The 57,671-nt window shown below is 40.6% G+C and carries 50 protein-coding genes (2 of these 50 running past the window's edge); 37 read left to right on the top strand and 13 right to left on the bottom strand.

All coding sequences use genetic code 11. From position 1 onward, the window contains the following. From flgK to H589_RS0108725, 4 genes are all read left to right on the top strand, one after another. Positions 1-1,168, top strand: the 3' portion of a protein-coding gene (flgK, locus tag H589_RS0108740) for a flagellar hook-associated protein FlgK (protein WP_027721675.1). 860 nt of this gene lie to the left of the window's left edge; the window shows 1,168 of its 2,028 coding nt (coding positions 861-2,028); its start codon lies off the left edge, out of view; the stop codon is at positions 1,166-1,168. A gap of 9 nt (positions 1,169-1,177) precedes the next feature. Further along, positions 1,178-2,374: a flagellar hook-associated protein FlgL gene (gene flgL, locus H589_RS0108735; RefSeq protein ID WP_027721674.1), complete on the top strand. Its 1,197-nt coding sequence runs from the start codon at positions 1,178-1,180 to the stop codon at positions 2,372-2,374. A 10-nt stretch (positions 2,375-2,384) separates the two neighbouring features. Further along, the gene (gene fliD, locus H589_RS0108730) at positions 2,385-4,097 is read left to right on the top strand and encodes a flagellar filament capping protein FliD (protein ID WP_027721673.1); all 1,713 of its coding nucleotides are present in this window, start codon (positions 2,385-2,387) and stop codon (positions 4,095-4,097) included. Between the two features lie 379 nt (positions 4,098-4,476). Next, positions 4,477-5,640 (top strand): Bcr/CflA family efflux MFS transporter, encoded by a 1,164-nt coding sequence (locus tag H589_RS0108725; RefSeq protein ID WP_027721672.1) that lies wholly within the window; start codon positions 4,477-4,479, stop codon positions 5,638-5,640. Positions 5,641-5,687: 47 nt separating this feature from the next. Here H589_RS0108725 and H589_RS0108720 read toward each other — a convergent pair whose 3' ends face one another. Continuing rightward, positions 5,688-5,987: a putative quinol monooxygenase gene (locus H589_RS0108720; RefSeq protein ID WP_027721671.1), complete on the bottom strand. Its 300-nt coding sequence runs from the start codon at positions 5,985-5,987 to the stop codon at positions 5,688-5,690. Between the two features lie 307 nt (positions 5,988-6,294). Here H589_RS0108720 and H589_RS0108715 point away from each other — a divergent pair, with 307 nt between their 5' ends. Together H589_RS0108715 and H589_RS0108710 are read left to right on the top strand one after the other, a co-directional pair. Continuing rightward, entirely contained in the window at positions 6,295-6,507 is a 213-nt protein-coding gene (locus tag H589_RS0108715; RefSeq protein ID WP_027721670.1) for a DNA glycosylase family protein, read from the top strand. Further along, positions 6,504-7,001, top strand: coding sequence for a methylated-DNA--[protein]-cysteine S-methyltransferase (locus H589_RS0108710; RefSeq protein ID WP_027721669.1), 498 nt, complete (start codon positions 6,504-6,506; stop codon positions 6,999-7,001). Before H589_RS0108715 ends, H589_RS0108710 begins: the two co-directional genes overlap by 4 nt. On the opposite strand, the gene H589_RS0108705 is transcribed toward H589_RS0108710, so the two are convergent. From H589_RS0108705 to H589_RS20365, 4 genes are all read right to left on the bottom strand, one after another. Further along, positions 6,998-8,077: a tetratricopeptide repeat protein gene (locus H589_RS0108705; protein ID WP_027721668.1), complete on the bottom strand. Its 1,080-nt coding sequence runs from the start codon at positions 8,075-8,077 to the stop codon at positions 6,998-7,000. The two genes, H589_RS0108710 and H589_RS0108705, sit on opposite strands and share 4 nt — an antisense overlap. 178 nt (positions 8,078-8,255) lie before the next feature. After that, positions 8,256-8,639: a hypothetical protein gene (locus H589_RS0108700; RefSeq protein WP_027721667.1), complete on the bottom strand. Its 384-nt coding sequence runs from the start codon at positions 8,637-8,639 to the stop codon at positions 8,256-8,258. Positions 8,640-8,772: 133 nt separating this feature from the next. Further along, the gene (gene hpnA, locus H589_RS0108695; RefSeq protein WP_027721666.1) at positions 8,773-9,765 is read right to left on the bottom strand and encodes a hopanoid-associated sugar epimerase; all 993 of its coding nucleotides are present in this window, start codon (positions 9,763-9,765) and stop codon (positions 8,773-8,775) included. Positions 9,766-9,976: 211 nt separating this feature from the next. Beyond that, positions 9,977-12,409 (bottom strand): PAS domain-containing hybrid sensor histidine kinase/response regulator, encoded by a 2,433-nt coding sequence (locus H589_RS20365; RefSeq protein ID WP_051249679.1) that lies wholly within the window; start codon positions 12,407-12,409, stop codon positions 9,977-9,979. 325 nt (positions 12,410-12,734) lie between these two features. Here H589_RS20365 and H589_RS0108685 point away from each other — a divergent pair, with 325 nt between their 5' ends. The 13 genes from H589_RS0108685 to H589_RS0108625 all read left to right on the top strand — a co-directional run bounded on the left by H589_RS0108685 (position 12,735) and on the right by H589_RS0108625 (position 25,900). Beyond that, positions 12,735-12,989: a hypothetical protein gene (locus H589_RS0108685; protein WP_027721665.1), complete on the top strand. Its 255-nt coding sequence runs from the start codon at positions 12,735-12,737 to the stop codon at positions 12,987-12,989. 139 nt (positions 12,990-13,128) lie between these two features. Further along, positions 13,129-14,100 (top strand): YbgA family protein, encoded by a 972-nt coding sequence (locus H589_RS0108680; RefSeq protein WP_027721664.1) that lies wholly within the window; start codon positions 13,129-13,131, stop codon positions 14,098-14,100. Then, positions 14,093-15,682 (top strand): SDR family oxidoreductase, encoded by a 1,590-nt coding sequence (locus tag H589_RS19435; RefSeq protein ID WP_084146923.1) that lies wholly within the window; start codon positions 14,093-14,095, stop codon positions 15,680-15,682. The genes H589_RS0108680 and H589_RS19435 overlap by 8 nt, the downstream gene beginning before the upstream one ends. Before the next feature lie 10 nt (positions 15,683-15,692). Next, complete coding sequence (locus H589_RS0108670) at positions 15,693-17,048, top strand: deoxyribodipyrimidine photo-lyase (RefSeq protein WP_027721663.1); 1,356 nt, start codon at positions 15,693-15,695, stop codon at positions 17,046-17,048. Positions 17,049-17,209: 161 nt separating this feature from the next. Then, positions 17,210-17,572 carry a hypothetical protein gene (locus tag H589_RS0108665; protein WP_027721662.1) on the top strand — a complete coding sequence of 121 codons (363 nt, stop codon included), beginning with the start codon at positions 17,210-17,212 and terminating at the stop codon, positions 17,570-17,572. Positions 17,573-17,698: 126 nt separating this feature from the next. Further along, complete coding sequence (locus H589_RS0108660; protein ID WP_051249678.1) at positions 17,699-18,400, top strand: M15 family metallopeptidase; 702 nt, start codon at positions 17,699-17,701, stop codon at positions 18,398-18,400. 229 nt (positions 18,401-18,629) lie between these two features. Further along, on the top strand, positions 18,630-19,640 hold the full coding sequence (gene msrB, locus H589_RS0108655) for a peptide-methionine (R)-S-oxide reductase MsrB (protein ID WP_245577079.1): 1,011 nt from the start codon (positions 18,630-18,632) through the stop codon (positions 19,638-19,640). 136 nt (positions 19,641-19,776) lie between these two features. Then, positions 19,777-20,598 (top strand): glycosyltransferase family 2 protein, encoded by an 822-nt coding sequence (locus tag H589_RS0108650; RefSeq protein WP_027721659.1) that lies wholly within the window; start codon positions 19,777-19,779, stop codon positions 20,596-20,598. Between the two features lie 334 nt (positions 20,599-20,932). After that, positions 20,933-22,216 carry a hypothetical protein gene (locus H589_RS0108645; RefSeq protein ID WP_027721658.1) on the top strand — a complete coding sequence of 428 codons (1,284 nt, stop codon included), beginning with the start codon at positions 20,933-20,935 and terminating at the stop codon, positions 22,214-22,216. 174 nt (positions 22,217-22,390) lie between these two features. After that, positions 22,391-23,197, top strand: a complete 807-nt coding sequence (locus H589_RS0108640; protein WP_027721657.1) for a DUF3100 domain-containing protein — start codon at positions 22,391-22,393, stop codon at positions 23,195-23,197. Next, complete coding sequence (locus H589_RS0108635) at positions 23,190-23,648, top strand: hypothetical protein (RefSeq protein ID WP_027721656.1); 459 nt, start codon at positions 23,190-23,192, stop codon at positions 23,646-23,648. The genes H589_RS0108640 and H589_RS0108635 overlap by 8 nt, the downstream gene beginning before the upstream one ends. Next, a complete protein-coding gene (locus H589_RS0108630; protein WP_027721655.1) occupies positions 23,649-24,794 on the top strand; it encodes an amidohydrolase in 1,146 nt (381 codons plus the stop codon). 173 nt (positions 24,795-24,967) lie between these two features. Next, positions 24,968-25,900, top strand: a complete 933-nt coding sequence (locus tag H589_RS0108625) for a DMT family transporter (protein WP_027721654.1) — start codon at positions 24,968-24,970, stop codon at positions 25,898-25,900. Between the two features lie 66 nt (positions 25,901-25,966). Here H589_RS0108625 and H589_RS0108620 read toward each other — a convergent pair whose 3' ends face one another. Beyond that, positions 25,967-26,515: a cysteine hydrolase family protein gene (locus H589_RS0108620; protein ID WP_027721653.1), complete on the bottom strand. Its 549-nt coding sequence runs from the start codon at positions 26,513-26,515 to the stop codon at positions 25,967-25,969. A gap of 109 nt (positions 26,516-26,624) precedes the next feature. Between H589_RS0108620 and H589_RS0108615 the strand changes: the two genes are divergently transcribed. Then, on the top strand, positions 26,625-27,611 hold the full coding sequence (locus H589_RS0108615; protein WP_027721652.1) for a GlxA family transcriptional regulator: 987 nt from the start codon (positions 26,625-26,627) through the stop codon (positions 27,609-27,611). 50 nt (positions 27,612-27,661) lie between these two features. Here the strand turns inward: H589_RS0108615 and H589_RS19430 are convergent, their stop codons facing one another. The 3 genes from H589_RS19430 to H589_RS0108600 all read right to left on the bottom strand — a co-directional run bounded on the left by H589_RS19430 (position 27,662) and on the right by H589_RS0108600 (position 30,318). Beyond that, positions 27,662-28,537, bottom strand: coding sequence for an MlaA family lipoprotein (locus tag H589_RS19430; RefSeq protein ID WP_035075512.1), 876 nt, complete (start codon positions 28,535-28,537; stop codon positions 27,662-27,664). After that, positions 28,534-29,832, bottom strand: coding sequence for a hypothetical protein (locus tag H589_RS19425; protein ID WP_051249677.1), 1,299 nt, complete (start codon positions 29,830-29,832; stop codon positions 28,534-28,536). Before H589_RS19425 ends, H589_RS19430 begins: the two co-directional genes overlap by 4 nt. 66 nt (positions 29,833-29,898) lie before the next feature. Continuing rightward, the gene (locus tag H589_RS0108600) at positions 29,899-30,318 is read right to left on the bottom strand and encodes a hypothetical protein (protein WP_027721651.1); all 420 of its coding nucleotides are present in this window, start codon (positions 30,316-30,318) and stop codon (positions 29,899-29,901) included. A 459-nt stretch (positions 30,319-30,777) separates the two neighbouring features. On the opposite strand from H589_RS0108600, the gene H589_RS0108595 reads away from it, so the two are divergent. Together H589_RS0108595 and H589_RS0108590 are read left to right on the top strand one after the other, a co-directional pair. Continuing rightward, the gene (locus tag H589_RS0108595; RefSeq protein ID WP_027721650.1) at positions 30,778-31,410 is read left to right on the top strand and encodes a hypothetical protein; all 633 of its coding nucleotides are present in this window, start codon (positions 30,778-30,780) and stop codon (positions 31,408-31,410) included. Positions 31,411-31,567: 157 nt separating this feature from the next. Then, on the top strand, positions 31,568-32,713 hold the full coding sequence (locus H589_RS0108590; protein WP_027721649.1) for a GGDEF domain-containing protein: 1,146 nt from the start codon (positions 31,568-31,570) through the stop codon (positions 32,711-32,713). Between the two features lie 177 nt (positions 32,714-32,890). Here the strand turns inward: H589_RS0108590 and ettA are convergent, their stop codons facing one another. Further along, positions 32,891-34,573 (bottom strand): energy-dependent translational throttle protein EttA, encoded by a 1,683-nt coding sequence (gene ettA, locus H589_RS0108585; protein ID WP_027721648.1) that lies wholly within the window; start codon positions 34,571-34,573, stop codon positions 32,891-32,893. 333 nt (positions 34,574-34,906) lie between these two features. On the opposite strand from ettA, the gene H589_RS0108580 reads away from it, so the two are divergent. The 6 genes from H589_RS0108580 (at position 34,907) to H589_RS0108555 (ending at position 42,023) form a co-directional block, all read left to right on the top strand. Further along, on the top strand, positions 34,907-37,225 hold the full coding sequence (locus H589_RS0108580; RefSeq protein WP_027721647.1) for a methyl-accepting chemotaxis protein: 2,319 nt from the start codon (positions 34,907-34,909) through the stop codon (positions 37,223-37,225). 135 nt (positions 37,226-37,360) lie between these two features. Further along, the gene (locus H589_RS0108575) at positions 37,361-37,696 is read left to right on the top strand and encodes a TraR/DksA C4-type zinc finger protein (RefSeq protein WP_027721646.1); all 336 of its coding nucleotides are present in this window, start codon (positions 37,361-37,363) and stop codon (positions 37,694-37,696) included. A 17-nt stretch (positions 37,697-37,713) separates the two neighbouring features. Continuing rightward, complete coding sequence (locus H589_RS0108570; protein ID WP_027721645.1) at positions 37,714-39,690, top strand: monovalent cation:proton antiporter family protein; 1,977 nt, start codon at positions 37,714-37,716, stop codon at positions 39,688-39,690. Between the two features lie 23 nt (positions 39,691-39,713). Beyond that, a complete protein-coding gene (locus H589_RS0108565) occupies positions 39,714-40,490 on the top strand; it encodes a hypothetical protein (protein ID WP_027721644.1) in 777 nt (258 codons plus the stop codon). Positions 40,491-40,540: 50 nt separating this feature from the next. Next, complete coding sequence (gene zupT / locus H589_RS0108560; protein WP_027721643.1) at positions 40,541-41,377, top strand: zinc transporter ZupT; 837 nt, start codon at positions 40,541-40,543, stop codon at positions 41,375-41,377. Between the two features lie 85 nt (positions 41,378-41,462). Beyond that, positions 41,463-42,023 (top strand): flavin reductase family protein, encoded by a 561-nt coding sequence (locus tag H589_RS0108555; RefSeq protein WP_027721642.1) that lies wholly within the window; start codon positions 41,463-41,465, stop codon positions 42,021-42,023. A 71-nt stretch (positions 42,024-42,094) separates the two neighbouring features. On the opposite strand, the gene H589_RS0108550 is transcribed toward H589_RS0108555, so the two are convergent. Beyond that, entirely contained in the window at positions 42,095-43,900 is a 1,806-nt protein-coding gene (locus H589_RS0108550) for a hypothetical protein (protein WP_027721641.1), read from the bottom strand. A 311-nt stretch (positions 43,901-44,211) separates the two neighbouring features. Here H589_RS0108550 and H589_RS0108545 point away from each other — a divergent pair, with 311 nt between their 5' ends. The 9 genes from H589_RS0108545 to H589_RS19415 all read left to right on the top strand — a co-directional run bounded on the left by H589_RS0108545 (position 44,212) and on the right by H589_RS19415 (position 56,870). Next, the gene (locus H589_RS0108545; RefSeq protein WP_027721640.1) at positions 44,212-47,316 is read left to right on the top strand and encodes a UvrD-helicase domain-containing protein; all 3,105 of its coding nucleotides are present in this window, start codon (positions 44,212-44,214) and stop codon (positions 47,314-47,316) included. 339 nt (positions 47,317-47,655) lie between these two features. After that, positions 47,656-48,426: a cobamide remodeling phosphodiesterase CbiR gene (gene cbiR, locus H589_RS19420; RefSeq protein ID WP_035075613.1), complete on the top strand. Its 771-nt coding sequence runs from the start codon at positions 47,656-47,658 to the stop codon at positions 48,424-48,426. A 92-nt stretch (positions 48,427-48,518) separates the two neighbouring features. Further along, complete coding sequence (locus tag H589_RS0108535) at positions 48,519-49,025, top strand: bifunctional adenosylcobinamide kinase/adenosylcobinamide-phosphate guanylyltransferase (RefSeq protein ID WP_027721639.1); 507 nt, start codon at positions 48,519-48,521, stop codon at positions 49,023-49,025. A gap of 2 nt (positions 49,026-49,027) precedes the next feature. Then, the gene (locus tag H589_RS0108530; RefSeq protein WP_027721638.1) at positions 49,028-50,026 is read left to right on the top strand and encodes a DHH family phosphoesterase; all 999 of its coding nucleotides are present in this window, start codon (positions 49,028-49,030) and stop codon (positions 50,024-50,026) included. 44 nt (positions 50,027-50,070) lie between these two features. After that, on the top strand, positions 50,071-52,731 hold the full coding sequence (gene polA, locus H589_RS0108525) for a DNA polymerase I (protein ID WP_027721637.1): 2,661 nt from the start codon (positions 50,071-50,073) through the stop codon (positions 52,729-52,731). 245 nt (positions 52,732-52,976) lie between these two features. Beyond that, positions 52,977-53,282, top strand: coding sequence for a DUF1844 domain-containing protein (locus tag H589_RS0108520; RefSeq protein ID WP_027721636.1), 306 nt, complete (start codon positions 52,977-52,979; stop codon positions 53,280-53,282). Positions 53,283-53,485: 203 nt separating this feature from the next. After that, on the top strand, positions 53,486-54,538 hold the full coding sequence (argC, locus tag H589_RS0108510) for an N-acetyl-gamma-glutamyl-phosphate reductase (RefSeq protein ID WP_027721635.1): 1,053 nt from the start codon (positions 53,486-53,488) through the stop codon (positions 54,536-54,538). Between the two features lie 121 nt (positions 54,539-54,659). Continuing rightward, on the top strand, positions 54,660-55,916 hold the full coding sequence (locus tag H589_RS0108505) for an EAL and HDOD domain-containing protein (protein ID WP_027721634.1): 1,257 nt from the start codon (positions 54,660-54,662) through the stop codon (positions 55,914-55,916). A 54-nt stretch (positions 55,917-55,970) separates the two neighbouring features. After that, positions 55,971-56,870, top strand: coding sequence for a CheR family methyltransferase (locus tag H589_RS19415; protein ID WP_084146922.1), 900 nt, complete (start codon positions 55,971-55,973; stop codon positions 56,868-56,870). Positions 56,871-56,905: 35 nt separating this feature from the next. On the opposite strand, the gene H589_RS0108495 is transcribed toward H589_RS19415, so the two are convergent. Together H589_RS0108495 and H589_RS0108490 are read right to left on the bottom strand one after the other, a co-directional pair. Next, a complete protein-coding gene (locus tag H589_RS0108495; protein ID WP_027721633.1) occupies positions 56,906-57,283 on the bottom strand; it encodes a response regulator in 378 nt (125 codons plus the stop codon). A gap of 240 nt (positions 57,284-57,523) precedes the next feature. Further along, on the bottom strand, positions 57,524-57,671 hold the 3' end of the coding sequence (locus tag H589_RS0108490; protein WP_027721632.1) for a ribonucleoside triphosphate reductase. It continues 1,904 nt past the right edge of the window; only the last 148 of its 2,052 coding nucleotides appear in the window; its start codon lies beyond the right edge, outside the window — the gene reads right to left on this strand; the stop codon is at positions 57,524-57,526.

Raw genomic sequence — 57,671 nt, 5'->3', positions numbered from 1 at the left:
AGTTTCTCTCGATGGAGGCAAAACTTGGGAAAAGGATGAAAACGGCAATACTCTTCTCTATACAGCAGGAGATGCTGATAACTCTGTAACAATTGCCGGAGTAGAAATATCTTTTTCCGGTGGAACAACCGATCATACTGAAGGTGATCGTTACACTATTACACCCAAAACAGGCCTATACTGGAGAGGTGACAGCGGGACTCTGGTTAATTTGACTCCTATGACTGATGCCAGTGGTACTGATGTGGCAAACAGAGTTTCCAGCGGATCAATAGCCGGTCTGTTCAAAGTAAGAGATGATTATATTGAGCCTGCCTTAAGTGACCTTAATGATTATACTTCGGCTATGGTTTGGGAAGTTAACTCAGTGCATTCACAAGGTGCTGGTTTAGAAGGTCATTCTGCCGTTGAGGGGAGCTATGGCGTTACTGACCAGACAGCAGCTTTAAATAAAAGCGGTCTTACATATGAAGATAAAATTAAGTCCGGCGAGTTCACAATCTATACTTATGATTCAAATGGTAATCCGACTTCCAACTCGTCTATTTCTGTTGATCCTGCGACGGACTCTCTCGACGATATTGTCGCATCAATAAACTCTGCCTTTACTGGAGTTCTGACTGCTTCTGTTAACAGCGATGGTGAAATAGAAATTCAAGCTGGGTCAGGCTTATCTTTTGAATTCGGAGAAGACTCATCAGGTTTTCTTGCTGCAGCAGGTATAAATACTTTTTTTGAGGGAAGTTCAGCAGGTGATATTAAAGTCAATTCTTATGCAACAGAAAATCCTTCTCACATAAATTGCGGGGAAGTTGGAACTGACGGAACCGTCTCTTCAGGAAGTAATGATACAGCTAAAACAGTCAATGATCTTTTAAGTAAAGAGGTAAGCATCGGAGAAAAAGGTGCTGAACAAAGTTCATCACTTACAGAGTATCTTGCCAGCCTGATTTCTGAAGTGGGATCAGCCGCATCAACTGCTGAGACTCAGGTTATCTGTGATGCTTCCGCAGCACAGCTTTATTATGATCAGCAGGAGTCTGTAAGCGGAGTTAATGTTGATGAGGAACTCGTCAATCTAACCAAATATCAGCAGCAGTATACGGCCGCATGTCAGATTATTTCTGTAACCCGCGAGATGTTGGATACCATCCTAGGTATAATGTAGGAGTCCGTAATGAGAATAAGTACATCGCAAATATATTCGCAGAGCATTTCGAATGTCAGTCAGTCTCTCAATTATGTCACTGAAGTTTCGAATAAAAGTGCCAGCCAGAAGAAAATCAATACTCCTTCAGATGATCCGGCAGGTATGGGGAATGTGGTAAATTTGCGAAGTTACGATCAAACTCTTGAGGGTTATTACAATAATTCTCAGCTGGCAGGGAGTCTTCTTGGAACTGCTGACGGTTTGCTTGTTAACGCCAGTGAACTTATGATTTTTGTTTTGGAACAAGCCGAACAGGGAGCAACGGGAACTTATTCCAACGAGCAGTCTCAGTCCATGTCTGAAAATATGATGGCTTATATGGATTCCCTTTTAGCCATTGCCAACGCCAAATCAGGAGATGATTATATTTTTTCAGGCGAGGCCACAGATACATCTCCTTATGAATATGTGCCGGGAGTAACAGTTACTGGTGACTCTCCGGCCAAGAGTAATTTTGTCTCATTCTCCGGCGAGCTTGAAGATCCCATCATTGTTGAATTCACCTCTGACGGCACTATTGGTACAGATGCAATTACTTATACCTACTCCCTTAACGGTGGTAGCGACTGGGTGACCGGATCAATGGCGGCAACAGATACGGACATTGATCTCGGAGATGTGACAGTATCAATGAATGCCGGGACGGCAGTTACGGCTAGAGATAACGACGCAGAAACAGGCAGCCAGTTTGTTGTGCGAAATTCTTTATCCTACACTGGAGCTGATGAGGCCATGGCTATTGATATTTCTGAGAGTGTGGATGTTGACGTTAATACAGTAGGTAGCGACGTTTTTGGCGGAGTAGATGCTGCGACTGGTAATGCATATTCTGAACCTAATCTTTTTGAATCAATCAGTGATGCCGTAGCTAATCTTTGGATAGGTAATGAGGATGGGGTAGCAACTTCGATTGCAACTCTTCGTGATGGTGATGAACTGTTGAACAGCATAAATGCCAATATTGGATCTAGGGAGCAAAAAGCAGATTTTATAGGTACCAGCCTGAGCTACACGCGTGATCGAATAACAGACTCCATCAGTGACGAGGAAGATGCAGACAGCGCTGCACTGACAGTGGAATTAAGCAAAGCACAGTACATTTATCAGGCCGTACTCAGTTCAACATCCAAAGTTATAAGTATGTCCATTCTGGATTATCTTTAGGAGATAGGTCATGGTTTCATCTATTACATCAAGCAGCTATACGTCTAATACTAATTCTGGAAGTTTTACAATCGATGGATTGGGGAATGGTACTGACTGGAGTGCTCTTATAGAGGCAACCATAGAAGGTGAAAGTTATAAAAAGGAGCAGTACGAGGCTGATCTTGAAGATGCCGAGTCTGCAGTAACGCTTTTAACCGCTCTTGATGAGGAATTGATAGGTCTTTCAACAACCCTGCAAGGCATAGATGAGCTGGACGAATTTCTTTCATACAAGGGATCTGTTTCAGGTGATGAGGTCACGGCTACTGTAGAAAACGGGGCTGGTGAAGGTTCTTATAATCTTATTGTAAACCAGCTTGCCAAAAAAGATGTGTGGATTGCAGAATCTTACGATATAGCTGATGCGGCTACATCCATTGCTTCAAGCGACTCCAGCATAACCCTGTCGTATAGCGGTAAGGATATAACTATTGCAATTGCAGCCGGGACAACTGCACAGGAATTGATAGATCAAATAAACAGTAATGCAGAGTGTGATGGAAAAATAAATGCTTCACTTGTTTCTGATGGAACAAACTATCATTTAAAATTTGCAGGTGAAGATACTGGTAAGGACAATGCCATTGTCATTAAGGATTTGAGTGCTCTGGATTCTGTTAATCCTGCAGATTTTACAAATACCCAGACAGCTCAGAATGCACAGATTAAGATTGATGGTTATCCTTCCGGTGCTAATGAGTGGATGGAAAGGGCTTCCAATTCACTTGATGACGTAATTGATAACATGACCGTAGCACTCAATTCTACAACCGATGGGGACGGGGTTACTATTGGTGTTACATATGATACTGCCGCTATGACTGAGACCATTGAGTCTTTTGTGAGCAGCGTAAATCAGATTCTCTACGATGTTTTGGATCTTACCGGTGCGCTTGATACTGGTGCCGACGATGAGGGGACATTTTATCTAAAAGATAGCTCACTTGGTATGGTGAATTCTCAAATAAAAAATGTTCTATCCACTATGGGGGTCGGTTTTCAGCGCTATGATAGTGATACCGGCGAAGGTGATCTTTTCACCACACTTTCCACGATAGGGATAAGTACTGATAGTGACGAAGGATCTTCTACATTCGGGCAGCTTGAAATTGATTATGATGAACTTGAGGAAGCTCTGAGTGAAGACCCAAAAGCCGTGGCAATGCTTTTTGCCGCATCCGGCGAGGCAAAGTCTAGTAATTCTTCAGTTCAGATTCTCTCTACTATTTCAGGTCTGACCTCCGGAGGTGAGTATGATGTTGAATATACCGTGTCTGGTGGGGCGATAACTTCGGCTACCATTAACGGTAATGAAATGAAAATCAATGGCAGTACCTTGCTGGCTCAGAGTGATAGCGATGCGAATGGTCTTTATTTGCAGATTACTGATTTGACCGATGGTACATACTCAAGCACCGTGACTATTCAGCAGGGGAAATGTGGACAATTGGCAGATCTATGTACTGCTATGACTGACGTTGATAGTGGGGCCGTTCCACTTCTTATTGAAAGCTATGAGACTCTGACTGGTAAGCTTGAAGATGAGATTTATGATGAGGAGGCAAGGCTGGATTCTCTTGAATCTAGTTTGACTCGTAAATACGCCGCATTGGATGAAATGCTGTCTTATTATACAGGATTACAAAGTCAGCTCGAAACGACTTTATCAACGGATAAGTAATTTTTGCAAATGTAGATGGTTAAGATAAAGAGGGACCGGATTGTTCATGTTTCTCCTATGGTCTGGTTAAAAGTTCTATCATACAGTAGTAGTTTTTTCAGATCAAAGGCATCTTATAAGCTATTCAAAGTAGATACGAGTTTACGTTTCGTAAGTATTAGAAAATATTCTATTATATTTTATATATTCCAGAATAACATATGCGCTATGCTTGATTCTTAGATGTAAAACTTCTATTGACCAATTTTCGGTGCAAGGCTAAAAGAGAATGACTGGTCTGTAACGATATATTTCTACTTGGTTTGCATAAGAATTTCTATCTTATTTTCCCCTAAAATATTTTTTATATAATAGTTAGATCTATTTATGGTGTATTATCGTGCCTAATTTTTTATTTATAGCTATGCTTGCTGCTTTTCCTTCTTTGTCTACTGATATGTATTTACCTGCTTTGCCTATTATTCAGGAACAGTGGAGTATTTCACTTGTATCAGTAAATTTATCTCTGATAATGTTTTTTGTGTTTTTTAGTTTCTGCATGCTCATTTATGGGCCTTTATCAGACCGGTTCGGTCGTAAGCCTGTGCTTATAGCCGGAGTTGGCATGTATGTGGCCGGATGTTTTCTTTGTTCATTTTCACCGAATATACAGTTCTTGGTTATATCTAGAATCATTCAAGCTGCAGGGGCGGCATCGGCATCGGCTCTGTCCATGGCTTTGACTAAGGATTTGTATCATGGAGTGGAGCGGCAAAAGATTCTGGCATATATCGGGGTTATTGTGCCGTTGTGCCCTATGGTAGCTCCTATGATAGGTAGTTTGATACTGAAATATCTGGCGTGGAAATGGATTTTTGTTTGTCAGGCTGTGCTTGCATCGATTGCTTTTGGTGGTGCGATTCTCTTCAAAGAACCTGAATTTGAAAAGACATCAGGCGGAATTTTAGCGGTAATGTCCCGTTATCTGGTGGTTCTTAAGAATATTAAGTTCAGTCTTTATTGTTTCTCTTTTTCAGTTGTGGGTATCAGTTTTTTTGCTTTTCTGGCTGGATCAGCTGATATTTATATCAGAGGTTTCGGTATGACTGAGCAGCAATATGCATTGTTTTTCAGCCTTAATGCTTTAGGATTTATGTCTGGATCATTCACCTGTTCACGCTTATGTATTGGATATTCATCTACTGCAATATTGAAAATATCACTTTTGGGAGTTATATCTGCTGCATTAGGGATTTTATTTCTTGGGTTCTCGCAATATATGTTTGTGGCAGCAATGTTTATGATGACTTTTTTTATAGGTCTCAGCAGACCTATCAGTAATCATATGATCTTAGAAACCGTTGATAGGGATATAGGAGCCGCATCTTCACTCCTCACATTTTCATTTTTTATATTTGGTGCCATTGCTATGGGGCTTATATCCTTGGAGTGGTCTTCAAAAATAAATGTAATTGGAGAAATGGGAATTGTCGGAGGAGTTGTTCCGTTTGTAGCATTATATTTGATCAGTCGTTATTGCACGAAATCTGTCTGTGAAAATTAAGAAAAAGCCTGCTTCCATATGAAAGCAGGCTTTTTTGTAATCAAAATCTATTCTGGAATGGAATCAACCAGTTCCAGTTTTTCAAGTGTTCCTTCTCCTTCGAGCAGGGGGCCCATTTTAGCAATTGCGCTAAGAAAATGATCAGATTTGCAGTGAAAATCAAAAGCAGCCTGGTCTTTGAATTTTTCGCAGAAACGGTATTTCCCCGGAGCATCAACAATGCGATGCAGTCTATATTCAACAGAGCCTTCTTCCTTGGCCGTTTCTTTAATCAGTTCCCGTAGAATTACTTCCAGTTCTTTCTCTTTACCTGCAGCAGCTTGAAATGTTGCATTATAGATTTCCATTATATTCTCCTTTTTAAGGTTTGTTCTCTCTGCATTTATAATTTTTGATATATGCAGAAGTTTAGTAAACGGCAATATTTGTTAAATCTTGGAAAGTTTAGTAGTTTTTAAGAAATATGGAATCAATATTTTATATGACTTATGTGGGATGATTCGTTGCCACAATTGGGTTTGATTTTCTGTACTATTTTTTGGATATCGATTTGAACGTAATAATTTTATAAAAATTAAAATTTAATTAGTAGATTATTTATCATGATGATATGAAAAAAATTAAAATATTTACATAACTCATGCAAGAATAAGTATGATTTTGTCTGAAGCAGTTTACTATTTTGCAATGCGTGGTTTTGGTTTCCTGGATAATTTCCCAGTCGGTGGTCTGGGGGTAATCAAGGCTTTGACATATGGTGATAATAAACCATCTCACAAGGAAGTATTGGGTTTTGCTGAAAAGTGGAGTACTTATCTGGATTATGCGACTTTGTGCTTATGGATTCGTTGGGAAAAGTTAATATGAGTGTTTATTTTACAAAATTTGACAGTGTCTTTTGTGAGATTATTCTTGTCGGTAATGAAAACGGCTTAAGTCATTTACATTTACAGACAGGCGAAGGTCGACGTGAATTCGATATCTCTGATAAATGGATTAGAAATGATGAATTTTTTGTGGGAGTTATCCGGCAGATTAAAGACTTCCTGTCAGGGAAGACAAGTTCATTTAAAGTGAAATTAAACCCACAAGGTACAGATTTTCAAAAGAAAGTATGGGGGGAACTCTGCAAAATACCTATTGGTCAAACCCGTACCTACAAAGATATAGCTCAACAAATCGGGAACAGAAATGCAAGCAGGGCTGTAGGGATGGCAAATTCTAAAAATCCCATTCCTCTGATTATTCCTTGCCACCGGGTGATAGGTTCTAATGGAAAATTGACAGGCTTTGCTCACGGACTGAGAATAAAACAACAGCTGATAGACCTTGAAGAGTATTGGAATAACCAGAAAAGCTAATCTTCATCATCCATACTTACCTTGGGAGTGGCAATTTTGTTTCGCTTACCATTATTTTTTTCGATTTGTTTTACTATTTGTGTATGCAATGCCCTTGCCGGTTCCATACTTGAATCAAGACTTAAGCAGAGTTCTGTATAATTAAGAGCGCTCTCAAAGTCTTTGGCATATGTATATGCACGAGCCATATTATAGTAAAGATTCGGGTCGTTTGGAGTAAATGTGCAGGCTTGATGATATGCTTTAATCGCTCCGTTGTAATCACCCTCTTTTCTAAGTCGTACTCCCAGTCTGTTAAAAGGATTCAATGCCTCTGGTTCATTTTGAAGAATTTCAATAAAAAGTTCTTTCACATTATCAAGACAGTCCTGTACGGCGTATATATCAGCAGCTTTAGTCAGATACTCCTGATAGTTTTCCATGTCACCTTTGCCTTTGTATGCATCAGCCATTCCTTTGTATGCTTCTGCGTACATTTCGTTCATAGCAATAGCTTTATTGAAAGCGATAATGGCTTTCCCATATTTTTCCTGCGACAGGAAATTAAGCCCTTTCTCGAAATATTCTTCAGCGGGACTTTTCTCTACATCGGTCAGTTCCTCAATGATTTCTTCAAACCCGTCAATCGCTTCATCAAAACTGCCGTTTGAAACCATATCCCATGATGCTGAGAGTAGTTCCTGTTCGATCTCATCAGGTGTAACACTTACGTATGCAGCAAACAGATGGCGTTTCAGAGTCTCCATACTGTAGGGGCGCAAAACATAACCACCGCATCCTGCTGAAATTGACTCTAGAACTGAGTCTTTACGCTGATCATAAGTTACCATAATAATTGGAAGTGCTCTGTTTGCATGTTTTCTCAGTTTGCGCACACATTTTGCGCCGGATGTGTCGTGCAGAGAGTCGTCAACTATAGCTACATCAATTATGCTGCCTTCAAGGGCTTCAATTGCATTCTCCCACGTGGAGTATACATATATTTTTGAGGCGCCAATACCAACAAGAGTTAATCTGTCTGTAGATATATTTGCTGAATTATTGGAGAAAATCCCGAATCTCAACTCTTCAAGCATTCCCGTCTCCTAGAGTAAACATTTGTATTTGACTACAATACATTTTGGGTGAGTATGATTCAACTATAATTCAAGTATTTTCTGTATAAAATAAAAAGTATAAGTTCAAAAAATAAAAGGATGAGCCTCAGTTTATAGAAGTTCATCCTTTTGGTATATAATTTTTACAGATAATTTGTTAGCTGAGTGTAACAGCCAGTGGAATAATATGGAGTTTACTGCTCCGTTCCTGGGTTAAGCCTAGTTTCCAGTTTACACGATCAGTTTTACCGACAGCTTCTGCAACTTGTTCAGCCAGTCCCTGAATGTTTATGATAGGATGTCTGGAAAATACCTGTGGCAATCCGTAAGTCAGGTTACAGGCAAGACAGCATCCAGGTCTTTGGTTTAAATGAATTTCAAAGTTTACAGTATCTATGCTGTCATCTTTGTATACCAGAGATATGTCGTAACTTCCATCGTCTGCATCTCCCAGAAGAGCTTCGAAAAAGTCGTTTGTCTTGCTGGCAGGAAAGATTCTTTCAAGCATATCCGAATTAAAAATTTCTGCATACTGGCCCATATATTTCTCCAATACTTTTTTCTATTTGTACCTAGCTTTGTCCAGCAAGTTAAATGCCTTTGAAAAGCTGCTTATGTCAACTATCTGTATATAAAGAGAGCAGATTCTTGTCTGCGAGAGTAGTTACGAATTGCTAGTCAAGCATATTCATTTCTTTAAACCATGCAACGGCATCCTTAACACCTTCAACTGCCGGACGGTGTGAGTAGCCTAACTCTTTCTCAGCTCTTGCTGAGCTGTAATACATTTTTTTAGCAGCCATGCGAATACTGTCCAATGTGGCCACCGGTTCTTTGATTAACCCAATTTTTGCCAGATTTTCTGCGATAAACCCAACTGAGTACAAGATGGCAGACGGTACTTTAAATCTTGGTTTGGCTTTATTTGTTGTTTTTGCTGTCATAGTGAAAAGTTCTTTGAGATGGAGGTTGTCACCTCCTAGAATATACCTGCGTCCTATTTTCCCTTTCTGCAGAGCCAGAAAATGTCCCATGGCAATGTCATCAACATGAGCAACATTTAATCCCGTGTCAGCATAAAACATGCCCCCGTCTCGGGCTGTATTGAGGATCATTGTTCCTGTTGGGGTCGGGCGTGAATCACCGGGGCCGACAGGCGTGGACGGATTAACAATTATAGCTGGAAGATTCTTTTTAATGACCATCTTCATGACCACTTCTTCTGCCATAAATTTAGATTTTTTGTACGGGCTGATCATATCTTCTATAGTAGAAACAGAATTCTCGTTTGCAGGTGTGCCGTCAGAATTTGAGCCCAGAACACAGACGCTTGATGTATAAACTATACGCTCTATACCTGCCTCCAGAGCCCTTTCCATTATCAATCTGGTTCCATCAACGTTGGTGTGGATCATAGTTTGTGGGTCTGGAACCCAGAGTCTGTAGTCGGCGGCAAGGTGGAAAAGATATTGGCATCCTTGAAGTGCTGTATCAATTGCTGATGCGTCGTTCAGGTCGCCTGAGATAAATTCAATAGGCTCACTGAACATTCTTCTGGCTTTTTCAGGATCTCTTACGAGAGCTTTTATCTTGAATCCCTGTGCGTATAATATAGGTACGAGGCGGGAACCGATTAATCCAGTAGCACCGGTAATTAATACATTCATAATTGGGGAATACCTGCTTAGACAGAGGTCATACACTATAGAACTCTGCTGAAATAGTATGTCTGTTTAGTAGAATGAAGCGTATAAATACAGAGTCAGTATCTATAGAAACCATTTTTAAATGTTCACATCTATATAGACAATTGAAGTCTGTTACGTTGCTAATGGTTTATTGACATTGATAAGTCAAGTTAAGTTTCGTTCAGTGCTTCTATGCTCCGCAAGCAAACTTACCAAGTGTTCGTGCTAAAACATCCCATTCAAAAGGTTTACTTATGTATTCGTCAACACCTGCATCTTTAGCATTTCTTTTGTCCAGAGCGGTTGCATGAGCGGATAAAGCTATAATTGGTGTGCTATGATAGTTTTTGTATCTATGAGATGTTCTGATTGTTTTTGTTGCCTGTATACCATCTAGAACTGGCATCTGAATATCCATCAAAATTAGGTCAATAGTTTCTTTTTCAAGCATATTTAAGCATTCCTGACCATTTTCAGCGCAAAAAATCTGATGTCCCATTTTTTCTAAAATTTTGCTGGCCATCATCCTGTTTACTAATTCATCTTCCACCAAAAGTATTTTTAAAGCAGGGACATCGGTAAAGTATTTGTCTCTATTTTCTGATGTTTTATGGTTCGTTTTATCAATCTCTAATTTAAGAGAAAATTTTATTGTCGTCCCATGTTCAATTCTGCTCTCAACATTTATGAATCCATTCATCAAGCCTATTAATTTTTTAACAATTGATAGTCCGAGACCTGCTCCTTTATATTTGCGTGAAAGGGATCCGTCTACTTGAGTAAATGAGTCAAATATTGACTCAATTTTATCTTCGGGTATTCCTATACCTGTGTCGGAAACAGAGAAGTTTAATGATTTAAAACCTGTTGTTGATGACTCTGAAGTTGTTACCGTAATAACAACTTTTCCATGTTCGGTAAATTTAAGAGCATTACCAATAAGGTTGAAAAGAATCTGTCTGATTCGACCTTCATCGCCCATATAACAACCTTCTGCTTCATTGCTGATGTTATATGAAAGTTCTATATTTTGTTCTTTTGCTTGAAATTCAAATAAATTAATACACTCATCCATGAGCCTTTTAATGGAAAATGGTTCCTTAATTATATCTAAATTCCCTGACTGAACTTTTGAAAAATCAAGAACATCATCCAAAACACGCAACAGATTTTTAGACGATTGCAGTGCAATATCAATATAATCTATTTTTTCATACTTGCTGTCGGAATTTTGTATAAGCTGGAGCATGCCCATTATGCCATTTAGAGGGGTTCTTATTTCATGGCTTATGTTGGCTATGAATTCATCTTTGGCCTTATTAGCCATGACAGCTTCTTCCTTGGCTAGCGACAGCTTTTTTTCATTCTCAATGCGCTCTGTAATATCATGTACAATAGAAATAAGTCTTGTTTCCCCTTTAAAGACGAATGGACCTGAGAAAACTTCAACATCTCTTATTTTGTCTCCGGAAACTACATGTTTGAAAATAAAGCTGTTGAGCTTATGCTTTTGGGCTCTCTTCATTAAATCTTTTACTTCATTGACAGGTAGACTATTTAGTTGGTGGATATACTTTGATTCAAGTTCTTCCTGTGTGTATCCATAAAATTTTTCAGCAGCTTTATTTGTCTTAATAATTTTTCCTGAACTTGGTTCAAGAATGAACATTACAGAGTGGTTTTCTTCAAAAAGAGCTCTGAACTGCTCTTCATTATCTTTGATTGCAAGCTTGGCTTTTTTTTGCTCGGCCAGAACCTTGCTTAGATCTTCTGAGTAATGGGCAAATTTAACGACTTTTCCGTTTTCAAAAATGGGGTATATACTGTGAAACAGATTTTTATCGTCTCGTATATCATTAAAATGTACAGGAGCTCCTGTTTCAGCAGCTTGATTAAGAAACTTTTTTCGTGACCGTGCGAGATCTTCCGGGATGAAATTGTATACATTTTTACCTATCAGTTCAGCCGTGGTGGTTTTGATATTTTTTGCTAAATTGGTATTGGCATATAGTACCTTGCCTTCTAAATCTATCATGAAAATTGACTGATTACTGGCATCGATGAGGCTTTTTATATCTTTTTCAGCTTTAACAGCTTTTCTTTCTGCAGCCTTTCTCTCTTTCACCTGAACCAGCAGAGATTGATTGATATTTTGAATTTCGGCTGTCCGCAGTGCTACCTGCTGTTCAAGTGTTTTCAGGTATTCTTTTTGAAGTTTTTCAGTATGTTTTCTGGCTGAAATATCTCGTGAAATAGCCAGAACCATCTGTTTTCCATTATATTCTAGTTTTCTGGCATTGATTTCCACCGGAATTGACGTTCCGTCTTTTGCTATATTGACAGCCTCAAATAACGCTGATCCATCAGAATATCTTGTTTTGGGGGAAATGTTACATGCCTTTGATTCTGGAGCATCAATATCTAGTACGGTCATTTGTAGTAATTCTTCGCGTGTATATCCCAAGCTGCGGCATGCCGCTTTATTTACGTCTTTAATGAGTCCACGGCTACCGTCAGTATGTATTTCGTATACAATCACTGAGTCTTCGATGGCATCAAAGAGTACTCGAAAGAGTTTTTCACTCTGCTCAAGTGCTGATTCAAGTTTTCTATGGCTTGGCATACTTATATTTGTTCCTTATTTAGTATGTCTTTTTTTTATTATTTATTTTAGTACCGTATCTATAAAAGGCATTTTATCCTAGGTTAATAATAATAGAAACTAATGATCGTGTATACCTATTAGTTCTATTTTTTATAGTAGATTGTAATTTGAAATTTGATTTGAGGAGAAAATAAATATAATTTGCTTTGTTATAATAAATATTTTGCAATTTTGCTTTTATTTTTAATTTTTCAGGACTGATAAATGAATAATTTTAATGTATGTGCAGAGTCCGTTTTAGAAAAATACACTATATATGCCGTCCGCAGGGACGGTTTTTACTTTGTCCAGTAAGAAGTGTGTCGGTTGCGGATGGTGTTGTATATCAGACCCATGTGAGGTTTCTCATCGTAAGTACGGGTATACTAAGCGTTGTCCTGATTTGTTCTGGGATAAATGTATGAATCGTTATATATGCCTTCTGATGAGGGATGCACAGGAGAGTGAGGATGCTAAACGACAGCTTTTTGAGGGACAGGGTTGCTGTGCTCCACTTATGACCTGGCGTGATAATGTTCATGATCGTGATAATGATTGACCTGTATCTTAGTTGATTTGAATTTAGATTTTTTATTTTTGCATCTGTGGTTACCCATAATGTAAATGATTATAGCATTAATTTTATATCTGAAGTAATATTTTTTTTTATATGCATAATCAGTGGAAGGGCAGGTAATATGCAAAGCAAGAAATTTATTTCAAATGGTAAAATTAGAGTTGGTATAGCAAAGTGTCTTTTAGGCGAAAATGTCCGCTATGACGGGACACATAAACTCGATCACTATATACGTGATACACTTGGTAGCTACGTAGAATGGGTTCCGGTATGTCCTGAGGTGGAATGCGGGATGCCAATCCCCCGCGAAGCGGTGCGTCTTATAGGAGATGTAAATGCTCCCAGACTTGTTGGCCGCAAGTCTGGAGATGAGTGGACAGGGCGAATGCAGGAGTGGGGGATAAAGAGGCTGAAAGATCTGGAAAAGGAAAATCTTTGCGGTTATATCTTTAAACATGGATCTCCTTCCGGTTCTATGAGGGGAATGAAAGTTTTTCAGGAAAACGGTGGAGTACTATATACTGGAGTCGGGATATGGGCTCGTATGGTTATGGACCATTTTCCAATGCTGCCGTGTGAAGATGACGGACGTTTGCATGATAGTGGAATCAGAGAAAATTTTATTAACAGGCTTTTTACATTTAGTCGCTGGCATTTGTCTATGCAGGACGGTAGAAGCCCCGGTATATTAGTTGATTTTCATTCCAGACATAAAATGCTGATTATGTCTCATAACGAAACAATATATCGGTCTATGGGGAAGTTGGTGGCGACAGCGGGAAGTGCAGATTCTGATGATTTATTCCCTCAATATTTTAGTCTGTTGCTCAAAGCGCTCAGCTATAAAACGACGATCAATAAGCACGTCAATGTGCTTACACATGCGCTGGGGTATTTTAAAAAAGACATCAGTGCAGACGAAAAGCAGGAACTTCTTGAAGTTCTTAATCAATACCATAATGGATTAATCCCGCTGATAGTTCCAATCACTTTGCTCAACCATTATGTACGCAAATATGATAAAGAGTATTTGGCAATGCAATATTACCTGAAACCTTATCCTGCGGAACTTATGTTGAGGAATCATGTCTGATCAAATTACCAAAAAAGATAAAGCTAAAAATTTATATGTAGCTGAAGAAGACCGTGCCAATCATACAATTTGTGTGCTTGGTGCAACAGGATATGTCGGTGGACGTTTAGTTCCGCAATTGCTGGAACAGGGATGGAAAGTAAGAGCTGTTGGACGCTCTATCGCAAAATTAAAATGTCGCTCCTATGCACGTCACGCTCGTTGCGAAGTTATGGAAGCGGACCTTTTTAATATTGACTCTCTTGATCCAGTTATGAATGGATGTTTTGCCGTTTACTATCTTGTTCACTCTATGCAGACCGGGACCGGAGACTTTGTTGAAAAAGACCGCATTGCAGCGCAGAATGCAGTTTTGGCGGCTGAGAAAGCCGATGTTTCGCGTATAATTTATCTAGGCGGAATGATTCCAGACGACCCGAATATCAGTCATCATCTTGAGTCCCGCGCTGAGGTGGGTGAAATACTTTCACATAGTTCAGTCTCATGTACTGTATTCAAAGCCGCAGTAATTCTTGGTTCAGGCAGCGCTTCATTCGAGATATTACGTTATCTGGTGGATAGACTTCCAATTATGCTTACTCCAAAGTGGGTAAGGGTGGAGAGCCAGCCGATCAGTATTCTGGATGTTCTTTTTTATCTTTCAGGTTGTCTTAACTATCCTGAAACAGCTGGAGATAGTTTTGATATAGGCGGACCTTTTATTGAGACTTATGAAAAGCTATTTCGTATTTATCAGGAAGAGGCCGGACTACGCAAAAGGTTGATTATACCAGTTCCTTTTCTTTCTCCAAGGCTTTCATCTCATTGGTTGGGAGTTGTTTCTCCTGTACCTGTCGCATTAGCCAGACCGTTAATTCTGGGACTACGTAATAGGGTTGTATGTAAGGATTTTAGAATTAGACAGATTATGCCACGCCGTTTAACTGATTGCAGGACTGCTGTCAGGCGTGCTCTTGCAAAGGTAGAGCAGCAGGTTATCGATACATGCTGGTCTGATGCAGGACTAGTGGAACAGCCTGAGTGGTCTGTTTGTGGTGATGCCGGCTATACCGGAGGAACTGTTTACCACTCTGCCTACCGCGTTAAGATAGCTGGTGATGCGGAAAGTATTTGGCAGAAAATAACCTCTATAGGAGGAGACGAAGGCTGGTATTGCTGCGATTCGCTTTGGTCGATAAGGGGATGGATCGATAAACTTGTCGGCGGCGTAGGTCTGCGACGGGGACGTAGGCATCCTTCATCTATTGCTGTCGGCGATGCACTTGATTTCTGGCGAGTACTTGACGTTCGCTCTAATGAGAGACTCTTGCTGCTGGCTGAAATGAAATTACCGGGAGAGGCCTTACTGGAATTTTCTTTAGAGCAAACCATAGCAGGCGATACCGTTTTAACTATGACAGCCAGATTTTTACCCCGTGGTCTTGGTGGTATCCTTTATTGGTGGGCCGTGTATCCATTTCATTCTATTGTTTTTAAAGGTATGGCAAAGTCTCTTGCTGAGAAGAGTGGCAAAAGGATAATGGAAGGCCCTGAACTGGTTGATGGTCCTGCTCCGAGATGTCATATTTCCAGCTCTAAGTGAGGGTTATTTTATGGCGGGTGTGGATTCAAGGCGAATACATTATTTAAATAGTGAAAAAGATTCCGGCGGACCGGTTATATACTGGATGAGCCGTGAACAGAGAGTACAGGATAATTGGGGGCTGCTTCATGCCCGCCATGTTGCGGGGAATTCTCGACCATTGGTGGTTGTCTTTTGTCTTGCTCCATCTTTTATCGGGGCTACAGCCCGTCAATATGATTTCATGCTTAAAGGGTTAGCGGAAGTCGAGTTTAGTCTTGTCCAGCTAGGAATACCATTTGTTTTAAAAATGGGTTCTCCTGAATTTGAGATACCGGATCTAGCCAAAGAGCTGGATGCCGGCTTAATTATTTCAGACTTCGATCCTCTGCGAATAAAAAAAATATGGCAGGAAACAGTAACTTGTAACATTAATATTCCATTTATTGAGGTGGATGGTCATAATGTTGTTCCAGCCCGTTTTGTATCTGATAAGCGTGAATATGGCGCCAGAACAATCAGAACTAAGATCGGAAAATTGCTTCATGAATTTTTGGAAGAATTTCCAGCTCTACAGTCTCAAAATCAAAATAAAATAAGTTCATCTCCCATAGACTGGGCCGAGGTCCGAAATTTTATTGAGGTGGATGAGAGCGTTATGGCTGTTGATTTAAGTCCGGGTGAGAGTTCAGGGCAGGTTGCTCTTACAGATTTTATAGAAAACAGACTTAGTCGATATGCTGAAAGCCGCAATGACCCTAATTTGAATGCTACGTCCAGACTTTCTGCCTATTTTCATTTTGGGCAGCTTGCACCACAAAGGGCGGCTCTTGCCGTTTCATGTACAGGTAGTGGAGTGAATCAGGAGGCCTATCTTGAAGAACTGATAGTCAGGCGGGAGCTTTCTGACAATTTCTGCCTGTATACACCAAAATATGATTCACTAGATGCTGCACCGCAGTGGGCAATCAATACTCTTGAAGAATATAGTGAAGATGTTCGCGATTATCTCTACAGCTATGAAGAATTTGAAAAGGCAGTGACTCATTCCGCTTTATGGAATGCCGCGCAAACTCAACTTGTTGTGTCCGGCAGTATGCATGGTTATATGCGTATGTACTGGGCTAAAAAGATCCTGGAGTGGTCAGCTTCACCCTCTGAAGCTCTTAAAATAGTAATAGCTCTTAATGACCGCTATGCTCTTGATGGGCGGGATCCGAATGGATATGTGGGCGCACTCTGGTCTGTTGCAGGTCTTCATGACCGGGCATGGAAAAAGCGTCCGGTGTTCGGATCTATTCGGTATATGAACGAACGCGGTTGCCGGCGTAAATTTGACGTTGATGCGTATATTAAAAAATGGATTCAGCCTTCGAGCTATCATTGATATTAAAACATCTTATATAAAGATATTTTTACTGCATTTTGTTTATGATTAACAGGTAATTATAAAAATGTTTTTGTTTTATTTAAATAAATAATGTTCATGAATATTTTTTATGCTATGGTCCTATTATAAGAAAATTAACTTATTATTGGAGGTTAATCATGGCTAATATGGACTATCCTGGTCCCTGCCCAAGTTGTGTAGGTATTGATGGTTGCAGCACTGAAGAAGGCAAAAAGATGGCTGTTAAGCATTATTGTAAGGGACTTGAAATGGAGCTTAATTCATGGAAAGCCCGCTTGTACGATGTCCTTGCTGATGATAAATCTGATTCAGCTAAGGAGCAGATTATTATGTTAAAATCTATAATGAAAGAGCTCGAAGCTGTTACAGAGCAGATGCAGGAAATTTGTCCTACAAGCCTCGGTGAAGATGAAAAAGTGATCTCCGGTAAGCTGGAGGATCTGCGTGTTCACTATACAAAGGCTATGGAAGTTATTGCACCTGGATGGTTCGGTGGTTGATCGATTGCTATAGAATTTTTAATGTAGGCCGGCCTTTATCGTCGGCCTTTTTTTGTCAACTATATATGGATTAATGCTGATGTTGATTTTGTTTTAAATCTGCAAGAATCAGGCTGGGTAAATTTAATGCTTAACACACGGTTACGATTAATTTTTTCATTATTCTTTTTTTCGGTATTGTCCATTTCAGCTGTCGAAGGAATTGGCTGGGCAGAAGATTTACCGAAAGGGTTTTGTTATATTGATGAATATATACCTAATGCAGTTTGTGATGTGCGTTACTACGGAAAGAATAATTTTGTAGGGGAGAGGGTCGACGGTTATGAGAATTCGCGCATAATAATTACTGAAGTCACTGCAAAAGCCTTAGCTGAAGTGCAAAATGATCTATCAACGTTTGATTTGGGATTGAAATTTTTTGATGGCTATAGACCACAACGTGCGGTGCATCATTTTGTCCGCTGGGCCGAGAATCTGGCAGATATCCGCATGAAAGATTCTTTCTATCCTGATGTGCAGAAGAAAAATTTATTCCGTGATGGATATATAGCTGCGAAATCAGGTCATTCCAGAGGTTCTACAATTGACCTGACTCTTATTGATCTGAAAACTGCGAAGGAATTGGATATGGGCAGTCCATTCGATTTTTTTGGACCTAAGTCATGGCCATCAAACAAAGAAATGTCCCTTAAAGTTCGCTCCAATCGTGCATTATTGCAGGAAGTCATGACCAAGCACGGGTTTAAGCCTCTGAAAGAAGAATGGTGGCACTTTACGCTAAACTTCGAACCTTTCCCTGAAACTTATTTTGATTTTCCTATCAGATAAAAGATCAACGTATTGATTTATACTGGAAGAAATGAGCTGATTTTCATTTATTTTATTTGATATACTGTAGTTGACAGGATTAAAAAATACACTACTTTAATAGTATTAGTTATTAATACAAGGAAAGGATATGAAACAGCGAAAACCGATTTTGTTCCTAATTGCTTTTTTTATGGTGTTGGGAGTCGGGGGTTTCATTACAAACTCTGATGCCAGCAAGGAGAAATCCATGAGTGATAATGATTCAACAGAAATAGCCACTTTAGCTGGCGGATGTTTTTGGTGTGTAGAGTCTGATCTTGAAAAGCTTGATGGAGTTCAAAGAGTCATTTCTGGATATACTGGAGGGCATGTGGATAACCCTTCATATGAACAGGTCAGTTCGGGGCGAACTGGACATCTTGAAGCCGTTCAAGTGTATTTTGACCCAAAGCGGGTCAGTTATGGACAGGTTCTGGATGTTTTTTTTAGGCATCACGACCCGACTGATCCCGGAGGTTCCTTTAACGACAGGGGGATGCAGTATACTTCTGCAATTTTTTATCATGATAATAATCAAAATAAAATTGCTGAAAAAATGCTCAGTGATCTTGATGCTTCAAAGGTATTCGATAATCCTGTTGTCACAAAGTTGATCCCATTTGAGGAGTTCTATAAAGCTGAGGATTACCATCAGGATTACTACAAGAAGAATCCGGTAAGGTACAACTGGTATAGATTTCTTTCCGGTCGCGATAAATTCGTAGAAGAACACTGGGGAAATAGTGACAAGCCTGCTGTCGCAGTGCCTGATGTGGATAATGATTTTGTCCGGACAAGTGACAGTGAATTGAAGAAGACGCTTACTCCTTTGCAGTTCAAGGTAACCAGAGAAGATGGAACCGAGCCTTCTTTTCGTAATGAATTCTGGGACAATAAGCGTGAAGGTATTTACGTGGATATTATTTCCGGTGAGGCTCTGTTCAGTTCTACGGATAAATTCAAGTCCGGTACAGGGTGGCCTAGTTTCACTCGCCCGATTGACGGTAAAAATGTGGTAGAAAAGGAAGACAGCTCTTTCTTCATGAGTAGAGTTGAGGTCCGGTCCAAAAAGGCTGACTCACATCTTGGACATGTTTTTGAAGATGGCCCGCAACCGACAGGTTTAAGATATTGCATAAATTCCGCTTCCTTACGGTTTATTCCTAAGGATGAACTAAAAGAGAAGGGATATGGGGAATACTTAGGTCTCTTTCAGTAGGATTTAGGTAGTGTTGATGCTTTAAGGGTTGTCATGTTGGCAGCCCTTATTTTTTTATTTTGATGAATTTAAAGATTGCTGTATAAATGGCAAGTAGGATACTTGTACAGAAAACGTAAAAAACTCGGACGGTTTTATGTGCCTGCTTTCAATAGTCATTCCTAACTATAATTATGGACGTTTTGCCGGACGTTTTTTTAGCTCTATTGCAGATCAGTCAATGAGCCTTGATGATGTTGAAATAATTTTTGTTGATGATGGAAGCACTGATGACTCTATTTTGCAGGCGCAAAAATGGGCGCAGAAGTTAGCCTGTAAGAATTTTAATGTTTATTCTCCATCGCGAAGTGGAAATCCTGGGCTTGTAAGGAATTATGGACTAGAAAAAGCGCAGGGTGAATTTCTTGTGTGCCTTGATCCCGATGATTCCATTCATCCTGATTATTTTGCTGTCTGTATTGATTGTCTGCAATATAATTCTTTAATTTCAATCGTTTATACTGACTATCTTGAGCGACGTTCTGATATAGTTACAGAGTATCTTTTGCCGGAGTTCAAGCCGATATATTTACGGACCCAGAATCCAGTTCCACCCGCAGCTGTTTTCAGACGCAGTATTTGGGATAGCGGAGTCCGTTATCGGGCAAACACCACTTATGAGGATTGGGATTTCTGGATTCAATGCCAGATGACAGGGGCAAAGTTTAAACATATTGCTCAGATTCTCTATAATTATGAAATACATAATGCTAATTTCTCTCAGCAGGCTGTGAAAGATGATGGTTCAGCCAAGGCACAGATTGTACTGAATAATCCTTCTTTTTTTAACCCTGCAGTCAATCAATGGGCTGTTGATCATATAAGGGGTAGACTCTACGCACCGGCTTTCCGGCGTGGCTATATCCCAACGTCTGAGGATATTAATGCCGTTACAGGTATAATACGCGGCGATAATTGAAATTATTAGTAGATTCATTTTTTGAGCGCTTATTGTTATAGCCGTCTCAGGTTAAAAGCGTGTTTGAATTAATTATTGCGAAATAAGTAAAGTAGTTGGCTAAATGTACGCAAAGCAATATATAAACTCTATATAATTACGTAAAATTGCAAATTTAGCCGATATAACGTAGTTTTAACTTATTAAAAATAAATTCCATCTTGACACAACCGATCTCTAAGTGCAGTATTTATGCACTTTCGGACCTATTAGTGACAGTGCCTAAATTGATTGTTTCCCCTGTGCTAAGCAAAACGTAATAGTTTAAAAATGGTTGTTTTTTTAGCGAGTACTTATGATTATTGGCTGTATTGGTCCTGCTGATTCCATTGAGATTGTTAAAGAAGTTGTTGGACGATGTTGTCCTGATATCAGCTTGCGTACCTATGAGCAGGAGCGGGTTGAGGACTCATGGAAAGCACTTGATCAGTGCCAGCGTGAAACTCAGGGTACGCTATTTACAGGCATTGCCGTACAAGAGGGAGCTAAGGCTTGTGGTTCAGTAACAAATCCATATGAACATATTCCTCGTGGAGGATATAGTCTGCTGCGCATGCTTTCAGAAATGCATCGCAGTGGTATAAAATCAGGTAGGCTAAGTATTGATGTTGTAAGTGATGATATTCTTGTTGAAGTTGTAAGAGAGTTCGGGGTTGAGCTGGAGGATATTCACTCTATGCCATTTGCCCTTCATCTGTGTGAGCAGGAATATCTTGACCGGCATATAGAGCTTTATGAGTCTGGAAAGGTTGAGGCAATTGCTACAGGATTTGGGTATGTCTACAATGAGCTTAAGAAACGCGGGCTTCCAGCCTTCAGACTTTACGCCAGTACTTTACAAATAAGAGATTCTATTGCCCGCCTTACTGGTTTTATTAAAACTCGTAATCTGCGTTCTGCCGGTATTGCAATACAGCTTATAAAATTCAATTCCATTACCCGCAGTTCAATCAATCAATATGATGATATGAAAAACGGCGGTAGATTCTACCTTGAACTTGTGGAGTATGTCCGAGCAATTCAGGGAAGTCTTTTTCACTTCGGTACTGAGGAGCATGTTATTTTTTCCACTCGTGGTCTTATCGAAAGCGAACCTCACCGTGAGCATTTTAAACGATTGCTGGCGTGGGGGAGAGAGCGAAACATCATTTTTTCGTCTGGTATAGGGATTGGCTTGACCGCTTTTGAAGCTGAAAAATCTGCCCGTAAGGCTCTTGCCAATGCATCCAAGCTAAAAAAAGGTGGGCTTTTTGTTGTGGATGGTCAACAGATTTGCGGTCCCATCGGTGAGTCAGATGAGCTTGAGTATAAAACTCATGTGGTGGATGAGGCTCAGCTTAAAATATCCAGAGAAATTGGTATAAGTCCCAGCTATCTGGATAAGATTAAATCTCTCATGGATAAAACCCGTAAAGATGTTTTTGATTCAGCAGATCTTGCATCGTGTTTAGGCATAGGAGAGCGGAGTGCCAGAAGAGTGCTCAAGAAATTTTTAGACAGTGGTTATGCTGAGATTCATGGCAGAGAAGTTGCCAACAAGGTTGGCAGACCTAAAAAGATGGTGCGGATTTTAATTTAATGGAATGATTTTTCTCGGCAGACTTTCGGTCATAATTGTGACATGTCCGTAATTACTACTGAATGATAGTCTGTCTCATTATACGGGGCAGTTAAGAGTTTCAGGTGTATCCTCGTCAGGGGAGTGGTAACATTTAATTGTCAGTGTGAAGATGCTGACAGAGTGGAGTAAAATATGAATGATGCTGTAAAAAATGTGAAACTGCATCTGGTCGTTCTTGTACTGGTTGTTGTTTCTGAACTCATCGGAATCATCACCTTCAAGGTGGGACCCGGTAAATTAGTATTGCTGCCTATGTTGTATGCAATGTTCATGGGTATCTTCCTTGGTCCTAAATTTTTGAAAGTTGTAAAAGAGAAAGAAATGTTTCAGGCCAGTACTCTGGTCGGGCTGACTCTTCTCCTGCTTATGGCCCGCTACGGAACACTTGTCGGTCCAAAATTTTACGAGATTCTTAAAGCCGGACCTGCATTGATTCTGCAGGAGTTCGGTAACATCGCAACACTTTTTGTGGGTATTCCTATCGCTATGTATCTAGGCCTTAAACGTGAATCTGTCGGTGCTGCTCATTCCATCGCCCGTGAGCCTAATGTTGCGCTTATCGGTGATATCTACGGACTGGATTCTGCCGAGGGACGTGGCGTTATGGGCGTGTACATCTGCGGAACTGTTTTTGGAACAATCTTTTTCGGTCTCATGGCCTCCTTTCTGGCTGCATTTGAAATATTCCATCCATATGCACTTGCAATGGCTTCCGGCGTAGGTAGTGCCAGTATGATGACTGCAGCTGTCGGCAGCTTGAGCGCAGCTTATCCTTCCATGGCTGAAGGTATTCAAGCCTTCGGTGTTGCAAGTAATACACTGTCCGGAATTGACGGTGTTTACATGTCCTTGATTATAGCTTTGCCCATGTCCAACAAACTTTACAGTTATCTTTATAAGTTGAAATATAAAACAAGTCCGGAGGCCTATAATGACTAAGAAGCAGACTCTTTTAGAATCTTTTGTAGTTCTCTTGATTGTGAGCGTTATGGTTCTTCTCGGTAACCATGTCGGATTTAATAATAATGCAGTTGAAGCATTGCCTGGGATGGGAATTCTTCTCTTGCTTTGCGTTGCCGGTGTTGCCACCAATATGTATGTGTTTAAAAAAATACCTTCAGTTCTTTTTGTAATCACTTACGGAGTAATTGTTACTGTTCCGGCATTTCCATTTTGCGATGTGATTAATGCATATGTGGCAAAAGTTAATTTTCTTGCCCTGACTACACCAATTCTGGCTTATGCCGGTATTGCTATCGGTAAGGACCTTGATGCCTTTAAGAAAAGTGGCTGGCGTATCGTTATCGTAAGTATTTTCGTCATGGTGTCTACATATATAGCATCTGCTGCTATTGCGCAGGGTGTACTTAAATTCATGGGAGATATTTAGATGGGTTTCAATTCTGAAGTGATTTCACTTCTTGATGAAATGAAGGCTATCCGCCATCAGATTCATCAAAATCCTGAAGTCGGATTGGATACGTTCAGCACTGTTAAGCTGATTAAATCTAAACTTGATGAATATGGAATCTCTTATGAAGATATAGGGGTAAACTCTCTTGTCGCTGAAATAAAAGGCTGCGAGGGGGATACCTCCGTTGCATTCAGAGTTGATATGGATGCACTCGAAATGAGTGAAGAAAATGACTTTTCTTATAAATCTCAGGTGGAAGGTAAGATGCATGCGTGTGGGCATGACGGGCATTGCACCTCTTTGATTGCTCTCGCAGCGTATCTTTCCAAGCATTCTGATTTTAATGGGACAGTGTTGCTTCTATTCCAGTCTGGAGAAGAGGGATACGAAGGCGCATTACGAGTCATAGAAGATGGTTTCTTTGATAAATATAAGGTCGATTATCTCTTCGGTTATCATGCCTGGCCCGGACTTGAAGCTGGTAAAATTGCGGTTCATCATGGTGCATGTATGGCATCTGAAGACCGCTTTGAAGTACATGTTACCGGAAAGAGCGGTCATGCCTCCATGCCGCATGTCTGTAATGAACCTTTTGCTGCTGTTGCTGATATCATAAAAGGTTTGCAGACTATTGTTGCCCGTAAGGTTCCTTCTCATGAGAGGGGAGTGGTTTCCATTACTCAGGTGCACGGCGGAAGCTTACGCAACGGCATTCCTGATAATGTTATGCTTCAAGGTAATGTGCGCACCTGCAACGAAGATGTTCAGGATCTCATAGAAGATTCAATAGGACAGGTCGTTAAAGGTGCTGCTATGATTTACGGAGTTGAGGCTGAGCTGGATTATGTACGCAAGCATCCTGTACTGGTAAATACAACCTCTGAAATTGCACTCAAAGCAGCACAAAAAACTGTCGGTGCTGAGAATGTTGTTACGGATATGGAATCTTCTATGGCTGCTGAAGATTATGCATTTTTTATGAAATATACTAAAGGATGCTATGTCTGGATAGGTAATGGCTCTGACTCTGCACCGCTACACAACAGCAAATTTGATTTTGATGATGATATTCTTCCAGTTGCAGCCAGTTTTTTTATCGCTGTAATTGACGAATTGCTTTAATTCTTTTGCTTGTTTTCCTGACAATAAAGTCTCAAAGAGGTGAATCAACCTCTTTGAGACTTTTTTTGAGGCTGTTTTTTTTATATAAGTCTAAATCAATCTGTACTATGTAATCTTCTAGATTTGTTGCATATCAATTCATTATTGAGAGTAAGCTTTTTAGGGAGATCTGGATGAGAATAATTTTAACTGGAATTTTTGCTGCATTATTTTTCAGTACAACATTTGTGCTCAACCGGGCTATGAGTCTCGACGGCGGGCATTGGGTCTGGTCTGCAAGTTTGCGCTACTTCTGGATGCTGGCAATTCTTTCGGTTGCTCTTTTTATTGGTCGCAGGAAATTATTCATCCAGTCTTTAAAACTTTACGCCAGACATTTTAAATTTTGGACTATTGCCGGAGGAGTCGGCTTCGGTGTTTTTTATGCTCTGATTACTTTCAGTGCCTCATACAGTCCCGGATGGGTTGTTGCTGCCACATGGCAGACAACTATTCTGGCAACTCCAATTGTCCTGCTCGGTTTTGGTAAAAAAATACCATTACGGGCTATGCTGTTGACCCTGATTATTTTTGCCGGTGTTTTGCTGGTTAATCTTGAGAGTGTGAAGGACAGCTCTTGGGCAACCGTTTTGCTGGGCGCTGTTCCAGTGTTTATCGCCGCTTTTGCATATCCGTTCGGAAACCAGCTTGTCTGGGAAGCTATGAATGGCGGTGGTAGGTTAATTCCAGCTTTGGATTCTCCTGCCATGGATGATCCCTTTTGCCGTGTTTTGCTTCTTACTTTAGGATCACTTCCTTTGTGGGGTGTTCTCATTTTGGTTACTTCGCCGCCATCTCCAAGTGTAAACCAGTTAGTCAATACCGCTTTGGTAGCCGTTTTTTCAGGCATTGCGGCGACCAGTCTTTTTCTCTATGCCCGTCATAAAGCGCGCTCTGCGGCTGAACTTGCTGCTGCTGACTGTACACAATCCATGGAGGTTGTATTTTCCCTTGGTGGTGAAGTCCTGCTTTTAAATGGAGTTTTGCCCGGACTGCTGGGATGGGCTGGTATCGGAATGACTATGATAGGGCTGATTTTGTATATACGTGTTCAGAATGTACGTTGAGTATTAAAAATATATTGTCTTGATTTAAATTTATTCAGGCAGAGAGTTGATCTCTCTGCCTGAATTTTAATTATTGATAAATTCTTCTGCTGTAAGCATTTCTGCATATACAGATCCAAGTGCTGCCATAAAAGCGGCGTGTACCTGATCAGCATCTACGACAGTATTATTAAATTCTAGTTTTGCAGCGCAGCATGCATCATGGATAACTTTGCAATTATATCCTAAGTCAAAAGCAGCCCTTGTTGTTGCATCTACGCACATGTTGCTCATCATTCCTGTAATAACAAGTTCATCAATTTCAAGGAGATTCAGTTTTTCTTTAAGCTCTGTTGCACGGAAACTGTTTGGAAAATTTTTTACGATAACGGTTTCATTCTCTGCTGGTGCAACACATTCGTGTATTTTAACTCCCTTTGTATCGGGTATGAAAAAAGTTGCGCCTGATTTAACTGATTTGTGCTGTATATGAATAACAGGTCTGTTTATTTCTCTGAAATATTTTAAAACCTTTGTTGCATTGTTTCCTGCCTCATAACTTCTTTCCAGAGCCATATTTCCGCCTGCAAAGTAGTCATTTTGAATGTCTATGATCAATAATGCCTGCTTCTTCATTTCATCATCTCCTTATAAAAATGTTCAGTAGATAATTGATTGTGATCCTATCCCTAAAATTAAACAGTGTCTGTATTGACAATATTAATGCTGAAAACGACAATGAGCTATGACAGAAATATCAATTCTTGTTTTTGATAATTGTATGGTCACCGGAGTGGTTGGTCCTCTTGAAATTTTGACTATTGCTAATGATATCTCACTGCGTACTCATGGTGAAGAAGTTGAGCAGTCACTTTTTACCGGATTTAAAATTGTGAGTGATGATGGTGAGAACGTTGCAGGTTTTTCAGGAATTCCCGTAGCTGTGAGCGGACGCCTTTCAGACATAACTCCAGATATATTAATAATTCCGCCAGTTTTTTCAGGACTTGATAAATTGTTGGAAAGTGCGAATCTGATTGAAGAGTTGAAACGTTTGAGTTCTACGGGGACAATTATTGCTACTGCATGTGCCGGTTCTTTTTTGCTTGCGCAGGCGGGTCTTGTCCGTGGTAAATCTGTGACTACTCACTGGAATCTGGTTCGAAATTTTGAGGATCATTTTCCTGATGTCGACTTGCAGGCTCAGCAGATGCTAATTGATGGCGGAAATTATATTTGTGCTGGAGGGGCAATGGCATGGCAGGATCTGGCTTTACATATTATCGCCAGATATATGGACCGTGAAGCAGCATCACATTGTGCTAAAATGCTGGTGATGGACTCTACACGTCATGTTCAGACTCCTTATTTTATGTTTGATCAGTATAGTGATGACGTAGCTGGATTTTCTGATAATAATATTACTGAGGTCCAGAAATGGATGCAGGAGAATTATCATCTGCGAATTCAACTTGAACAGCTTGCACGAAAAGCAGGTCTGGGAGAGAGGTCTTTTTTACGACGTTTCAAACGTGCGACAGGACAGACTCCGTACAACTATTTACAGCAGCTCCGAATTGAAGCTGCCCGTCATATGCTTGAAGTAAGCAGGAAGAATATTGAAGAGATTACAGGGCTTGTCGGTTATGAAGATGCCTCTTCATTCAGAAGACTGTTTAAAAGAAAGACAGGGCTTACACCTCTTGAATACAGAAATAAATTTTATCGGTAGGTTTTTAAGATCTGGTGCAGTACAATTCATCTGAAAAGTTATGTTAAAATTTAATTAGCAGTGTTGTTTGGGGTAGACTGTTCCTGTTTATCTTTTTTATCATCATTCTGTGGCCATTTCTCTAATTTTTCTAAATCAAGCTCTCTTTTCTTTGAGTAAAGGAAGCGGATCAAGTCATATTCGAAAGGGGAACCTGTCTGATAATATCGAAAAGGAACATTTGCCCGTAAGTTCACTCCACGGACAGCTGCTTCTCCTATGCCGATGATTGTTCTTCCGTCCTGAATTCCTGCAAGATCATACACCCAGATCATTTCATACCAGAGTAATGCAAAGTCTCCCCCCCATCCTATGGTATCACGCACATTTGAAGGACCGAAGAGAGGCATGACTGTGTACGGTCCATGCGGGATTCCCCATATTGCCAAAGTATCTCCAAATCCTGTTTCTTTGCAATTAATTCCTAATTCAGAAGCTACGTCCATAATTCCCAGAATTCCAATAGACGAGTTAATGAGAAAGCGGGAAAATGCTGTGAAGGTCCTATCTCCACTGGCTTGAAGAATACCGTTAGTGAACGATTTGACTTCGTTTAAGTTATTGATGGAGTTGGTTACTCCTGCGCGAACTATACTCGGAGTTACCGTTGTATATACATTAGTCAGCGGGAGATATATCACGCGATCAAACCTTGCATTGAAGGAATAGATGTACCTGTTCATAGGTTCCCATGGATCATCTACTTCCAGAAAATCAAGATTGGCTTCTTTATTACGATTAGCTGCTGAAATGGGTGCTCTTGAAACGGGAGCAATGAAACCTTTAGGCGAAAGAGTCATATCAGGAGCGTTTTTATGCAGGTCTGCGCACCCTGAGACGCACAGCACAGCGCAGATCAGAATTATATGTCGTGCAATGGCTTTCATCGCTTCAACATCTCCTGCGCCTTACTGGCAAATGGTTTAAACATAAGGTTTCCGCAGTGCCCTCCTCTAGGGAAAAGGACAGCTCTACTACCAAATGTTTTGCGGATAAAATCGACGTCATGTTGGTTTAAGATGATGTCGTCTTCATTGCCGAGAACCATAATTTTATCTGTTTCAGACAGATAGTCTACGATGCTGTTCAAACTGCAATTTTTAACCACATCGCCTTTTGTTGTGCCCGGTTTAATAAATTGCAGATACGGCAATAGATACTCATCAATGTAGTCTGCAAATTTTATAGCCGCAGCTACTTTGATGTAAGGCATAAGGTTGTCACCGGTGCTTAGGTGCTTATCAACCGGTACAACGTAGCCGGCATTAAGGCAGACATCGGAGCAGAAGATCATGTTTGCCGATGTTAATCTGAATGAAGCAGCGATAATGGCTTTAAGATCCATTTCAGCAAATTTATTGTGGCGTGAAAGGGCGTAAAGGAAGTTGTCATCAAGGTCCACGATATTAGAGTGGACATATAATTCGGAGAAAGCCTTAATCAACTCGTCAATGACTTGTCGTGGTGTTTTTGTTCCAAGGTTTTCAGGGCTGAGCCATGAATCAAAACGCAGAGCTGAATTATACAGACTTACCGGAGGATTTATAAGAAGCACCCTTCGGAAACAGAAATCTTTTCGTTCTTCGTCGAGTTTGGAAATAAAAGCTGAATGCATGGCTCCGAGGCTGTAGCCTGTAACATTGAAACTTTTAATTTTATGATCCTGTTCAAGTTCAGCTTTAATCCATTTCATAACCCTGTATAGATCTTTAACATCATTAGGCACATATCCAGGAGCTGCATATTTAGAAATACTGACCAGAAAGTTGATATGTGTGGGAGAAGAAAGTGCTACAACATGAAATCCGGCTTCGTAGAATAGCTGAGTCAGGAATTTCATCTTTACAGAGTCATGCTCCGATCCAGTCCCTGCAATAATAAATACAAGCGGAGCTTCTTCATCTTGCATGGCTGTTGTATAGAAGAAGTCTTCATTGTACCAAAAAATATCAGGTATTCTTCTGTTCTCAATTGCAATTGTACATTCGGTTGTTTCTACCGGATGCTTAAAGATATGTATTAACTCAGGAGGAGTGCCAAATATTGTGGCTTTATATGGATCTGTTATAGGATATAGTAATGTGTCACACTGTGCTGGAGTAATATCTGTATATAAAAATAGCAGCAAAATATGTATCACAACTGTGAATACTTTGCTGCGGTTAAAAGAGTCCTTATTCATAAAGAAATAAGTATCATTGGTACGTCTTCTTGTAAATGATGATCTCTTAAATGTAGTATGCTGTTGTCAGATTAACATCCTGGGTTCAGGAAGAAATTCAGGAATCCATTTTATCCACATTTCTGGTTTAATCAGCTCCAGTAATTTCTGTGAAATTTCATGTCCGGCAAAAGGCTCCTTATAATCATCAAGAACAACAGCCCCTTTGAATATTGGAGAAAAGTCACCTTTGTTATATGGTTCGATTGTAAAATTAAACATGTCTATAAGAAATCCATCAAGATTTCCTTTTGCAACCCAGTCGTATATTATTTCATAGCCAGGCTTACTATATCGCGAAAATCCCCATACAGAGGCAACTTTTTCAATTCCTTCATCCTCATTACCCATGATAAATGACTCGCCGGTCACTTCAACATAGGGTTCTAGGTTGATCATCTCAAAAGCTAAATCCTGAAACTGCTTTAAAGTCAAAATCTTGTTCATTAAATTTTCCTGCTGAAATTCAGTGTCTGTGGCAGAGATAAATACAGATTTATAACCGGAATGCAATGTACATTTTTCTTAAATCCAGCATAATTTAAAATGTACTTTTTGGTTATGACTTTTTGATTATGACTTTTGGATTTGAAAATGATAGCTTGAGAGGAACTTTTTTACATCATCAGGAGTTTGGGGTGAGGATAAATTTTTTTATAAACAGGTAATATTTTGCTGGCTTGCAAGTCTGTGCTTTCTAGGTACAGCATGGGCTGGAAAAACTGTTTGCCTGTGCTCTCTGGAGTGGCCTCCTTACACAGGGGCAAATCTTCCTGATAATGGTTCAGATGCAAAAAATTTTAACGAGGGCCTGAAAAAAGTTACGGCTGAGCACAGTCCAAATTTTTGCTCCGATCTCGAACAGAAATGATTTATTAACGAAAGCTTTTAAGAAAGGTGTTCATAGTGCTTGAATCAAATATTTTACCAGAGGTTATTGAAAAAGTTCCTCTATGCTTTCTTGCAATGACTCAATCTGATGATTTTAAAGCACTAGTGCCACTTTCAGTTTCTGTCAGCTCGGATGTTTTTTGTTTTAAAGGAATTGATGTTATTCAGGAACGCGGAAAGCTTCCATTGCTCAAAATTGATTTTAGCATTGATGATATTACAGTGAATATATTTTATTTTGGTCATATTTCACCTGTTAAAATACAATCATATGAGTTGTGTGGTCCAGACCATCAAAAGTTTATCCATTCTTTTTCGAGCTCTACGGGCAAAGTCGTTAGGCCTCTCATTTTAGATGTGCAAAATCAATTTATGGAAGGGATTGATCTAAAAATTGTTTTATCCAGTCTTCATCTTTGGCGGTCTTGCATTGGGTTGTCCAAAGTATGTCCAGCAGATCTTAAAAAATATTTTTCAAAAATGCAGTCTGTATCCAGGTTCCAATGGATTTTAGCAGGTTTTACAGATGACTATGATGTTGTTTCTGAAAAATGGATTGCAAATGTTTATACTGTAGGCGGTGATAATAAGGAATTGTCTGTATTTTTTGAAAATGGTCAGATTAATAATGTGGAATTGAGTAGTTAATAGATATTGGTTGGTTAAGATTCATTGTGACATAAATTGTATTTATTTTAGAATACCTTTATTTCTTCTATACTTTGGTGGCAATATTGTTGTCAGCTTGACTTAAAATAGTGCAGTAGTTAAGCCTACTCCTTGTTTTTTTAAATAAGGGGTCGTTGTGGATAAATTAAATTGGCTTGGAGAGTTTAAGGACCCAAAGGCAGAAGAAAATTTTCAAATTGTTAAATGGCCGTCTGTCCGTGCTCGAATATTATTTTTATATTTTTTCTCGATTACTGCTTATATTATAGGTGCATGCAGTGATTTTTATGATCTTGGGGCAGGGCCTGAATTTCATAAGATGGTTCTTGCCCGTGTTGGGGTTTGTGTTTTAGGTTCTATGGCTTTTATCATGCTCTTTGTTGATAAAGTCAGGGCTAAAATACAATACATGATCATGTCTGTATGCATGTTTTCGTTTATCATGGTTGAATCATTGGAACTTTTAATGAAGTTCTCTGTAATTGGTTCTCTTAGCGTTCCTGCCACTGTCTTTTTGATTCTAGCTTATTATATACTGCTCCCTACTCGTACACTGCCTTCACTATCAGCTGCATTGTGTGGTACATTGCTGTACCTTATATCTCTATCTTCAATTATACCTGTTGCCAGTGGTACTTTTATTACATCCACCTTGTATCTGTTTTTGGCAAACTGTTTTGGACTTTTCTTTTTATGCAGTTTCGGTAAGTCACTTAGGCGGGAATATGCTGCAAATTGTGATTTAAAACGACTTGTAGAGTATGATGATTTGACAGGTACCTGCAGTCGGCGCAGAGTGATGGAAGCTGGAAAAAGTCTATTCAAGTCTTCCATTAGATTTAATAACAAGCTTTCTGTCTTGATGATGGATATCGATTATTTTAAAAAGGTTAATGACGAATATGGGCATTCTGTAGGTGATCATGTTTTAAAGGAAACTGCCGGAAGGTGCAGTTCAGTATTGCGTGATGTTGATTTTCTGGGGCGTATGGGAGGAGAGGAGTTTGTTGTGATTCTGCCTCAGTCCAGTCTTTATCACGCTACTATTGTCGCTGAAAGACTGCGGAGAAAGGTATGTGAATCTCCTTGTATTGTAGATGACGTCCAGTTGCTTGTGACGGTGAGTATAGGAGTGGCTGAACTTCGATTGCAGAAAGATTTCTCTCAATTGTTGCAAGAAGCCGATGAGCAGCTTTACCGCGCCAAAAAATGCGGGCGAAATCAGGTCTGTCCAGCTCAGCTTAAAGTTGTGGATAGTGGTACAAAAGTACAATTATCTTAGGTTTTATCGCACGCTATCAAGGATATTTAGTTTTATATTTTTTAAAATAAATGGGTAGAAGCTGTTTTTGGCCTCTACCCATTTATTTTTGTGATTCAGTTGTGTAAGCTTTTGATTAAACTATAAAAATTCACAATTAGTGTGTTGTTTGAGGCTGTTTTAATGCTTCCTCAAGTTTTATCGTGTAAGCTTTCTATATTTAATTCTATGTGGCTGATCCGCTTCTTTGCCTAGTCTTTTTCTGCGGTCCTCTTCGTATTCAGAGTACGAACCTTCATACCAGTAAGCAGACGAATCTCCTTCGAAGGCAAGGATATGAGTTGCTATACGGTCAAGGAACCAACGGTCATGTGAGATAACAAGAACGCATCCTCCGAAGTTGTTAAGTCCCTCTTCAAGTGCGCGCATTGTGTTAACATCAAGATCATTAGTCGGTTCGTCAAGAAGTAGAACGTTTCCGCCTTCCTGCAGCATGAGTGCTAAATGGACACGGTTTCTTTCACCGCCTGATAGAACTTTACATTTCTTCTGCTGCTCAGAACCTGTTAGATTAAATTTACCAACATATGCACGAGCGTTAATTTCACGGTCACCAAGTTTAACAAACTCGTTTCCTCCTGAAATAACTTCATAGACAGTTTTTTCAGGATCAAGGGCATCACGATGCTGGTCAACATGCGTAACTTGAACCGTTTCCCCTACAGTTACAGATCCCTGATCAGGTTGTTCCTGTCCGGCAATCATTTTGAATAAAGTTGTTTTACCTGCTCCGTTGGGGCCGATGATGCCTACAATTGCTCCTGCTGGTATTATGAAGCTTGTATTTTCTAGCAGCAGTTTGTCTCCTGCTGTCTTATGTACACCGGAAAGTTCAATTACCTGCTTTCCAAGACGTGGTCCCGGTGGGATATAAAGTTCAAGTTCCTTTGAGTATTCGTCTGACTGCTGATTTGCAAGTGATTCGTACGCGCTGATACGCGCTTTGCTTTTGGAACGTCTGCCTTTTGGTGACATACGAATCCACTCAAGCTCACGGGCAAGTGTCTTACGGCGTTTGTCGTCGGATTTAGCTTCGTTGGAAAGGCGTTTTTCTTTTTGTTCCAGCCATGAGGAATAGTTGCCTTTCCAAGGGATACCGCGACCTCTGTCAAGTTCAAGTATCCATCCGGCTACATTATCAAGGAAGTAGCGGTCATGGGTTACAGCAATGATTGTTCCTGCATAGTTCTGCAGGTGTCTTTCCAGCCACGATACAGATTCTGCATCCAGATGGTTGGTAGGTTCATCAAGAAGAAGAATATCCGGTTCCTGCAAAAGAAGACGACAAAGAGCAACACGACGTTTTTCGCCACCGGAAATTACGGATACAGGAGTATCGGCCGGAGGACAGCGTAATGCGTCCATTGCCATTTCTAGGCGGGCATCAATATCCCATGCTCCGCAGTTATCCATTTTTTCCTGCACGTTTGCCTGACGTTCAAGCAGAGCGTCCATTTCATCGGGTTCCATCGGTTCGGCAAACTGGGCGTTGATTTCGTTGAATTCATTAACCAGTGCAACAATATCAGCAACACCTTCTTCAACAACTTCACGGACAGTGCGGGTCTCATCTACCAGCGGTTCCTGTTCCAAGTAGCCAATAGTATACCCTGAGGAAATATGGGTTTCACCTTCAAAGCTATCATCAACTCCTGCTAAAATTTTGAGGAGTGAACTTTTACCGGATCCGTTAAGACCGAGAACTCCGATTTTTGCACCGTAGAAATACGATAGAGAAATGTCTTTAAGGATAGGTTTTTTATCGTAAAATTTACTTACCCTGACCATAGAATAAATGATCTTATCAGGTTCGTTACTCATTTTTATTACCTCATGTAGAATATGCGTTTTATATGCTCCTCGTTTTGTCAGAAAAAAGTCATACAGGCAATGGGCGAATGCAAAGAAGAAAAATAATATTTCCTGTATTTGAGGTGTGCCTGAAAGTTGGTAAATTTGTTGCCATGAGCATTTAACCTTACTTTTACGCATGAAGGTAAATATATTTATTTTATTATAGAAAATTAGTTTTCATATATTTATCCGAAAAAAAAGTACTGAATCAATTGAGTTTTGCTTATAGTCCGTGTTACCTGATAGTTACTTTAAGTATATGTTGCGGGTAAACATTAATGTGGGGAAACGGAGTACTTCATGAAAATCAAGAGCGTAAATACTGTAGTAACAGTAATTGTATTTGCATTGATTGCTTTGACTATTTCTGCAGGCGTCTGGTGGGTTTCCAGTAGTACTTATACTGCTGTTTTTAAAGAACAGAAAAATGCTATGGATAGTGTCGTTAATCAGTCAGTGAAAGCTCTTGAACTATACATGGGGCAGACATCTGATGTTGTGAAATTGATTGCTAAGGACCAAGCCTCACGCGAGGCCTTGGAAGAAGGGAATATAGGTCCATCTGATAGCCTTTTCAAATCATTAATAGGATCTTCAGAAGATTATTGGGCAGCATTTTTATTTGATAAAAATGGTAAAGTCGTATCCGGGTACAATGCTAAAGGTAAAAATATGGCGGGAGCTGACAGGTCATCCCGTGGATATGTGAAAAAAATACTTTCTGGAACTGAATTTTATATTGCAGATAATATTTTGAAATCCAAGAGTGGCGGTGGAATTCTCATTTTTGCTATAGCTCATGCCGTACGTGATTCAAATGGAAATATTATTGGCGGGGTGGGGGTCTTCCCTAAATGGGAGCGATATACCAAAAGCTTTATTGATCCATTTAAAATCGGGAAAAGCGGATATAGCCTTATGCTGGACAATACGGGAACCATTATTGCCCATGCTGCTGATAAGAAGTTATACCTTACAGATGTTTCTAAATTTGAATTTGTCCAGACAATGTTAAAGGAAAAAAACGGTGGTACTGAATATGTCTGGCAAGGACGTAATAAGTATATGGTGTTTAAGACTTTTCCTGAGACCGGTTGGGTCGTTGCTGTTACAGCCTATGAAGATGACCTTACTTCAACGGCGATTTATCAGCGTAATGTTCTGTTAATATCAGGTGCCGTAATTATCCTGCTTCTTAGTACCATTATGGTTACTTTAATTCGGTCACTGGTTGTCAGACCTGTTAAAAATATACTCGAATTTTCAACTGAAATTGCTTCTGGAAATCTTAAAGCTGAGCTTCAGGGTGTTTTTAAGTATGAGTTTGAATCTCTTGCTGAGCAAATTAATACGATGGTGACAGAGCTTAAGAATAAACTAGGTTTTTCCGAAGGTGTGCTGAATGGATTGACCGTACCTTGTTCTATTATCGACCCAGAAGGTAAAATGCTTTGGGTTAACCAGGAGATGTGCAATCTTTTGGAAACAGATATTTCGCCTGAAAACGTCAGTGGAGTGACTTCCGGGGAGTTCTTTTTTGGTGATGCTACAAAGCAAACTATGTCGCAGTCTGCTGTGAATGAAAGAAAGACACAGATACGAGAGTTGGAATATACAACTTTTAAGGGCAATCTTAAACACATCAGTGTTTCAACAACGATCTTTTTAGATATTGACGGACAGATGCTTGGCTCTATTACTATTGGAATAGATATGACCGATATTAAGCTGCAGGCCAGAGAAATTGAGCAACAGCATAAACTCATTACTATTGCAGCTTCTAATGCCGAAGATATTTCGCAAAGTTTATCCAGTGCAGCTGAAGAGCTTTCTGCTCAGATTGAACAGTCTAACCGAGGAGCTGAAGAGCAGCGTGATAGAGTTTCTGAAACATCTACTGCAATGGAAGAAATGAATGCAACTGTTCTTGAAGTTGCCAGCAATGCCGGTACTGCCGCTGAAGATGCCGATAATGCCCGTGAAAAAGCTCAGGGCGGAGCTAAGGTTGTCCAACTGGTTATTGAAGCTGCAGATGGTGTCCGTTCACAGGCTGATGAACTTAAGAAATCCATGGAGCAACTGGGTGTTGAGGCTTCTGAGATAGGCAATGTCCTTCGGGTTATCAACGATATTGCTGACCAGACCAACCTGCTTGCACTTAATGCAGCAATTGAAGCAGCCCGTGCTGGAGATGCAGGGCGAGGTTTTGCTGTTGTTGCTGATGAAGTTCGTAAGCTTGCAGAGAATACTATGTCTGCAACAAATGAAGTCGGTGATGCTATTACTAAGATTCAGAATATGACTAAACAAAATATTTCTGCTACGGAAAATGCTGCTGAGTCTGCTTATCGTAGCAGTGAACTTGCAAATGAGTCAGGCCAGACTCTTTCAGAAATTGTTGTTTTGGTCGAAAATGCCGCTGATCAGGTCCGTTCGATTGCAACCGCAGCTGAGCAGCAGTCGGCAACCAGTGATGAAATTAACAGGGCAACTGAAGATATCAGCAGAATTTCTCTTGAGACTTCACAGGTTATGAGTGAGGCGGCAAGAGCCGTTTTAGAGGTTTCCACTATGGCTGCTAAACTTAATGAAGTTATCGGGGATATGCAATCTAAGTAGCTTATTGTTTGGGTAAAATTTAAAAAAAGGCTCTTTCCTCAACTGTGCGGGAAGAGCCTTTTCTACTTGGTGTATGGATTAATCTTGCAACGAAGGTTATGCATGTATAAAATCATACAATTAATGGAGACAATAATGAACGATATACAAAAGAAAGAACTTAAAAATAAAATAGAAAATGAGATTAAAATTCTGTCTAAGCAGGTTGATGATCTCAAAGACAGCGTAGCTCCTGTTGCACCTGATGCAGCTATAGGCAGACTATCAAGACTTGATACTATGCTGAATCAGGGGATTAATAAGAGTTCTATTGCCCAGTCAAAAGACAGAATTATGAATTTGAAAGCTGCGTTTAACCGATTGGCTGATGATCCTTTTTTTGGGGAGTGCGAAGAGTGTGGAGAAGAAATCTCTTTCGTCCGTCTTCTTGCTCTACCTGAAAGCAGGCTTTGTATTCATTGTGCTGAATAACATTTTGAGAGTTTATTTTGGGAATTGCATCTGATCTTGTAATACTTATCGTTGCCGGACTTTTGGGTGGAATAGTTGCCCGGATGATGCGTCAACCTTTGCTGCTTGGCTATATTATCGCCGGGGTTCTGGTTGGCCCTCATACCGGTGGGATAACTGTATCAAGTGTACATGATATTGAGTTGCTGGCTGAAATAGGTGTTGCACTGCTCCTTTTTACTCTTGGTATTGAGTTCTCTATCAAAGAGTTAAAGCCTGTTAAATATGTCGCTTTGATCGGTACTCCTGTTCAAATTATTCTGACTATGGCTTTCGGCTGGTTTATAGGCTCACTCATGGGGTGGGATTCAAAGCTTTCGCTTTGGTTTGGTGCTTTTATTTCTTTGTCCAGCACTATGGTTGTGCTCAAAACTCTTGAAAGCCGTGGCCTGGTAGGAACTTTATCCAGTAGAGTTATGCTTGGGATGCTCGTTGTGCAGGATATTGCTATCGTTCCAATGCTTATCATAATGCCACAACTTGGAGCTGAATCATTCGGTCTTGCAGCATTGGGAATGGCTGCGTTAAAAACATTTTTGTTTCTTGCCTCAATGTTTATGCTCGGCACTCGGGTTATTCCTTGGGTTATGAAAAAAGTTGCCGGTTGGAATTCTCGTGAAACCTTTATGCTCACATGCAGTGCCATCGGGCTTGGAGTCGGCTACGCAACACATCTGTTAGGCTTGTCATTTGCTTTTGGTGCTTTTGTCGCGGGGATGGTTCTTAGTGAATCCCGCTACGCATACCAGGCGCTTAGTGATATTCTGCCGCTGCGTGATATTTTCAGTATGATCTTTTTTGCTTCAGTTGGAATGCTCATTGATCCAGTCTATGTCTGGCAGCATCTTGGAACAATTCTTATTCTTTCATTATCTATTTTAGTCGGGAAGGGATTCATTTTCGGTTCAATATCGTGGCTGTTCAATTATCGTAATATTATTCCAATTGCTCTTGGATTTGGTATGTTTCAGGTTGGTGAGCTTTCTTTTCTTTTGCTGCAGCAGGGAGCTGATTCCGGTTCTTTTCCACGGGAATTATTTCCTCTTTTTATGGGTACAGGAATTCTGACTATGCTTTTCTCTCCGTTGATGGCTTCGCTGACCAGACCTGTATATTCGTTTTGCCAAAGCCGTCGCAAAAGTGATCCATTGCAGACTGTTAATCTACCTGAAACGGAGTTTAACGGACATGCTGTTGTTTTGGGGTATGGCAGATTTGGATCTTATGTCACAAATTCGTTGGAGAAGATTGATATACCCCATATAACTATAGAGCTTAATGCTAATAAAGTTGAGCAGGCGGCTGAGAACGGTGAAAGCGTTATTTATGGGGATGCAACGCAGGAAATAGTACTTGAAGCAGCCCGTATATCCCATGCACGCATAGTGCTTATGACAATTCCTTCCATTGACGGATCCGCTCTTGTTGTTGAGAAAATTAAGCGTATCGCTCCAAATATTCCCGTGGTTGCTCTGTCACGAAACTCTGAACACGTTGATGTTCTCAATGAGCTTGGTGTCTATCACATAATCATGCCTGAGTTTGAAACAGGTCTGGAAATGGTACGCCAAACCCTTTTTCAATTTTGTCTGCCTGCTGCGGAAATACAAAATGTAATGGATTCCATGCGCAGAGAAAGGTACACTACTGAAGTTGAACTTAAGCATCCCGATTATTCTGAACTGACAAGACTTACCAAGGCTTCTGAATCAATTATTTTGAACTGGATTACAGTTGAGGATGGATCTGAAATAGTGGGTAAATCTCTGATAGGAAGCAGGATTCGTACTGTTCTCGGAGTTTCTGTTGCAGGAGTTATGCGTGGAGAAGATTTTACAATTAACCCGGAAAGTGATTTCAGGTTTCAGTCTGGAGACATTGTCGGAGTGCTGGGAAGAAGAAATAATATTGAAATGTTCAGGACTTTTTCTTCACGACCCGTAATTGCTGAATAAAATAATGAGTAAGGTGTAATTTAATGAGAATGAGATTTTTTAGCCTTGTAGCAGTACTACTGCTGATAGTTGCTTGCGGTTGTACTGAAACGCATATTCCTACTCCTCAGTGGATGGGAAAAGCCCCAAGTTTCAATGCTGATCCAGGTGCGGTACTTTCATATTTTGAAGGAATTCCTTATCGCAATGATGGAGCTATTAACAGGTTTGGCGATTTTACTCTTTTTGCCGACCAAGAGCGCAGGTTTGAAAAGCCGGGTCTTAATTGCAGCGGGTTTGTTGTTGCTGCATCACGATATTTTTTTAAACATAATTATATGTTGAGTAACGTCACTTTTGATAGACTCGGTGACAGTGGTAAAGATGCACTGAATGGGCAGGATTGGGACTTTGGTTATGATCTCATTTTAAATATTACTGAAGGCATGAACCGTAAAGTCGTTCTTCCTTTTGGTGAAACAGCGGATATTGATGGCAGTAATGGAATGACACTTCGCGGTTTTGGCCTGCATGATAAAAAAGCATGGAAGGATGTTATCGCATCTATGCATCCCGGTAAAATCTATCTTTTTTCTATGAGCAAACCGGTAAAATTTAAAAATTATAATCTCCTCTATTATCATGTAGGACTTATCGTCCCAGATAAAAAAGGTCATCTCTGGCTTTGTCATGCCACCACAAAAGCAGGGGTAAACAAAGTGGATATTACCCAGTTTGGAAAATTGGAAAACATTATAGAGGCTAATCCTGATACGGAGCTTGGGCCACGCAAAATTCTTATAATTGAAACGGCACTGTAGACTTAAATTTATTTGTTTGATCAAAGTCTAACTTATAGAGGATTGCTTTTATGTTTTCTGATAATGCAATGTTTGCTCTTGGATTGACTCTGTTTGCAGGTCTTTCAACCGGTATAGGCTCAGCTTTGGCTTTTTTTGCCAAGAAAACGAATACCCGTTTTCTGTCCCTTTCTCTTGGATTTTCAGCAGGGGTAATGATCTATGTTTCGTTCATGGAAATTATGGTCAAAGCCAAAACTGCTTTGCAGGCAGATTTAGGAAGTGTTGCCGGTACTTGGACGGCTGTTATTGCATTTTTCGGAGGTATAGCAGTTATTGCAGTGATTGATAAGTTGGTTCCGTCATATGAGAACCCTCATGAGATGCATAGAGTTGAGGAAATGACGGAGAAAGGGATTCAAGAAGAAAACAAGCTTGAAAGTGAAGCCGGGAAGAAAAAACTTTTTCGTATGGGAACAATGGCGGCACTTGCCATTGGGATTCATAATTTCCCGGAAGGACTTGCTACTTTTACTGCAGCAATCAGTGATCCGCACCTCGGTGTGGCCATTGCGGTTGCAATTGCAATCCATAATATTCCTGAGGGAATAGCTGTTTCAGTCCCTATTTACTACGCAACCGGAGATAAAAAGAAAGCGTTTATATATTCCTTCCTTTCAGGACTTGCCGAACCTGTAGGAGCGTTGGTTGGCTACGTCCTTCTTATGCCTTTCATGTCCCCGACTGTTTTTGGAGTTATCTTTGCAGGGGTGGCTGGAATTATGGTTTTTATCTCTTTAGATGAATTGCTTCCTGCAGCAGAAGAGTATGGCGAGCATCATCTATCTATATACGGACTCGTAGCTGGGATGGGCGTAATGGCTGTATCGTTGCTGTTGTTTCTTTAAAAGAAATCTTACAGGCATGTGGATAAGCTTTATAGTCTGGTGTTAAAATTTGTATATAGTCTCTTTTACTAATACAGGAGTTGAAATGGCTAAGAAAAATATAGGAAATCAAGGTTTTACCATGCCGATGCCTCAGGCTATTCTGGGTACTCATATGGATGGGCGTAATAATTTTATGGCACTGGCATGGGTTTCCAGAGTTAACTACAATCCCCCGCTTATGATGATTTCTGTTGGCAAAAGGCACTATTCAAATGCAGCCATCAAAGCCAGTGGAGAATTCTGTGTAAATATTCCTTCAGTAGATTTAGTTGAGGTTACTGATTTTGTAGGACTTGTTTCTGGAAGCAAGCTGGATAAGTCAGAATTATTTGAAGTGGAGAAAGGTGAGCTTGAAAATGCACCTATTATCAGCAAATGTCCCATCTCTATTGAATGTAAGGTTTATGATTCAATGGAACTTCCAAATGATACTTTATTTGTAGGAGAAGTCATCGCCACATGGTGTGATGAAGATACACTTACAGATGACATTCCCGATATTAAAAAAGTAAATCCTTTTACTCTAACTATGCCTGATAACAAATACTGGTCTGTAGGAGATTGTATTGGAAGGGCATGGCACGACGGTAAAAAACTAAAATAATATTGGTTTAGAATGTCTCTCTGCTTTTTTAAAGACTGAAGGGACCGTTACCAGTCCCTTCAGCAAAATAATTATTTCATATAGTTTTTGTAGCAGGCTATGGCATTCATGGCGAATAGTGAAGTAGTCACTTCGCTGCCGACAATTATGCGTGTAGGGTGCCGTACCATGGTCCATTCGTATGCTTTGTACGGGTGCTTGAAAAATCCCTCGCCGAGATGCTCGTGTAAGATTTTAATTCCTCGTTCAATGAGTCCATCTCCACGTTGTGGGTAGCGAAGCTGGCAGAGTGCGGCCACGGCAAGTGATGCGTCAAACGGGTTGAGGGTTGCACCAAGCATGTCAAATTTACAATAGTTGATGGCTGCCTGTCTGATTTCTTCTACTTTATTTTCGGGATCAATCAGTCTGCGTTCATCTTCTGAAAGTGTGAGCCATGTCTCGTAAAGTCTTCCTGCATAACTGACATAAATTTCAGGCAGATAGAAACGCACGGCACTGTCATGCTTAAAGTTGCCGCTTTTGAAAGCATTATGATGAAAGGTCAGAAAACGGCGGACTGTTTCGAGATTGTCACCCTCAAGAGCTTTCCACTGCTTACGGTTGGCAAGAATGGATTCGAGAATATCCATATTATGCCCGGGGCAGACTTCATTGCCCAGTGTTTCGCGTACAATGCGTCCGTCTTTTTTCGTGAAAGGTTTATCGAACCAGAGCGGGACTGCTCCGAAATAGTCCAGTGGCCGAGTCATAGTAATCGTAGGGGGATTAGTTTTGTTTCCTCCTCCGATCTGGTATTCGTTAATGATTTCGACCCATGGGAATTTTAATATTTTTTCACAATTACGCAGCAGTTTCTGATCGCAGTCCAGCTCCTTTTCAGAAACAAGATCAATCCACTTGCGGCTCATGGCCAGAGCCAGGAAAGTAGTGTCTACATCCGGAACGTAATCATCAAAACCCAGCTCTTTTTTTGCTTTCCAGTCACGTGGTTTGAGATTGCAGAGAGGTTTTCCCTTTTTATCTTTGGGCAGGCAGGTTATGGCAGGGTGCTTGATCCCTGAGCTTGGAGCTACAAGCCATTCCATACTTGTTACTATAAGAAAGTGAAGGATAGACTCAAGCATCTCTTTCAACTTTACCTGCTCGTTTGCCGGTAATTCTTCCAAGATGTATAAGTTAAAAATCTGCTCCCAGAATATATCGTCGTAGAATGCTGTGCGGTGTGTTATCCACGAAACTCTCATGGAGAGCGGTTCGGCAATACCTTTCCACGGGCGGCGGAAAATTTTCAGTGCCAATGGATTTGCGTGCAGAAAGCAGCGCATCAGTGCAAAGAGCAGGTTGATATTTTGAAATTCGTAAGACCCAAGTCCAGTCATTATGTTCATGAAGTTTTCGCCGTCACAAATAGAGTCGCCGGGCATAAGCACCTGTGCTGAAACAGGGAAATACGGATCTTTAGGGTTTTTATCCCAAACTCGGATGATGTCGGACAAAACGGCACTTAATACTTTGTTAACTTCTTTTTCGCAGATGCGTGGCGGACGTGTGTCCGCAGTGTGACGTATACGCCATTGTGGATCTTTGACTCTGTTCAGCAACCCTGCAAGAGGTGAAAAAGTTGTTTTAATCCATGTTTTATCCTGCCAGTTTTCATAACTGGCATTCATGGCTGCATCCATCATTTCGTGGTACGGGGCAATTTTTTCCATGGGAATGGCTGGATGTGAACACCAGCGTAGAATGAAATGTTTTAGGAAAGGATTTCCAAAAAGTTTCTTGTACAGTTTACGCAGGTTATTTCCCGGTTCGCTGATGTTCGAACTTTTTAAAATAGCAGAATCGCAAATGTCATATATAGTGGCGTTTTTCACGCAACAACTCCAAATTTTTAAATTTATATAAAAGTCGATCTAAGATCCCAAGGTTAATTTTTATTTTAGATGCAGATGGGCAAAATATCTATAAAAAGGTCAAAACGCATCAAATAGTTAACATAAAAAAGTACCTAACAAAGAGGTGCGTACCTTGCAATCCTATCTTGCAGAGGGTAGTGTCCGTAAATACTTCTGAAAAGTAGTATTTGTACATTACAAGATTGGCTGATTTGGTTTTTATACCAGATTGTTACGTTGATATAGAAGTTCTTCAGACAAAGACTTATACGGGGGAATTACGGTAGACCATGGAAAGATTTATCGCCGACCTTCATATTCATTCCAGATTTTCACGAGCCACCAGTAAAGCTCTTAATCCTCGCCTCTTAGCCGCATGGGCAAGAGTGAAAGGTATAGATGTTATTGGTACCGGTGATTTTACACATCCAGAATGGGTGGCAGAGATTGAAGAGCAACTTGTGGAGGACGGTTCAGGTTTGCTGACTCTGAGAGAGTCGCAAGGACTGGAAAACGAAATTGATTTTGTCGACGGCCCTTTTTCCGGCCAGACCAGATTCATGCTTCAGACCGAAATAAGTTCTATTTATAAGAGGCTTGGTAAGACCAGAAAAGTGCACAACCTTGTGTATATGCCGGATCTTGAGTCTGTTAAAAAATTTAATGCCAAGCTTGATGCAATCGGTAATTTGAAATCTGATGGAAGGCCGATTCTTGGACTGGATAGCAAAGACCTACTTGAAATTGTTCTTGAAACGCATGATAAAGCTTTCCTTGTTCCGGCTCATATATGGACACCGTGGTTCTCTCTTTTCGGATCTAAATCCGGTTTTGATTCTGTTGAAGAATGTTACGCCGACCTTGCCTCAGAAATTTTTGCTATGGAGACCGGACTTTCTTCTGATCCGGAAATGAACTGGCTTATTTCATCTCTTGATAAGTATCGCATGATATCCAATTCAGATGCCCACTCCGGTGAAAATCTAGGACGTGAAGCCAATATTTTCAGTGGAGCTATGTCTTATGAGGGCATTTACCGTGCTCTTCGGGGAGAAGGGTTGGGCCACAAGTTTATGGGGACTCTTGAGTTTTTTCCTGAGGAAGGAAAGTACCATATGGATGGTCACCGTAAGTGCGGCATTGTGCTTGACCCACATGAATCAAAAATGCGTGGTGGTATTTGTCCTGTATGCGGAAAACCACTGACCAGAGGGGTATATTCCCGTATCATGGAACTTGCAGATCGTGAAGAGCCGCAGCAGCCTAAAAATCAGCCAGGATTTGCATCACTCGTTCCTCTCAAAGAGCTTATTTCAGAATTTGTGGGAACAGGTCCTAAAACTAAAAAAGTTATGGGAGTCTATGCACCTTTAATTCGTGAATTCGGTTCTGAATTTACAATCTTACAGCATGTGCCTATCGAAGATTTGAAACGAAAGAATGTGTATCTGGCTGAAGGCATCAGACGTATGCGTGAAGGTCAGGTCATCCGAAATTCCGGTTTTGACGGCCAATATGGAACAATTTCAGTTTATACCCAGCAGGAACGTGATGAGATTGTAAATGGTGTAAAGCTGGTTGTTGTGCATAAAGAAAAAGGTGATCTTGATAACAAGCCAGATGAAGTTGATGCTCGCAAGGCAACAGAGCAGGAAGAAGTTTCAGAAGTTGTTCGGTTTAACGATGCTCAGAAAATGGCCAGTGAAGCTGGACCAGGACCTGTACTGGTTATTGCAGGACCCGGCACAGGTAAAACACAAACGCTCATGGGACGTATTAAGTTTCTGCTTGAGCGGGGGACACGTGCCAGAAGAATTTTATCACTGACATTCACCCGTAAAGCTGCTGAAGAGATGAATGAGCGTATGAAAGAGATGTTCGGTGAAAATGATGTTCTTCCACGTGCTGACACATTGCATGCGCTCGCTTTTGAATATTGGCAGTCAGCTTTTGACTTGGCTCCGATAATACTTAATGAAGAGACTGCGCGCAGGGTTTTTGCGCGGGCAAACCCTGAATTAACTGGAGCAAAACTGAAGGCTGCATGGGATTCTATATGTCTTTCACGTGAGACTCTTGAGCCTTTAAGTGATGGTCCTTCAGAACTCTTGACCAATTACTCACAGCAGAAGGATCAGTATAATCTGGTTGATTATACTGATCTGCTGGAATTTTGGCTGGCAGAACTTAAATCCGATAAATATGTACGGACTTTCACTCATGTATTGGTTGACGAGGTTCAGGATCTTTCACCGTTACAGTTGGAAATTGTACATCGGCTTGCGGGTGAAGACGGCGAAGGATTATTTGCTATAGGTGATCCGGATCAGTCTATTTACGGCTTCAGGGGAGCAGCTGGAAATGTGGCCTCCTGTTTTAAATCTTTTTGGTCCGATCTTAATGAGATAACCCTTGAGGATAACTACCGCTCGGCGCAGGCGGTTCTGGATGCATGCGCATCTGTGCTTGAAAATCCCCCGCAGCTTAAGGCTCATAAGAATTATGATCCTGACATTCATTTATTCTCTGCACCTGACAGCGCACGTGAGGCTTCATGGATTTGTGACCGTATAAAACAACTTATAGGTGCAACCAGTCATACATTGGTTGATTCCTGCGGGCATGGAACAATGAGCCCCGGTGATATTGCTGTACTGGTCCGTTTCAGGGGACTTATGGCGCCGATAGAATCTATGCTCAAGCGTCAGGGTATTCCATGCAGTGTGCCGGAAGTGGAAACTTTCTGGCATGACCCGCGTGTCGGAGCGCTGCTGGCTGCGGCCCGCCGTATGCTTGGTTTTGCTGAAGAGCATGACAATGATGCTCCAGAAGCTCCTGAGAAAATCATTGCACAGGGGCCTATCGGATTATCTGCATATTTGACTGACATGCCGCCGTTTGATCAATTGTTTTGGGAGAGTAAGGCTTTTAGAGCAATGGTGAAGGGATATAAAGAGCATGGTGGGTGGTCAGGGTTGCTTAACTGGATTCATATGCAAAATGATTTTGATCAGGTTCGAAGTAAGGCCGAAAGGGTGCGTATTATGTCCATGCATGCATCCAAGGGGCTTGAATTTGAGGCCGTTTTTTTAGCTGGCCTTGATGACGGGATTGTGCCATTTGCCGGAACAGATATGCTTAGTGGTAAGATGTCCGGTGTAAGTCTTACCGGATTTGAAGATATAGAAGAGGAACGCAGACTGCTTTATGTTGGGATGACTCGTGCTAAAAAAAATCTTTTCCTTTCACATGCAGTGAAGAGACCTTTATATGGGCGTACGCTACGCTTGCCTGTTTCACGTTTTTTGAAGAATTTACCTGAAGAAGTTAAGAAATCAGCTATGGTTGCCCGTAAGGTTCAGAAAGAAAAGAAAATCAGCTTACTTGATGTCTAGTAGCTGAAGATCTTTTTGGAAATTTCATCAAAAATTGTTTTCTGTCAGGATTATAAAAGAAAAACTTTGTACAGAATTTTTTCATAAGCCATAGACATTTTTCTAGCTGCGATTGAACTTAATCCTACTCCTCTAAGTCTGCAAAAGACGTGCAGAGGATTTAAATAATGTTGGAAGAAATTTCTGACTTTTTTCATTTTTTTAGCTCTCCGACAGAATTAACTGGTTGCTAGATTAACAGCAATAAGTATGCCTGATACAAAAAAGAGTTTCAGTAGGGTTTGTTGTAATAATGAGTTGTGTGTTGATTATTGAAATATTAAATAGTTAGTGGAAAAAATGACCCTATTTGCAAATAAAACCAGTTGTTTTTATAAACTGGCAGCACCATCATGGGTAATACCTGGAAATATAGCTGAAAACTGCCGTTATCTTGCAGGAAAAGTGGACGAAATAGCACTGCTTTTTTTTGAAACTGAATCCTGCCTGTCCTATACGGAAGAGGATCTCCCATCTGACCTGGCAGAGTGCGGTCTTTCTTTCCACATCCACCATCCTCTTGACCTGCCTTGGCACAAGGGTGGGGCAAGGGTGGCTGAAATTGTATTGGCTCTTAATGAAAAAGCAGCGCATTTAAATCCGTTAAGGCATGTTGTTCATCCTCCTGCTGCCGGAAATACTGCTGAAGGTAATTTGAGAGACTTTGCAAGCTCTCTTAATGGGGCAGGCATAAGAGCTGAGCAGGTTTTATTTGAGAATACTAAAATTAATTCTCTCGGAGAGGATGTAGCAGTTATCAGAGATCTTGGTTTTAAAATATGTCTTGATCTTGGGCATATACTGGCCTACGCACAGCAGTCTATCTTAAAATATGGTGATTTTGCAGGACTGGTTGATATGATTCATCTTAATTCTCCCGGTATAGGGGGAAAGCATGAAAGTCTTGAACTGCTTGATGATGAAGGTATTAATATCTTGAATCAAATCTTTGATTTACTTTCAGCTGATGGCACAGTGACTGTTGAAGTTTTTGAAGAGAAATCTTTTTTCAACTCGCTGCAATTCTTGGATGAATATTGTTCAGGAAAAAAATGCTCAGCTAATTTGTGAAAATTTTCTTGTGGTTGCAGTGTCTGCCTAAAATAGAGTAGGAATTAGAAAGTTTTTCTCGATTCTATATTCGTGCATTAAGGAGTTCTCTCTTGATCACATTTATACTTGGGGGCAATAAGTCGGGAAAATCGGACTACGCTCTTGAACGTTTTGCCAAGTGCACCGGCAGCAAATGCTTTATTGCCACTGGAAAAGCCCGGGATATGTCTTTTCGAAAGCAGATCATGGATCACCGCATGGAAAGGGATCCGGCTATTCCAGTTCTTGAAGCAGGAGCGAACTTGCATCAGGTGCTTTTGACAGCTAAAGAGAAGTATGACCACCTGCTGGTGGATAGTCTTGATTTTTGGCTGTTCTCTTGTTCGGAGCACGTAGACGGGGAATATCTTATCGGGGAGGTTGTCCGGATTCTATCTGAATGGAAAGGTCCGGATGTTGTTTTAGTGTCTTGTGAATTGGGCCTTGGTCCTCTTGCAATGACACGTGAAGTTCGTGAATTCGTGAGAAAAAACGGATCACTAAACCGAACAATGGCCGCTATTGCTGACGAAGCATATCTCGTGGTCGCAGGGTTGCCCCTAACCCTGAAGAAGTAAATATGGCTTATTTTAAACAGCTTGAAGATCGACTTCAGGAATTGCTTGCACTTTGCAAAAAGGATGAGCGCTGGCTGGTTGTGGTCAATGCTGACCCTGATTCACTGGCCTGTGCCATGGCTTTTAAACGCATTGTCGGACGCAGAGTTCAAGCAGTGGGCATTGCCCATATTAACGAAGTGAAACGTCTCGACAATCTTGCCATGATCCACTATCTGCGCATCCCTGCGCAACGGATGATACCAACTCTGGTGGCCCAGTATGATAAATTTGCCATCATTGATTCACAGCCTCATCATCATCCAGATTTTGATGATGTTAAGTTCTCTGTAGTAATAGACCATCATCCACTGCCGCCGGAACCTTATCCTCATGCTGAATTTGTGGATATCCGGCCCGAGTATGGTTCCAACAGCACCATGCTTACCGAGTACCTTTACAACCTGAAAATAAGGCCGGCTAAGCTGCTTGCTACAGCACTTCTTTACGGTATCAAAACTGATACTCAGAGTTTTGAGCGTCCTTTTATTGATGATGATGTCAAGGCTTTCAGATACTTAACTAAATATGCGGATATGAATCTCATAAAGCGTATTACACGCAGTGAAATACATCCCGACTGGTTAAGATATTTTTCAAGGGCATTTTATAATCTGCGTCGCATTGGCCCAGGTCTTTATTCACACCTTGGCAAGGTGGAAAACCCCGATACGCTAGTTATTTTAGCTGATTTCTTTATGCGCGTTCATGGCGTATCATGGGATGTTGTCTCAGGTATTTATAAAGAGACTCTTGTAGTTATCTTCAGGGGAGACGGTCTACGTAAAGATATGGGGAAAATGGCAGCCAAATTATTCAGTGATGTAGGCTCTGCCGGCGGTCATAAAGCTGCAGCAAGAGCAGAAATTAAACTTGAAGCACTTGAAGATGCCGATCCTGAGTCGTACGTAGTCAAGAAGCTGACTAAAGGCATGCAGAAGTCAGTCAAGCGCATTAAATAACACATATCATTACAAATTGTCAGGGCCCGGCCCGAAGGGACAAAATGTCACTCAGAGATAAACTGAATTTTGAAGGTGAACCGTTGTATCTTATCGACGGTTCTGCTTTTTTTTACCGTGGTTTCCATGCCTATCCAGATCTTAAACGTTCGGATGGTTTTCCTACCAACGCTCTGTTTATTGTCCTGAGGGTATTGCTCAAAGTAATCAAAGAAGAAAAACCTAAATATCTGGTCTTTATGCTGGATGGAAAGGGTAAGAATTTTCGCCACGAACTGTTTGACCAGTACAAAGCTCAGCGTCCGCCTATGCCCGATGACTTACGTGTTCAGATTGAGCCTCTTAAAGAAGCTATGAAAGTTCTTGGCGTTCCTATGATAGTTTCTCAGGGTGAAGAAGCTGATGATTGCATAGCCTCTCTTGCTTCACGTTATAAAACAGAAAGGCCGGTTGTGATTCTTGGTGCCGACAAAGATCTCAAACAGTGCCTCGATGAAAATGTTTTTATGTGGGACCCTGCAGGACGCAAGGAAAAGGTTACTTCTCTGGCTGATTTTAGAGAGGACACTGGACTGGAGCCTGCTCAGTGGGCTGACTTTCAGGCTTTGATAGGTGACTCTGCTGATAATATTCCAGGTGTTCCCGGGGTAGGTAAGGTTACAGCTTCTAAGCTGATGGCCGTATATCCTACTCTTGAAGATCTCCGCGATAACTATGAAAAACTCCAGCCTAATATCAAGAAAAAGATGAAAGATGAGCTGGAAAATATTTTTACCTACAGGAAACTGACCCGGCTGAAGCTTGATAGCTGTTCGGAGCTTACTATTGATAACCTTACGTTAAAACCTGCTGACCCTGAAGAAGTTGCAGGATATTTGAATACCTATGAGTTTCGTTCTTTGGTACGCGATGTCCGCAGCGCCTTTCCAGCCTCTGCCGGAGTTGCCAGGAAATCTGGTTCTCCCGTTTCTGCTGCTAAAAGCAAAAAAGCCGATTCAGGACAGTTTTCATTGTTCGGCGACGCTGCGCCAGCTCCAGCTGACCCTGAAAGTCGTCTAAAAGTAAAAAAAGCCGCCACTGTTGATGAATTACCTGATTTTGCAGGTAAAGAAGTAGGTCTTATCCGTGAGGGAACTACTTATTTTATTGGAGTGGATGGCGATGAATGGATGTGCAACGTAAAAACGACAGATCTTGTCGAAAAGTTGCAGAAAGCTAAAGTCATAGCTGTTGCCGAAGTTAAGTCTTTTTTTCGTTTTGATTCAGCGTGGCGTGGTATCCAACTCAGGCAATGGTTTGATTTGAGTCTTACCGCTTACCTTCTGAATCCTGAAGAGCGTAATTACGAATGGGACAGATTGCGGTCTATGCTTTTTGTAGAAGACAAACTTCCTGATGCTGTTGATGAAGTTCATCCTGATGCGCAGGGGATGGCTGCTCTTGCTTTAATGCATGTACTGGCTCCACGGGTTAATTCAGCCGGACTTACCGACCTGATTGAGACTCTTGAAGTTCCGCTGATTCCTGTACTTGCTGATATGGAAGATGCTGGAATTACCATTGACCTAGAGTCCTTTGCTAAGTTTTTAAAAGAAGTCAGTGAACGCGTAACAGAATTGACCAAGGTTATACATGAACGGGCCGAAGAGCCTTTTAATATCCGCTCAAGCCAGCAGATGAGTAATATTCTCTTTGAGAAACTCGGTCTTAAGCCCGGTGGAAAAACTCCTAAGGGAGCTCTTTCTACTGCGAACTCAGTGCTTGAGAAGCTGATTGGTCAGCATGATATAGTTACTGATATACTTGAATTTCGTAAGATGGAAAAACTCCGTTCTACATATCTTGAACCTTTGCCAAGACTGGTTGGAAAAGATAATCGAATTCATACTAATTTTAATCAGCTTGCGACTGCTACAGGGCGTCTTTCAAGTTCCGGCCCTAACTTACAAAATATTCCTATTCGAGGAGAGCAGGGTAAACGGATGCGGGCCTGCTTCACCGCTGGTGAGGGAAAGCGTCTTGCTGCAGCCGATTATTCACAGGTTGAGTTACGTGTGCTGGCTCACTTTTCTGGTGATCCTGCTCTTGTCTCAGCGTTTGAGCATGATGAGGATATCCATTCCAGAACAGCTGCTCTTTTATTTGATAAAGATACTGCCGATATCACCAGTGATGAGCGGAGAAATGCAAAGACGATCAATTTCGGGCTCATATATGGAATGGGACCGCAAAAACTTTCCCGTGAGCTTGGTATTAATATAAATGAAGCTAAGGAGTTCATCTCTAAGTATTTCGAGAAACTCGGTGTACTTAAAGAGTTTTATGATTCTGTTGTAGAGAATGGACGGGAGAAAGGATATGTCACAACTCTTTCCGGGCGTCGAAGATTACTGCCTGAGTTACTATCAACCAGTCCGCAGGTCATTTCTCAGGCCAGACGTCAGGCCATTAATACAGTCATTCAAGGTAGTGCGGCTGATATTATCAAAATGGCAATGATTAAAGTTGCTCAGAATTCAGAGATAAAACATCTTGGCGGTAGATTGATTCTGCAAATTCACGATGAACTTCTGGTTGAAGGACCAGAAGATTCAATTGAGGAAATTGGTAAACTTTTACAAGATGATATGCAGCAGGTAACATCGCTTGCTGTGCCTTTGAAGGTCGATCTCGGCTTAGGGCGTAATTGGGCTCAGGCTCATTAGAAAATCAATGTCAGAGATAAATGAAATTGTCGTTGCATTGCTACCAGCTTATGATTGGGGTAATATTTTATAGTTTCAAAGAAGTTTTGCTGCTGATTTAATACTGTTATCAGAGCAAGTCCTTAAAATACTTTAAAAGTCCGGCTTTATTAGCCGGACTTTTTTATTTCTTTTTTAAGATAGTACTTGAATCTTCTGATCAATATTTTTAGAATCCGCCAGATTATATGCATAAGGAGTATTTTATGTCTGATGATAAAAAATGTGGTTGCGGAAGTGAATTTGCCAAAGAAATGCCAATACCTGAGGTTAATTTCTCAACTTTCATTATGTCTTTGAGTTCCTCTGCTATGGTTCATTTGGGAGAGGTTGCTGATCCATCCACTGGGAAAGTCGATTATTCTCCTGTTCTTGCCAAGCAATCAATTGATGTGCTCGCTCTTTTGGAAGATAAAATTAAAAATGGTATGAGCAAAGACGAAGAACGTCTTTTGTGTGAATTGCTTTATAATCTTCGCATGAAATATGTTCAGAAGACCAAGAAAAGCTAGTTTGATTTTTAATATTATTTTTAAATAGTATTTATATTTCATTTCATAATTTAAAATTTTGCCAGCTGTCTTTGATCTTTATTCAAAGCAATTCTTTGTTTTGCTTTTTGAAAAGCAGCCTGAACCTTTGGCTTACGGACCTGGCTGACAAATGACCCGTCATAAAGCGCAAAGCGCACTAAACCATCCCAAGGATAGATAAAATGAGTGTTATACCTGTAGGCCTCGTCGGCGTGACCGGATATACTGGAATGGAGCTTACCCGGATTTTAAGTAATCATACTAAGATGAAGCTTGTACGGGTTACCTCCAGAGCTGAAGCCGGTAAAAAACTGTCAGATATTTATCCTTTTCTCAATGGCATGGAGCTTGGCGGACTGGAGATTACAGCACCTGATGTTGAAGACCTTGAGAAAAATTGTAAGCTTGTTTTTCTTGCCGTTCCTCATAAAACGGCCATGAATATCGGTGGACAACTGTTTGATAAAGGCATCAAAGTTGTTGACCTTAGTGCTGATTTCAGAATTCACGATCGTGAAACATACGAAGAGTGGTACAAGGTTGATCATAGCAGGGAGGACCTGCTTCCTGAGGCTGTTTATGGCTTGCCTGAATTTTATCGTGATCAGGTTAAAGATGCCTCTTTAGTTGCAAATCCCGGTTGTTATCCTACTTCTGTTATTGTCGGGTTGACTCCTGCTTTGAAGGAAGGACTCGTTGAGCTGGAAGATATCGTAATCGATTCAAAATCGGGTACCAGCGGAGCAGGGCGCAAGGCAAGTGTCGGAACTCTTTTCTGTGAAGTTGCTGATTCTTTTAAAGCCTATGGATTAACTACACACCGCCATACACCTGAAATAGAGCAGGAGTTGTCTGCCGTTGCTGGTGAAAGTATTACCGTTTCATTTAACACCCATCTTTTGCCTATCGATAGGGGGATTCTCTCAACCATTTATACCAAAATGAAAGCTGGAGTTACTGCTGAGCAGATTAGGGCTGTGTATGAAAAAGCTTACAGTGCGGAAAAAATGATTAGATTTCTGCCTGAAGGTATGCTTCCTGAAACTCGCTGGGTCAAAGGAACAATGTTCTGTGATGTGGCTGTCGTTCCTGATTCCAGAACCGGTAGATTGATAATTGTCTCTGCCATTGACAACCTCTGCCGTGGAGCTTCCGGTCAGGCTGTTGCTAATGCTAATCTCATGCTCGGCTTCGCTGAAACGGAGGGATTAGGCATGGCTCCCATGATGCCATAATCGTTTTAGAACTAATATTTAGCTATTGGTCATTGAAAGGATCGTGCCGCTGAGTTAAAGTTATTTTTAGTTGCTTGATTATTGGCAAGATAACTTGAATAATATGTATATGGCGGATTATATGGTTAAAGATTCTGAAATGTTTCTCGATTCATTTTTTGTAGCCCGGCAACCTGTCTTTAATGTTGATAGAACTATATGGGGCTATGAATTACTCTTTAGAAACTCGGCTGAAAGCATATGTGCTCATGTCGGAGATCAGGATGCTGCTACTTCACAGGTTATTGCTGATGGTTTCGGCTTGATTCAGGAAGATATTATTGAAGGTCAGCGTTTGCTGGTAAATTTTCCGCGTAATATGATTCTTGAAGATGCCGCGGATATGCTGCCTCCTGAGGTTTGTGTTGTAGAGATTTTAGAGCACGTTCAGCCTGAGCCTGACGTTATTGAGGCTTTAAGGCTCCTGAAAGATAGAGGATACACTCTGGCCCTGGATGATTATGTGGGACAGGATGGTTTTGAGGCATTTATAGAGCTGGCAGATATTATTAAGGTTGAATGTCTGGGGATGAGTAAGGATGAGCTTTTAGAAATTGTATCCGGGCTTAATGCCTACAATGTGACACTGCTTGCAGAGAAGGTTGAAGACAATGATATGTTCAACCTTTGCAGGGAGCTTGGATTTGAACTTTTCCAAGGTTTTTTCTTCAGTCGTCCGGAAATCATCCCTGGTAAGAAAATTTCCAGCAATAATATGAACAGAATGAATCTGTTGCGTTCTGTTAGTGGAGATAATTTTGAAGTTGATGCTCTAACTGAAATTATCAATTCCGATGTTTCTATCAGTTACAGGTTGCTAAGGTTCATGAATTCACCAACCTTTGGACTCTCTAATAAGATTAATTCTATTCAACAGGCTATTGTGCTGTTGGGGTACAAGAAGCTTGCCGGATGGCTGCGTATCATTCTTCTGTCAGATATGTGTTCTGGTCCAGCTGGGAATGAATTGGCCTTTCTTTCAATCAAAAGGGCAAAATTTTTAGAGTTGCTTTCCTTTGAAAAGAACTGCAATTGTTTGCCTGGAGATTCGATGTTCTTGCTGGGCTTATTTTCTCTTCTCGATGTACTTATGGGGCGTCCTATGGATGAGCTTCTTGCCGAGCTGCCAATTGAGGGTGAACTGATAAAAGCTTTGACAGGTGACCATAGCGGGGCTTTAGTCTGGCTTAATCTGGTTAAGGCCTTTGAAAAGGCGGATTGGAATGTTCTTGGAGAGCTTATCAGTAATAATAGGTTGTCAGCATTATCTATTGCCCGTAATCATCTCGCTGCAATGCAGTGGGCAAATGAAGTCCTTTTTATGGATAGGCAGCATTAGTTTTCAGACAATTTGATTATATAGTTCGCAGGGAATTCTTTTGATGGGGGAAGAATGAAGATTGAGAAAAAAGAATTTGATCTCTTACGCAAGCAGATATACAGCCTTTGCGGTCTGATAATTCCTGATGGTAAGGAATATCTGATTGAGCATCGTTTTTCACAATTATTTTCAGAACGGAAGTGCCGGTCATGGGGGGATTTTTATAATATTCTCGTCTCAAATGATGCGAAATTCAAAGATGAAGTTGTTTCGGCAATCAGCACCAACGAAACTAGTTTTTTCAGAGATAACCATCCCTTCAACTCTATAAAGAGTAAGGTCCTGCCTGCTCTTGTTAATTCTAAAAAAAAGCATCGCAAAATACGTATCTGGTGTGCTGCTTCATCAACTGGGCAGGAGCCATATTCATTGGCAATGCTGATTCATGAATTTTGCAACTCCTCTCCAAAAGTAGAGCTGGCTCCATCTGATTTCAGTATTCTTGCTACGGATATTTCTAGTAGAGTTTTAGGTAAGGCTAAAGAAGGGGTTTTCACTAACCTTGAAGTTTCACGCGGATTGCCCGGCAATTATTCAAAATATTTTACTGAAGACAAGAATGGCTGGTTCATTAAACCTGAAATCAAATCAATGGTTGAATTTAAGAAGTTTAACCTGCTGAATTCATTTAATGTGTTTGGGCAATTTGATTTTATAATGTGTAGAAATGTTTTGATTTATTTTGATGACAGCACAAAGCTTGATATTGTTCACCGTATCCACAAAATATTGCCGGAGCATGGTTATCTAATGCTTGGAGCAACGGAAACACTTGCTGGTCACACAGATAGATTTATAGCTGAGCATCATGGTGTGGTTATTCTTTATAAAAAAAATGGTGGTATATCTAAGCCCCAAATATCAAAGTCGAAAGTTGTCTTAAAAGGCAAAAAGACCTTTACTGCTATATGAGACAGGAAAGGTCTTTCATAATCATTATTTTAAATTTATATGTCGTATTTATTTCCAAAAAGAGTTCTGATCTTTTGAATAAACAAATCCATATCTGCAACAGGTTTTAAAAGTACATTGTCTGAAGAAATTCCATATGCCCGTACATCCGGTGGGACAGCATAGTCAACTGATCCTGTATGAATAATGAAGTCCATATCCGGGTGTATTTTTTTCATATGTATGATGAGATCATTCCCATGCATAACAGGAAGTCGCATATCTACTATAGCAATATCAGCTTTTTCTGTTTGCATTAATTTTAGGGCTTCTTCAGCACTTCCAACTGAAATAACATCAAGTCCTTCATCTTCAAGGTAGTCTACAAGATTTTCCCTGACCATTAGTTCATCATCAACAACCAAAATACGCATATATTCTCCATTTCTTCCGAATTCCAATGTGGCTCATAGTTGCTAACTTTTGAAAGTTATACAACAAAAAAGTTAACTATCATTTATAAGTTTAATGTATTGTATTTTTAATGGCAACGAAAATGATGGCAATCATCAACAATCGTGACTTTGTTGTCGGTTTAAAGAGTATAAGGATGAAATAAATAATAAAAAAAGGGTCTTATATAAGACCCTTTAAAAAAGATTTTTAATAAAATTTTAGTTGCAGAAAGTAATATATTCCTGCCTATCTCTGTATTCCTCTTTTTTGCCTGCATTCCACTGCTTTACTGGCCTATAGTAGCCAACAATTCTTGTATAAACTTCAGACTCAGAACCGCAGTCAGGACAAGCATGGTGCTCACCA

It is taken from the genome of Maridesulfovibrio zosterae DSM 11974 (assembly GCF_000425265.1).
GTDB lineage: Bacteria > Desulfobacterota > Desulfovibrionia > Desulfovibrionales > Desulfovibrionaceae > Maridesulfovibrio > Maridesulfovibrio zosterae.
This window is presented reverse-complemented; position numbering and strand designations above follow the sequence as displayed.

Bases quoted from the DNA above. Each gene is read 5' to 3' on its own strand.
- flgL (WP_027721674.1), top strand. From the start codon at position 1,178: ATGAGAATAAGTACATCGCAAATATATTCGCAGAGCATTTCGAATGTC.
- fliD (WP_027721673.1), top strand. From the start codon at position 2,385: ATGGTTTCATCTATTACATCAAGCAGCTATACGTCTAATACTAATTCT.
- H589_RS0108720 (WP_027721671.1), bottom strand. From the start codon at position 5,987: ATGGAAATCTATAATGCAACATTTCAAGCTGCTGCAGGTAAAGAGAAA.
- H589_RS0108715 (WP_027721670.1), top strand. From the start codon at position 6,295: ATGATTTTGTCTGAAGCAGTTTACTATTTTGCAATGCGTGGTTTTGGT.
- H589_RS0108710 (WP_027721669.1), top strand. From the start codon at position 6,504: ATGAGTGTTTATTTTACAAAATTTGACAGTGTCTTTTGTGAGATTATT.
- H589_RS0108705 (WP_027721668.1), bottom strand. From the start codon at position 8,077: ATGCTTGAAGAGTTGAGATTCGGGATTTTCTCCAATAATTCAGCAAAT.
- H589_RS0108700 (WP_027721667.1), bottom strand. From the start codon at position 8,639: ATGGGCCAGTATGCAGAAATTTTTAATTCGGATATGCTTGAAAGAATC.
- hpnA (WP_027721666.1), bottom strand. From the start codon at position 9,765: ATGAATGTATTAATTACCGGTGCTACTGGATTAATCGGTTCCCGCCTC.
- H589_RS20365 (WP_051249679.1), bottom strand. From the start codon at position 12,409: ATGCCAAGCCATAGAAAACTTGAATCAGCACTTGAGCAGAGTGAAAAA.
- H589_RS0108680 (WP_027721664.1), top strand. From the start codon at position 13,129: ATGCAAAGCAAGAAATTTATTTCAAATGGTAAAATTAGAGTTGGTATA.
- H589_RS19435 (WP_084146923.1), top strand. From the start codon at position 14,093: ATGTCTGATCAAATTACCAAAAAAGATAAAGCTAAAAATTTATATGTA.
- H589_RS0108670 (WP_027721663.1), top strand. From the start codon at position 15,693: ATGGCGGGTGTGGATTCAAGGCGAATACATTATTTAAATAGTGAAAAA.
- H589_RS0108665 (WP_027721662.1), top strand. From the start codon at position 17,210: ATGGCTAATATGGACTATCCTGGTCCCTGCCCAAGTTGTGTAGGTATT.
- H589_RS0108660 (WP_051249678.1), top strand. From the start codon at position 17,699: ATGCTTAACACACGGTTACGATTAATTTTTTCATTATTCTTTTTTTCG.
- msrB (WP_245577079.1), top strand. From the start codon at position 18,630: ATGAGTGATAATGATTCAACAGAAATAGCCACTTTAGCTGGCGGATGT.
- H589_RS0108650 (WP_027721659.1), top strand. From the start codon at position 19,777: ATGTGCCTGCTTTCAATAGTCATTCCTAACTATAATTATGGACGTTTT.
- H589_RS0108645 (WP_027721658.1), top strand. From the start codon at position 20,933: ATGATTATTGGCTGTATTGGTCCTGCTGATTCCATTGAGATTGTTAAA.
- H589_RS0108640 (WP_027721657.1), top strand. From the start codon at position 22,391: ATGAATGATGCTGTAAAAAATGTGAAACTGCATCTGGTCGTTCTTGTA.
- H589_RS0108635 (WP_027721656.1), top strand. From the start codon at position 23,190: ATGACTAAGAAGCAGACTCTTTTAGAATCTTTTGTAGTTCTCTTGATT.
- H589_RS0108630 (WP_027721655.1), top strand. From the start codon at position 23,649: ATGGGTTTCAATTCTGAAGTGATTTCACTTCTTGATGAAATGAAGGCT.
- H589_RS0108625 (WP_027721654.1), top strand. From the start codon at position 24,968: ATGAGAATAATTTTAACTGGAATTTTTGCTGCATTATTTTTCAGTACA.
- H589_RS0108620 (WP_027721653.1), bottom strand. From the start codon at position 26,515: ATGAAGAAGCAGGCATTATTGATCATAGACATTCAAAATGACTACTTT.
- H589_RS0108615 (WP_027721652.1), top strand. From the start codon at position 26,625: ATGACAGAAATATCAATTCTTGTTTTTGATAATTGTATGGTCACCGGA.
- H589_RS19430 (WP_035075512.1), bottom strand. From the start codon at position 28,537: ATGAAAGCCATTGCACGACATATAATTCTGATCTGCGCTGTGCTGTGC.
- H589_RS19425 (WP_051249677.1), bottom strand. From the start codon at position 29,832: ATGAATAAGGACTCTTTTAACCGCAGCAAAGTATTCACAGTTGTGATA.
- H589_RS0108600 (WP_027721651.1), bottom strand. From the start codon at position 30,318: ATGAACAAGATTTTGACTTTAAAGCAGTTTCAGGATTTAGCTTTTGAG.
- ettA (WP_027721648.1), bottom strand. From the start codon at position 34,573: ATGAGTAACGAACCTGATAAGATCATTTATTCTATGGTCAGGGTAAGT.
- H589_RS0108580 (WP_027721647.1), top strand. From the start codon at position 34,907: ATGAAAATCAAGAGCGTAAATACTGTAGTAACAGTAATTGTATTTGCA.
- H589_RS0108575 (WP_027721646.1), top strand. From the start codon at position 37,361: ATGAACGATATACAAAAGAAAGAACTTAAAAATAAAATAGAAAATGAG.
- H589_RS0108565 (WP_027721644.1), top strand. From the start codon at position 39,714: ATGAGAATGAGATTTTTTAGCCTTGTAGCAGTACTACTGCTGATAGTT.
- zupT (WP_027721643.1), top strand. From the start codon at position 40,541: ATGTTTTCTGATAATGCAATGTTTGCTCTTGGATTGACTCTGTTTGCA.
- H589_RS0108555 (WP_027721642.1), top strand. From the start codon at position 41,463: ATGGCTAAGAAAAATATAGGAAATCAAGGTTTTACCATGCCGATGCCT.
- H589_RS0108545 (WP_027721640.1), top strand. From the start codon at position 44,212: ATGGAAAGATTTATCGCCGACCTTCATATTCATTCCAGATTTTCACGA.
- cbiR (WP_035075613.1), top strand. From the start codon at position 47,656: ATGACCCTATTTGCAAATAAAACCAGTTGTTTTTATAAACTGGCAGCA.
- H589_RS0108530 (WP_027721638.1), top strand. From the start codon at position 49,028: ATGGCTTATTTTAAACAGCTTGAAGATCGACTTCAGGAATTGCTTGCA.
- polA (WP_027721637.1), top strand. From the start codon at position 50,071: ATGTCACTCAGAGATAAACTGAATTTTGAAGGTGAACCGTTGTATCTT.
- H589_RS0108520 (WP_027721636.1), top strand. From the start codon at position 52,977: ATGTCTGATGATAAAAAATGTGGTTGCGGAAGTGAATTTGCCAAAGAA.
- argC (WP_027721635.1), top strand. From the start codon at position 53,486: ATGAGTGTTATACCTGTAGGCCTCGTCGGCGTGACCGGATATACTGGA.
- H589_RS0108505 (WP_027721634.1), top strand. From the start codon at position 54,660: ATGGTTAAAGATTCTGAAATGTTTCTCGATTCATTTTTTGTAGCCCGG.
- H589_RS19415 (WP_084146922.1), top strand. From the start codon at position 55,971: ATGAAGATTGAGAAAAAAGAATTTGATCTCTTACGCAAGCAGATATAC.
- H589_RS0108495 (WP_027721633.1), bottom strand. From the start codon at position 57,283: ATGCGTATTTTGGTTGTTGATGATGAACTAATGGTCAGGGAAAATCTT.